Genomic DNA, 41,337 nt, shown 5'->3' with positions numbered 1-41,337 from the left:
ATTCTGTTCGTCTAAACCATTTTTAATACTGGTTATACGGCGACTTGCCGGTTTACCGTCTCTTATTTCTTTTTTACGCCACAGATAAAAATAACAGAGATTAAGAACTCTCCCGGTTTTATCGGGATGGCATCCCCTGCCCTGAATAACCGCAGGGAGGGAAACCTAATATGATGAGATCGCCTAATAGCGGGCACATCAAATACCCGCACTCACCGACTTAACCCACCTGTAAGGTGCATCCGCATTTCATTTCGAAGATGCAGAACACCGATCAATTCACTCAGTTTATTTTTCTCATGACTGCCGTCACATTTACGATCTTATTTTTGAACGCGTGCGTTCAAAAATAAATAACATAGTGCTAAGTTCATGGTACGCGAGATTGATGTCCGCTTGTCACCCACACCCCAAGATGATTTTTATTACTTTAAAACAATCAGTTAATGGATTTCAGGAGGAGCAATGAGTGAAGCCAATTTAAGCAGTGAAGGTGTGTTGGATGTTCCGCAGGAACAAAGCGCCAGTAAAAAAACGATTCGTAAGGTGATGTTTGCCAGCGTCTCCGGGACCGTTATCGAATGGTATGACTATTCGTTATATGGTGCCGCCGCGGGCCTGGTCATCAACAAACTCTATTTCCCTAACCTTTCCCCCACCATCGCAACGTTGGCCGCGTTTCTGACGTTTGCCGTCGGTTTCATCTCCCGGCCGCTGGGAGGCGTGATTATTGCGCATATTGGCGATCGTTATGGACGTAAGCCTGCGCTGATTTTCGCCGTTATGCTCATGGGCGTTGCAACATTAGCGCTCGGTTTATTACCCACCTATCACCACATCGGTATCTGGGCGACGTTAGCATTAGTTCTTATCCGTTTAATGCAGGGATTTGGCTCTGGCGCGGAATTAGCGGGAGCGCAGACATTCGTCGCAGAATACGTACCCGTTAAACAACGCGGTTTTTATACTTCACTGATTAACGCCTCGACCGGCGTGGCGATCCTTTTATCATCGCTGGCATTTTTCCTCGTCACCCAGTTACCTGATGAAGCATTCATGAGCTGGGGATGGCGTGTGCCGTTCTTATTCTCCATCGTGCTCTTTATCGTGGCGATTTATATCCGTAAACATCTGGATGAAACGCCGGAATATGTAAAGTCGTTAGAAAAAGCAGAGCGCAATAAAAAGGCGCAGGCGGTACCGATTAAAGCATTGATCGTCAACAGCCCGAAAAATCTGATCTGTGGTTTCTTCAGCCTCGCCGGCCACCAGGCTTATGGCTATGTCCTGAGTGTGTTTAGCATCAGCTATCTGACCAATACGCTGGGAATGGAAAAATCAGAAGGCTTAATGGCGCTCATGATTGCGGTCACGGTGAATACCCTCGTGACGCCGGTAATGGGAAAAATGACGGACAGGTTTGGAACTACGGCGGTTTTCTCCTTCGGCGCGATTTTCCTCGGTGTTTTTGCCTTCCCTCTTTTCTGGTTCCTTAACAGCGGGAGCCTTGTGCTGGCGACAATCGGGATGTGTATTGCCTACGGCATTGGGCACGGCGCCACCTCGGGCGCGCAGGGCGCGTTTTTAGCCAACCTGTTTCCAACGCAATACCGCTACTCAGGCATCGCGCTGTCCCGGGAACTTAACAGCGTTATTTTTGCCGGCTCCACACCGGTTATTGCCGCCGCGCTGATTGCTTTTGGCGATGGCGATCCAATCTGGCTTATCGGTTACCTGCTGTTTTGCAGCCTGCTGACATTAACGGCGGTGCAAATGGCGAAGGGATTAAAAGAACACCACTGAGTTTTGCCCGGTTCCGAATAAAATATATGAGGTAGATATGAACGTTATTATTTCCGAGAATAAAGAGATTCTTGGCGTAAAAGCGGCGCAAGCCGGTATTCTGGCGATGCAAAATGCCCTGGAGCAAAAATCGCGTATTGCCATTATTCTCGCCACGGGCGCAAGCCAGTTTGAAATGCTGGAGAACCTGATTAAAGGTGACATTGACTGGTCAAGAGTGACGATTTTCCACCTCGATGAATATATTGGTTTGAGCGAAGGGCACCGCGCCAGTTTTCGGCGCTATTTACACGAGCGCGTTGTCGATAAGCTTCCGTCTTTATATCGCTTTGTCGGCGTTAACGGTTCAGCAGAAAATATTGAACAGGAGATAGCACGGCTAAGCAGTTTAATCAGCGAACAGGACATTGATGTCTGCTTTGCCGGAATTGGCGAGAATGGTCACCTGGCTTTTAACGATCCGCCGGCCGATTTTACCACCACCGCGCCATACCTGAAGGTTGAACTGGACGAAGCCTGCCGGCAGCAGCAATTGGGTGAGAAATGGTTCAACACTTTGGCAGAGGTGCCAACGCAAGCCATTTCAATGAGCATTCATCAAATCATGCTCGCCAGGAAGTTGATCCTCAGTATCCCCGATCGGCGTAAAGCGCAGGCGGTGAAACAGGCCCTGGAAGGGCCGGTGGTTAATACCCTTCCCGCTTCGGTTGTTCAACATCACCCTGACTGTCAGGTATTTCTGGATCATGAATCCGCATCACTCATATCTGAAAGGTAAGGATGAACGATGAATGTCACTCCTGGGTTGTTTGATATACAGGTAAATGGCTTTGCCGGCATTGATTTCAATGATGAGAATATTGATGCCGGAAAGCTGGACATTGCGCTGGAAGCGATGCTGAATACGGGGGTAACCCGCTGCCTGCCCACCCTGATTACCGCTTCTGCACCAGTGCTGATGAGGCGGTTTCAGGCGCTTGACCGGGCCGTGGCAGAAAGCCCGCTCGCTGCGCTGATGGTGCCCGGATATCATCTGGAAGGACCTTTTCTGAATCCGGCGGAAGGATATGCCGGGTGTCATCCCGCAGAGGCAATGACGCCGCCGGATATTCGCTTAATTGATGAGATTGAAAAGGGCCTTTCACGGCCTATTTTACTGGTTACCTGCGCGCCTGAGTTTGATGAGGGAATGGCGTTTATCAACGCATTGGCCGACAAGGGAAAATGTGTTGCCGTCGGGCATTCCAATGTCGGCTACGCGCAGCTGGAATGGGCGGCCAGGGCCGGCGTCCGCCTCTCTACGCACCTGGGAAACGGCATTCCTCAGGTGCTTCCCAAACTGGATAACACCTTACAGGCCCAGCTCAGCTGCGACACGTTATATGCCAGCTTTATTGCTGATGGTTTACATATCCCGCCGTTTGCGCTGAAAAACCTTCTGCGCGCCAAAACGTTCGCCCGCTCGATTCTGGTGACCGACGCCATCAGCGCCGCGGCGTGTGCGCATTCGGGAATGTATAACTTTGCCGGGGAACAGGTGGAAAGAACCGATGATGGCAGCGTGCGTCTTCCCGGCGCCAGCAACCTCGCAGGCTCCAGCCTGACCCTCGATCGGGCGGTTCGCAATCTGGTGACATGGAATATCGCCAGCTTTGCACAGGCGATTGAGATGGCGACGACCCATCCGCAACAGCTTATGCAGCAGGCACTGGCGGTTCATAAGCGATTCCTTCCGCAGTCTGAGGTCGTCTGGGACGACGACAATACCGTCGTTGAATGTCATATCGCGCATGAGATCATCAGGCGCTACCGTTAACCCACCGGGGGCCATCCGGCCCCCGCTCGCCTTCCTTTCCTCCAACGTCCGGTTTTTGTAACGCGTTGATCCTGCGCTGCCGATAAGGGAAATCGGGGTTGATTGATTTCCGGGCTTTCTGGATACTTCATGCTGTAGCTCTGATACCATGATGCGTTTTCTTACGTCTCATCATTGCCGGGATTGCGGCTGGATTCCTCGTCTGAACCTGAACCGTCTTTATAAAGTGCATGAACAATAAACTAACGATCGATCTACTCTCTCATTTACCGATTACCCGCCCGTTACTCAACGATCAGGAACGTGTTTTTCTCGCGGTGCTCAAGGGGCAGGTAAAATCCCGCAGTGAAGCGACGAAAAGCCTGTCCATCCGTTCGACGACCATCTCCGATTATGTGGCAGAGCTTCTGGCTATGCGCCTGCTGACAGAAGTTCCCAGTGAGCGCGCCGGGCGGGGACGGCCTTCGCTCATACTGGGCGTGAATGCCAACCGGCTGGTAACCATCGTTTTTCAGGTCATCAGTCAGTCGGTACATGTGTTTATGGTCAATCTGTCCGCCGAAATCATCGCCCATGAAAAAATTGAGGCTGCGCCTGACAGCGACAATGCGGTACTGGAGTCGATTTTTCTCCGGCTATATCAAGCCATCATCGTAAAACAGCCGGCAGAAGCCGGACTGGCGGGGATTGTTTTTTCGCTGGGGGGCGTATTTGATCGCATTACCTGGCGCTGGATCCACAGTTCGCGCTGGCCGGGGATGAATAACCTGGATATCAGAAGCATTTTCCCGGGCGAGGAGCATGCCATTTCGATGTCACGCACCCTGGACAATGAACTATTAATTCACCTGCTGCAGCAAGACGAAAGCACATTGCTGTTGCACTGGGGATACGGCGTAGGCTTTGCTTTTGGTCACTCCGGCGATCGCATCGTTGAAGGTGGTTACGCTTTTGGCGAGATAGGCCACTGGCATATCGCTGGCGAAGCCGCCCGTTGCCACTGTGGTCAGACGGGGTGTCTGGAAACGGTGACGGCATTATGGTCGATTGGCCGCCAGATTCTTGGTGATGAATTTCAGGCCGGCGATGATGAAGAACATATTGCCCGCTTACTGGAAGAAAGAGATCTCTCTGACAATCCCGTTGTGCAAAAAGCGGTGGCGCAAATAACGACGGCGGCCTCCAACGTTTGCCGCGTTTTCTTCCCTAAAAAATTGATTATTTCTGGCCCGTTCGTAAAAAATGCCGGGATATGGCGAGCGTTTTGTGACGGTTTTTCGCAGCAAAACAGCTTCTTTGGGCAAACCATCCAGGCGCTGTCGGTCAGTCAGGTCAGCCGTGATCTGGGTGTTTACGGCGCGGCGCTTCCGGTGCTGGAACAGGGGCTGGCGAAATTGCTTCAGGAACGGTAATTCTTTTCCGGTGGCATGGTTTTGGCTGCTTTTTTGAGTAACACTTTCTGTATTTCTCTATCAAGATCTACTTTCTGGTGCACCGTTAAAGATCCGGGCCCGATATAAATGGGACATAAATAAACAAGGGGGCAGGCGCAGCCTCCCCCCACTACTCACGATCAACCCGCGCTAAACTCAGTGCCGGTTTCTCACCAACTGATAGCGCCTCATCAAATACTCCACCGGCGCGCTCCAGATATGCACCAGCCGGCAGAACGGAAACAGCAAAAACAGCGTCATCCCCAGCACCATATGCAGCTTAAAGATCAACGCCACGCCTTCCAGATGCTGCGACGCGCCGGCATGGAACGTCACCACCGCCTGCGCCCATCCCACCAGCTTCATCATTTCGCTGCCGTCCATGTGCTGCGCCGAGAACGGAATCGTCAGCAGGCCCAGGCAAACCTGAATCACCAACAGCGTCAAAATCATGATATCGCCGAAGCTGGAAGTCGCGCGTACGCGCGGGTTGGTCAAACGGCGCTTGAGCAGCATCGCCCCGCCGATCAGCATCATCACCCCGCACGCGCCGCCGGCAATCATCGCCAGCTTTTGCTTCACCGGCACGGGCAGAAACGCTTCATACATCCAGTGCGGCGTCAGCATGCCCAGAAAGTGACCGGCGAAGATCCCCAGAATGCCGATGTGGAACAGGTTCGACGCCAGCCGCATCCCCTTCTTGTCCAGCATCTGGCTGGAACCGGCGCGCCAGGTGTACTGACCGTAGTCATAACGGATCCAACTGCCGATCAAAAACACCGCCCCGGCGATATACGGATAAATATCAAAAAAGAACTGATTTACGAATTGCATGAGCGTTCTCCCGCCACCGGGGTGGCATCCAGACTGAGATACTGCGGCGCCACGGCGCCGGCGAAGCGGCGCTGATGGGCGTCCTGCTCGGCGTTGGCACACCCCTGATCGCCGAGAAAACGGATCTGCTCCTCTTCCCATACCGCATCCAGCGCGGCGGGCGTATCGTCGCGGCTTTCCTGCGCCACCCGCTGACGCAGGGTTTCGTCATTCAGCCGCACGCCGGACAGTGCGATCAGCAGATCAAACAACGCAGCATAGCCACTCTCGCGTTCACGCAACCGGGCGGCCAGCAGCGCCAGAATCGGCGCGATGTCCTCCAGTCCCGCGCCCGCCTGCGCCGGCGCCTGACTGGCAAGAAACTCCAGATACAGCGGCAGGAAATCCGGCAGCTCATGGCTGTCGATTTCCAGACCGGCGCTGCGGTACTGCGCCATCAGGTCAACCATCGCCTGACCGCGATCGCGCGATTCACCGTGGACGTGCTCAAACAGCAGCAGCGAAGTGGCGCGGCCGCGATCGAACAGCGCGCAGTAATTTGCCTGGGCATCCAGTAAATCCGTGGCGCGGCAAACATCAATGAAGTCATGCAGCGGCGCCAGCGCGGCGGGAGAAAGCGCCCCCGCCTGCGCCGTGGCGTCGCGCAGCTCATCCAGATGCGCCCACAGCGCTTCATCGGGATAATCCAGCAGACGGGAAATAATGCGCAGCGTCATCATGAGCGTTTCTCCTGACCAATGCCGGCGTCGCGCGGCGTTTTCTGCGTGACGTCGATAGCGTCGATACGCTTGCTGTTGAACAGATTGAAGCGCGTGTCGCTGCCATGACAACCGTCGCCGAAGCTGAAGCCGCAGCCGTTGCGCTCCGGAAACGCCTCGCGCGCCTGCTCGCGGTGGCTGGACGGGATCACGAAGCGATCTTCGTAGTTGGCGATCGCCAGGTAGCGGTACATCTCCTGCGCCTGCGCTTCAGTCAGGCCGACTTCCTCCAGCGCGCGGATGTCATGCACGCCCTCCACGGTTTCGGCACGCTTATAGTGACGCATCGCCATCATGCGCTTAAGCGCCCGCAGTACCGGCGCGGTGTCGCCGGCGGTCAGCAGGTTCGCCAGGTATTGCACCGGAATCCGCAGGCTTTCGACATCAGGCAGAATGCCGCTGTGCGGCAACTGACCGGCGTCCGCCACCGATTGAATCGGCGACAGGGGCGGCACATACCACACCATCGGCAGCGTGCGGTATTCCGGGTGCAGCGGCAGCGCCAGTTTCCAGTCCACCGCCATTTTGTATACCGGCGACTGCTGTGCCGCGTCGATGACGCTCTGCGGGATGCCGTCCTTCAGCGCCTGCGCAATCACCGCCGGATCGTTCGGGTCGAGGAAGATGTCCAGCTGACGCTGGTACAGATCCTGCTCGCTCTCGGCGGAAGCCGCGTCGGCGATGCGATCGGCGTCGAACAACAACACGCCAAGATAGCGGATACGCCCGACGCAGGTTTCAGAGCACACGGTCGGCTGGCCGGATTCAATGCGCGGGTAGCAGAAAATGCACTTTTCAGACTTGCCGCTCTTCCAGTTGAAGTAGATCTTTTTGTACGGGCAGCCGGTCAGGCACATACGCCAGCCGCGGCATTTGTCCTGATCGATCAGCACGATGCCGTCCTCGGCGCGCTTGTAGATCGCGCCGCTCGGGCAGGTCGCCACGCAGCTCGGGTTGAGGCAGTGCTCGCACAGGCGCGGCAGGTACATCATGAAGGTGTTTTCAAACTGACCGTACATTTCCTTCTGCATGGCTTCGAAATTACGGTCTTTGCTGCGCTTCCCGAACTCGCCGCCCAGGATCTCTTCCCAGTTGGGGCCGTTTTCGATTTTCTCCATGCGCTGCCCGGTAATCAGCGAGCGCGGACGCGCCACCGGCTGATGTTTGCTTTCCGGCGCGTTTTGCAGATGGTGATAGTCGTAATCGAACGGTTCGTAGTAATCGTCCAGCGACGGAACATCCGGGTTAGCGAAGATCTTCGCCAGCACGCCGACGCGGCTGCCCATGCGCGGCTCCAGCTTGCCGCTGATTTTACGGATCCAGCCGCCTTTCCACTTCTCCTGATCCTCCCAGTTATGGGGGTAGCCGAGGCCCGGCTTGGTTTCCACGTTGTTGAACCAGGCATATTCCATACCTTCGCGGCTGGTCCAGACGTTTTTACAGGTCACTGAACAGGTGTGGCAGCCGATGCACTTGTCGAGATTCAGCACCATGCCGACTTGTGAACGAATTTTCATTGTGCTTTCTCCCGCTCGTTGCTCTGAACGCCGTTATGATTTTCATCGTCCAGCCAGTCGATAGTTTTCATCTTGCGCACCACCACGAACTCATCGCGGTTAGAGCCGACCGTACCGTAATAGTTGAAGCCGTAGGCCAGTTGCGCATAGCCGCCGATCATGTGGGTCGGTTTCGGCGTCACGCGCGTCACCGAGTTATGAATGCCGCCGCGCTGACCGGTGATTTCCGAACCGGGGATATTCACGATGCGTTCCTGGGCGTGATACATCATGGTCATGCCCGCCGGTACGCGCTGGCTGACAACGGCGCGCGCCGTCAGGGCGCCGTTGGCGTTATAGGCTTCGATCCAGTCGTTATCTTCGATGCCGAGATCTTTGGCGTCGTCCTCGCTCATCCAGACGATCGGCCCGCCGCGCGACAGGGTCAGCATCAGCAGGTTGTCGCTGTAGGTGGAGTGAATCCCCCACTTCTGGTGCGGCGTCAGGAAGTTAAGCGCCTTCTCTTTGTTACCGTTCGGTTTTTTGCCGATCACCGGCGCCACCGCACGGGTGTCGATGGGCGGACGGTAAACCAGCAGGCTTTCGCCGAAGGCGCGCATCCACTCGTGATCCTGATAAAGCTGCTGGCGGCCGCTCAGGGTGCGCCACGGGATCAGCTCATGCACGTTGGTGTAACCGGCGTTATACGACACATGTTCATCTTCCAGTCCGGACCAGGTGGGGCTGGAAATGATTTTGCGCGGCTGTGCCTGAATGTCACGGAAGCGGATTTTCTCGTCTTCTTTATTAAGCGCCAGATGGGTGTGATCACGCCCGGTCACTTTCCCTAGGGCTTCCCAGGCTTTCACCGCCACCTGACCATTGGTTTCCGGCGCCAGAGACAAAATGACTTCGGCGGCGTCGATGGCCGTTTCAATTTTCGGCCGGCCGGCAGCCGCGCCGTCGGGCTGGGTGTAGTTCAGTTTTTTCAGGAAATCGACCTCGGTCTGGGTATTCCAGCCGATGCCCTTGCCGCCGTTGCCCAGCGTGTCCATCAACGGCCCCAGCGCGGTAAAGCGCGCATAGGTGTTGGGGTAGTCACGCTCCACGGCGATGATATGCGGCGCGGTTTTGCCCGGAATCAGGTCGCATTCGCCTTTTTTCCAGTCCTGCACGCCGAACGGCTGCGCCATCTCATTGGCGGAGTCGTGCTGGATCGGCAGCGTCACCACGTCGGTTTCGGTGCCCAGATGCCCTTCGCACACCTGCGAGAACGCTTTGGCGATGCCTTTGTAGATCTCCCAGTCGCTCTTCGACTCCCAGGCCGGATCGACCGCGGCGGAAAGCGGATGAATAAACGGATGCATGTCCGAAGTATTCATGTCGTCTTTCTCATACCAGGTGGCGGTCGGCAGCACGATATCGGAGTAAAGACAGGTGCTGGACATCCGGAAATCCAGCGTTACCACCAGATCGAGCTTGCCTTCGCCGCCTTTGTCCTGCCATTCCACTTCTTCCGGCTTCACCGCGCCCTGTGCGCCCAGATCCTGCCCCTGAATGCCGTGCTCAGTGCCCAGCAGATATTTGAGCATGTATTCATGGCCCTTGCCGGACGAGCCCAGCAGGTTGGAACGCCAGACAAACAGGTTGCGCGGGAAGTTCTGCGGATTGTCCGGCTGCTCGGCGGCAAAACGCAGCGCGCCGCTTTTGAGCTGTTCGACAGTGTAATCCGCCGGCGACATTCCGGCCTGCCGCGCGGCCTGCGCCAGATGCAGCGGGTTCGTACCCAGCTGCGGCGCGGACGGCAGCCAGCCCATACGCTCGGCGCGCACATTCAGATCAATCAGGCTGCCGGTGAAGCGCGATTCATCCGCCAGCGGCGAAAGCAGCTCTTTGGTGCCGACGGTTTCATAACGCCACTGGCTGGAGTGGTTGTAGAAGAACGAGGTACTGTTCATGTGGCGCGGCGGGCGCTGCCAGTCGAGGGCGAACGCCAGCGGCAGCCAGCCGGTTTGCGGACGCAGTTTTTCCTGGCCGACGTAGTGCGCCCAGCCGCCGCCGCTCTGACCGACGCAGCCGCAGAAGACCAGCATGTTGATCAGGCCGCGGTAGTTCATGTCCATGTGATACCAGTGGTTCATACCGGCACCGACGATGATCATCGAACGGCCGTGGGTCTGTTCGGCATTGCGCGCAAACTCGCGGGCGATGCGGATAATGTGGTGACGGCTGACGCCGGTAACCTGCTCGGCCCAGGCCGGCGAATAGGCTTTCACTTGGCCGTAATCCGCGGCGCAGTTTCCGTCGTCCAGCCCGCGCTCGACGCCGTAGTTCGCCAGTGTCAGGTCATACACGCTGGTGACCAGCGCTTCGCTGCCGTCGGCCAGTTGCAGGCGTTTCACCGGCAGCTTGTGCTGCAGCACTTCATCCAGCGCCACGCTGCTGAAGTGCTCGCTCGGAATGCCGCCGAAGTACGGGAAACCAACGTTCACCACGTCGTCGTGAGCGCCCATCACGCTCAGGCGCAGCTCAACCTCTTCCCCGCTCTTGCCGTCGCGCTGTTCCAGGTTCCACTTGCCCTGATCGCCCCAGCGGAAACCAATGGAGCCTTGCGGCGCGCACAGTTTGCCCTGTTGATCCAGCGCCACGGTTTTCCACTGCGGGTTGTTTTCCTGCCCCAGCGCGTCCACCAGATCGGCGGCGCGCAGCATACGGCCGGCGCTGTAGTAACCGCCGTCGCGCGCTTCCAGCATCACCAGCATCGGCATGTCGGTGTAGCGGCGCACGTAGTCGGTGAAGTATTCCGCCTGGCGCTGCACGTGGAATTCATTAAGGATCACATGGCCCATCGCCAGCGCCAGCGCGCTGTCGGTGCCCTGCTTCGGCGACAGCCACTGGTCGCACAGCTTGGCGATTTCGGCGTAGTCCGGGGTGATCGCCACGGTTTTGGTGCCCTTGTAGCGGACTTCGGTGAAGAAGTGCGCGTCCGGGGTACGGGTCTGCGGGACGTTGGAGCCCCAGGCGATGATGTAGGAAGCGTTATACCAGTCGGCGGATTCCGGTACGTCGGTCTGCTCGCCCCAGGTCATCGGCGAGGCCGGCGGCAGGTCGCAGTACCAGTCGTAAAAGCTCAGGCAGGTTCCGCCGATCAACGACAAATAGCGGGCGCCTGCGGCGTAAGACACCATCGACATCGCCGGGATCGGCGAGAAGCCGATGATACGGTCCGGCCCGAAAGTCTTGGCGGTGTACACGTTGGCGGCGGCGATCAGTTCGTTCACTTCCTGCCAGCTGGAACGCACGAAGCCGCCGCGGCCGCGCGCCTGCTTGTATTCAGCGGTTTTCGCCGGATCGCTGATGATGCTGCCCCAGGCGTCCACCGGATCGCCGTGCTGCGTTTTGGCGGCGCGCCACAGCTTGATCAGACGCTTGCGCACCATCGGGTATTTCAGCCGGTTGGCGCTGTAAAGATACCAGGAGTAACTTGCTCCGCGCGGGCAGCCGCGCGGTTCGTGGTTGGGCAAATCCGGGCGGGTGCGCGGATAGTCGGTCTGCTGGGTCTCCCAGGTCACCAGCCCGTTCTTGACGTAAATCTTCCAGCTGCATGAGCCGGTACAGTTGACGCCGTGCGTGGAGCGTACGATTTTGTCATGCTGCCAGCGGCTGCGGTATCCGTCTTCCCAGTCACGGTTGACGTTCAGTTCCTGGCCATGACCATCGGCGAACGTCGCTCCTTTCTGCTTAAAATAACGGAACCGGTCAAGAAATTTGCTCATCCGGGATTCTCCTGAAACGGAGCTGCAAGCTCCTGTCGTTATGTAGGTAATGCAAACGCATTACTCAGATTTATATTGCTCAGAATAGCATCAGGGTAATCAGCGCTATGGGTGCGCTAATTGATTGGGATCAAGGCTGAACCTGCCCTGAAACAGCGCCGGCGGGCAAAATACTCCCAACGGATAATGACGGAGTATTTGCATATCCTATTGATATCAATGGACATTAATATCAACTTTTATCCGAACGCTGAACATCCCGCGTTAAGTAAACTATTTAGGGGTACAAGCACTGATTGCCGGGGCAAATAAAAGCCTCCCGACGGAGGCTTTTTGCCCGGCGGACAATTCGCCACAACACTAGCGCGGCTGTTTCGTCGCCAGCGTTTTCAGGTTGCGCCCGTAGACCAGCCAGGTGATCAGCACGCAGGCCACGTAGAACACCACGAACACCTTCATCGCCCCGGCCGGCGAGCCGGTCAGCTCCAGCGAGGTGCCGAATGCCTTCGGGATAAAGAACCCGCCGATGGCGCCAATGGCCGAAATGAAGCCCAGCGCGGCGGCAGTGTCGGTCACCGCCGCGTGCTGCGCCTGTTCGTCGCTGCCGCCGTCCGCTTTCACCCGATCAACGGTAATTTTGCGGAACACCACCGCAATCATCTGGAAAGTAGAGCCGCTGCCCAGACCCGCGGTCAGGAACAGCATCATGAAGACGGCGTAAAACGCCGGGAAGGAACCGCCCCGGCCGTGATCCGGCAGGGTGAAGAACAGCGCCACGGCGAATATCGCCATCAGCATGAAGTCCACCAGCGTCACGCGGATGCCGCCGAAGCGGTCCGACAGCGCCCCGCCCACCGGACGCGCCAGTGCGCCGAGCAGCGGCCCGAAGAAGGCGTAATGCATGATCACCACGTCGGGGAACTGGGTTTTCGCCAGCATGGCGAATCCGGCGGAAAAGCCGATGAACGAGCCGAACGCGGACAGGTACAGAATACTCAGCATCCACAGGTGGCCGCGTTTGAGCACCGGCAACTGCTCGCTCAGCGACGCCTTGTTGGCCGCCAGATCGTTCATGCCGAACCAGGCGAACAGCGTGGCGACGACCAGGAACGGCACCCACACCCAGGCGGCGTTTTCCAGCCACATGGTCGAGCCGTCGTCCTGCAAATGGCCGCCGCCGCCGAAAATCCCGAACATGCCGAAGGCGATCACCATTGGCGCCACCAGTTGCATCACGCTGACGCCCAGGTTGCCCAGGCCGCCGTTCAGCCCCAGCGCGCCGCCCTGCTTGTTCTTGGGAAAGAAGAAGCTGATGTTGGCCATGCTGGAGGCAAAGTTACCGCCCGCCACGCCGCACAACAGGGAGATAACCACAAATACCCAATAAGGGGTTGCAGGGTTCTGCACCGCGAAGCCGAGCCACAGGCAGGGCACCACCAGAAACAGGGTGCTGATCGCCGTCCAGCGCCGGCCGCCGAAAATCGGGATGACGAACGAGTACGGCACACGCATGATCGCGCCGGACACCGACGGCAGCGCGGTCAGCATAAACAGTTGATCGGTGGTGAAATTGAACCCGACTTTGTTGAGATTAACCGCCACGGCGCTGAACAACATCCAGACGCAGAACGACAGCAGCAGACAGGGAATGGAAATCCACAGGTTACGGTTGGCGATACGCTGCCCGCCGTTCTGCCAAAATGTGGGATCTTCCGGACGCCAATCCCGGAGGGTGCCCTGTTGCGGGCGATCGGATTGCGGTGTTTGTGTCATAGAAACCTCTGATCTTTTTCGTGCGTTATGGCGCAGTTTTTACGCACCGGCCCGCTTTCAAACTTGACGGAGATCAAAGATAGCCAAGGTAGCCATAGGGGGGAAAATCGGGTAGCCTCCGTAATAGGTAGTCAGGAAAGAGACAATAGTCAAAATCAAATCAATCTGTTGCCTCTCGTTTAACACCCGGAGCCCCCCTCAGTTCAACCACTTGGTTATTAAGGGGTAATTCGTTATGGGTATGGGGTTGTTGCGCAGGATGATTTACAAAGACGCATCCCAGGATTTCCTGTCGGCCCTTAATCCGGTAGCACCTTCATGAGACATTTTTGCACCCGCTTTTCCATCATCAAACAGGTCGCCATCCTGATGCTGATGCTGGGTCTGCTGGGCATCGCGGGCGTGAGCATTTCCGGCTGGATTGCGCAGAGCATCCAGGGGAACGCCCACGCCATTAACAGCGCCGGTTCGCTGCGTATGCAAAGCTATCGCCTGCTGACGCTCGTGCCGCTGAAAAGCGACGCGCAGCCCCTGATCGACGAGCTGGAGCAAACCCTGCACAGCCGCACCATGCTGGGCGCGATACAGGAAGCCGGGTTGCAGAACCGCTATCAACAACTGTGCGCCTACTGGGAGCAAACGCTGCACCCGGCGCTGAACGCCGCCAGCAACCGCGATAGCGCCGACGCACAGGTGGCCGGCTTCGTCGCGCAACTCGACGAGATGGTTTCGGCGCTCGACCGCCAGACCGAACAACGCCTGCGGCTGGTATCGCTGGTGCAGAAAGTGTTTATCGCGCTCACCCTGCTGCTGCTGGCGGTCACCGTCTGGTATCTGCGCCGCCGCCTGTTGCTCCCCTGGCGGCAGTTGGTCGGGATGTCGCACGCCATCGGACGCGGGGATTTCACCAAACGCTTCAGCGAAGGCAACGCGCAGGACGAAATGGCGACCCTCGGCGCGGCGCTTAACGTAATGTCCGGCGAGCTGTCGCAGATGTACGGCAGGCTGGAAATGTTGGTTGCCGAGAAAACCGACGACCTGCAACAAAAAAACCGCGTGCTCTCTTTCCTGTACCGCGCCAGTCAGCACCTGCACACCGGCGGGCCGTTGTGCACCCGGCTGGTGCCGGTGCTGAACGAACTGGAAGCGCTGACGCCGCTTAAAGCGCTGCAAATACGGTTGTATGAAAACAACCGCGACGAGCAATTTAATGAATACGGCACCACCCAGGCCACGCGCCCCGCCGGCTGCGCCCGGCCCGACTGCAGGGCCTGCCTGAACCCGCCCGCTTACCCGCCGGGTTCGCCGCAAGAGGTGCTAAGCTGGAGCCTGAACGATGCGGTCGGTCGCTACGGCCTGCTGCTGGGCCAGTTGCCCGCAGGCGAAACCCTGACCGACGGTCAGCGTCAGCTCATCCATACCCTGGCGGAGCAAATCACCGGCACGCTGGCGCTGGAACAGCAGGCCGAGCAGCATCAGCAGCTCATCGTGATGGAAGAGCGCGCGGCCATCGCGCGCGAACTGCATGACTCTATCGCCCAGTCGCTGTCCTGCCTGAAAATGCAGATCAGCTTCCTGCAAATGCAGTCAACGGCGCTGCCGGAAAATGTCACCGCCCTGCTGCAGGAAATGCGCGAAGAGCTTAACGCCGCCTATCGTCAGTTACGCGAGCTGCTGACCACCTTCCGCCTGCGGCTGGAGGAGCCAGGCCTGCTGGCGGCGCTGCATACCACGGTGGAGGAGTTCAATCAGCGCCTGGGGTTCGCCATCGATTTCGATTATCGCCTGCCGCCGCGCAGCGTCAGCTCGCATCAGGCGATCCATTTGCTGCAAATCGCCCGCGAGGCGCTGAGCAATATCTTCAAGCACGCCGCCGCCCGTCACGTTACGCTGTATGCAGGGCCATCGGGCGCAGGCTACGAACTGATTATCCGCGATGACGGCAAGGGGATCGACGACGCCCCGGAACGCCGCAGCCATTACGGCCTGATTATCATGGCCGACCGCGCCCGCAGTCTGGGGGGCGAGTTTTCTATCTCACGCCGCGAAACGGGAGGAACCGAAGTCCGTATTCGCTTCCCCGCCGAGTCCGGCGTGAACGGTTAAAGGAGAAATATCCATGACCCAGAACGCTGGATCACAGGACGACATCTACACCCTTCTGTTGATCGATGACCATCCGATGCTGCGCAACGGCGTTAAGCAGCTTATCAGCCTGGAGCCACGCCTGAAGGTGATCGGCGAAGCCAGCAACGGCGAGCAGGGTATCGCCCTGGCGGAACAGCTCGATCCGGATCTGATCCTGCTCGACCTCAACATGCCCGGTATGAACGGCCTTGATACCCTCGATCAGCTGCGCCTGCGCACGCTCTCCGGACGCGTGGTGGTGTTCACCGTTTCCAATCATGAAGACGATGTGATCAGCGCGCTGAAACGCGGGGCGGACGGATATTTGCTCAAAGACATGGAGCCGGAGGAACTGCTGCCGGCGCTGATGCAGGCCGCCGGCGGGCAGATGGTGCTGAGCGAAACACTGACGCCGGTGCTGGCCGCCAGCCTGCGCAGCAGCAAACCTGCGCCGGGGCGCGACATCCGGCAACTGACGCCGCGGGAAGGCGACATTTTGCGCCTGATCGCCCAGGGGCTGGCGAACAAAGTGATCGCACGTAAGCTGGACATTACCGAAAGCACCGTGAAAGTGCATGTGAAGCACCTGCTGAAAAAAATGGGGTTCAAATCGCGGGTAGAAGCCGCGGTTTGGGCCTTGCAGGAAAAAGTGTTTTAAGCACACCGTCAGGCCCGGCTTCCGGGCCTGACGGTTTATTTCATCCTCCCGGAGAAACTCCTCCGCGCCCCTATTTTCCGTTTATCCCCTCTTTTTGCTGTTCCCTTTTTCTCCCGTTTTTCACTTATCTGCGGACTGCGTCAAACTTGAAGTGATATTATGTTTTCATAATAATGAAATGATGTTTTAATAACTGGCGACTGATTTGGGCATGAAAGGGATCGACTAATTCACCGGAGTGTATTATGGCCAAGGGCGATATCGTTAAACTCAATTTTCATTCTTATTCCGACGAAGGGACAGGCGCTCAGGTTACCCGTTTGACGCCGCCGGACGTACTGTGCCACCGTAACTATTTCTATCAGAAGTGTTTCACCCGCGCGGGCGATAAGCTGCTGTTCGCCGGTGAATTCGACGGAAACCGTAACTATTACCTGATGGACCTGAACGGGCAAAGCGCCGTGCAACTTACCGAAGGTAAGGGTGACAACACCTTCGGCGGCTTTTTGTCGCCGGACGATCAGTATCTGTACTATGTAAAGAACGAGCGCAGCCTGCAACGCGTGCGCCTTGAGGACCAGAGCGAAGTCACCCTTTATCAGGTGCCGGAAGCGTGGGTCGGCTACGGCACCTGGGTTGCCAACAGCGACTGCACCAGCCTGGTCGGCATCGAGATCGCGAAAAGCGACTGGCGCCCGCTGACCGGCTGGCAGGTTTTCCGCGAGTTCTATACCAGCAACCCGCACTGCCGCCTGCTGCGCGTCGATCTGCGCAGCGGCGACGCACGCGTCATCCTGGAAGGCAATGAGTGGCTCGGCCACCCGATTTACCGCCCCTTCGACGACAACACCGTCGCCTTCTGTCATGAAGGCCCGCACGACATGGTCGATGCGCGCATGTGGCTGGTGAACGAAGACGGCAGCAACGTGCGCAAGGTGAAAGAGCACGCGCCGGGCGAAAGCTGCACCCATGAATTCTGGGTGCCTGACGGCTCGGCGATGATCTACGTCTCTTACCTGAAGGGCGAACAGGATCGCTATATCCGCCGCTTCGACCCGGTCAGCGGCGAAGACGCCCTGATGATGCAGATGCCGGCCTGTTCCCACCTGATGAGCAACTACGACGGCACCCTGCTGGTCGGCGATGGTTCCGGCACCCCGGCGGACGTTAAGGACACCGGCGCGCATAAAATCGAAAACGATCCGTGGATTTATATCTTCGACGCGCAGAGCAAGAACTATGCGCCGCTGGTTATGCACAACAGCAGCTGGCGTGTGCTGAACGGCGATCGCCAGGTTACTCACCCGCACCCGTCGTTCTCCCCGGATAACCGTCAGGTGTTGTTTACCTCCGACTTCGAAGGGCAGCCCGCGATGTATCTCGCCACCCTGCCGGACGATTTTTTGCTTTCCCTGAAAGAGGAATAACCGATGTTTACCTTTGAACAAGACACCCGGCTGGAAGATCTGGGCAACGGCGTCAGCCGCCGCATTCTGGCGCACGGCGGCGCCATGATGGGCGTGAAGGTGTTCTTCGAAACCGGCGCGGTCGGCGCGATGCATTCCCATCCGCACGAACAGCTGACCTATGTATTATCCGGCGTATTTGAGTTCACCATCGGCGGGGAAACTCACGTGGTGCGCGCCGGCGATACCCTGTATAAACAACCGGATATTATGCACGGCTGCGTTTGCCTGGAGAAAGGCGTATTACTCGACACCTTTACGCCGCAGCGGCAGGACTTTCTCTCCTGACGAACGTTTTTACTAACAGACAAAGCTAATTCTTACGAAAGCCCGGATAGGACAACTTATCCGGGCATTTTTTTTCATAAAATCAAAGTTAATACGTAATTCAGTAATTATTCAACCAACGCAAAAATATACACTGCTAACGATTAAAGGTCTTATTTAGGTGTTGTTCTTTTTTAACACAAATTTAGCAGAAAAAATAAATAAAACAACGTTTCAATTCTTGATCACATTTTCACAAAATAGAACATGACGGGGTAAAAAATTTCGCTTAGCATCTTTTTGAAACAGCGTTTCTGATTTTTACAAATTTTGTTTTACCTGATGATGCCGCGACTACACAGGCAAGGAGGAAAACGTCAGGCAACGACAAACGCATTTGATGCATCATTCAGGATCTACTCAAGGATTAAGGAAATGAACGAGAACAGAGTGCTGGGGCTGGCGTACATCGCACCATACATAATTGGGCTATTAGTATTTACCGCCTTTCCATTTATTTCATCCTTCGTACTGAGTTTCACCGACTACGACCTGATGTCGCCGCCGGTGTTCAACGGCGTGGAAAACTACCGGCACATGCTGCTGGAAGACGGGCTGTTCTGGAAATCGATGGGCATCACGTTTGCCTACGTATTTCTGACCGTGCCGCTCAAGCTGGCATTCGCCCTGTTCATCGCGTTCGTGCTGAACTTCAACCTGCGCGGCATCGGCATGTTCCGTACCGCTTACTATATTCCGTCCATCCTGGGCAGCAGCGTCGCTATCGCCGTGCTGTGGCGCGCCCTGTTCGCCATTGACGGCCTGCTCAACAGCTTTATCGGCGTGTTCGGCCTGGACCCGGTCAACTGGCTGGGCGAACCCTCCCTGGCGCTGATGTCCGTGACCCTGCTGCGCGTATGGCAGTTCGGCTCCGCCATGGTTATCTTCCTCGCCGCGCTGCAAAACGTGCCGCAGTCGCAGTATGAAGCGGCGATGATCGACGGCGCCTCCAAGTGGCAGATGTTCACCAAGGTGACCGTGCCGCTGATTACCCCGGTGATCTTCTTCAACTTCATCATGCAGACCACCCAGGCGTTCCAGGAATTTACCGCGCCGTACGTCATTACCGGCGGGGGACCAACCCACTACACCTATTTGTTCTCACTCTATATCTACGACACCGCGTTCAAATATTTCGATATGGGTTACGGCGCCGCGCTGGCGTGGGTCCTGTTCCTGGTTGTCGCACTGTTTGCTTCCGTCGCCTTTAAGTCGTCGAAGTACTGGGTGTTCTACTCCGCCGATAAAGGAGGAAAAAATGGCTGATTTATCGCAAAACGATGCGCTGCTGAGCGCGGCAGAAGAAGTCCGGCGCACCGAGCGCCGCCAGAAGCTCAACGCCCTCTTCCGCTATATCGTGTTGATCCTGGTCGGTTTGCTGATGCTCTACCCGCTGGCATGGATGTTCTCGGCATCGTTTAAGCCGAATCACGAAATCTTTACCACCCTGGGGCTGTGGCCGTCCAACCCGACGTCCGATGGTTTCGTTAACGGCTGGAAAACCGGTACGGAGTACACCTTCGGCCACTATATGCTGAACACGTTCAAGTACGTGATTCCCAAGGTGTTGCTGACCATTATCTCCTCCACCATCGTGGCTTACGGCTTTGCCCGCTTCGAGATCCCGTGGAAGAAGTTCTGGTTCGCGACCCTGATCGCCACCATGCTGCTGCCGAGCACGGTGCTGCTGATCCCCCAGTACATCATGTTCCGTGAGATGGGCCTGCTGGACAGCTATCTGCCGCTTTACCTGCCGCTGGCGTTCGCCACGCAGGGGTTCTTCGTCTTCATGCTGATTCAGTTCCTGCGCGGCGTACCGCGTGACATGGAAGAAGCGGCGCAGATCGACGGCTGTAACTCCTGGCAGGTGCTGTGGTACGTGGTTGTGCCGATTCTGCGCCCGGCCATTATTTCCGTGGCTCTGTTCCAGTTCATGTGGTCAATGAACGACTTCATCGGCCCGCTGATTTACGTATACAGCGTTGAAAAATATCCGATTGCGCTGGCCCTTAAGATGTCTATCGACGTGACTGAAGGCGCGCCGTGGAACGAAATCCTGGCTATGGCCAGCATCTCGATTCTGCCGTCTATCATCGTCTTCTTCCTGGCGCAGCGTTACTTCGTGCAGGGCGTCACCAGCAGCGGTATCAAAGGTTAATAAAGGAATCTCATCATGGCTGAAGTTACTTTCAACAAACTGGAAAAAGTGTACAGCAACGGTTTCAAGGCGGTACACGGTATTGACCTGACGATTAAAGACGGTGAATTCATGGTGATCGTCGGACCGTCCGGCTGCGCCAAGTCCACCACGCTGCGCATGCTGGCCGGGCTGGAAACCATCAGCGGCGGCGAAGTCCGCATCGGTTCACGCGTGGTCAACAACCTGGCGCCCAAAGATCGCGGCATTGCGATGGTGTTCCAGAACTACGCTCTCTATCCGCACATGACGGTACGGGAAAACCTGGCGTTCGGCCTGAAGCTGAGCAAGCTGCCGAAGGATAAGATCGACGAGCAGGTCAACGAAGCCGCGCGCATTCTGGAGCTGGAAGAGCTGATGGATCGCCTGCCGCGCCAGTTGTCCGGCGGTCAGGCCCAGCGCGTGGCGGTCGGCCGCGCCATCGTGAAAAAGCCGGACGTGTTCCTGTTCGACGAACCGCTGTCCAACCTCGACGCCAAGCTGCGCGCCTCAATGCGTATCCGCATCTCCGACCTGCACAAGCAGCTCAAGCAGAGCGGCAAAGCGGCGACGTCCGTGTACGTCACCCATGACCAGACCGAGGCGATGACCATGGGCGACCGCATCTGCGTGATGAAGCTGGGCCATATCATGCAGGTCGATACGCCGGACAACCTCTACCACTACCCGAAGAATATGTTCGTCGCGGGCTTTATCGGCGCGCCGGAAATGAATATCAAAAAGACCGAACTGGTCAGTAACGGCGATGACGTGGCGATTCGCGTCGGCGACGCGGTGCTCAACCTGACGCCGGCGCAGAAAGAGAAGGTCGCCGGTCACCTGAACAAAGCGGTGTTCTACGGCGTACGCCCGGAATACGTCAGCGTGCATGCACAGCCCGGCGAAGGCCAGAGCGGCTACGGCAGCCTGGTGCGCGCAGAGAACATGGGCCACGAATTTTTCCTCTATATCAAAGTCGGTAATGAGGAAATCACCAGCCGTATGCCGTCAGAAGAGGCGCGGGAGCTGCTGTCTGCCGGCCTGAACCGCCCGGTGTGGTTCACTTTTGAAATGGACCGCTGCCATATTTTTGATGCTGAAACCGAAGCAAACCTTACCCTGTAACAGGATGGAACCTCATGAAAAGAAAATTAATAACGACGCTCGTAGCCTCCTCCCTGATGATGTTTACCGCGCAGTCGCTGGCCGAACAGGTTAACCTGCGCATGTCCTGGTGGGGCGGTAACGCCCGCCATCAGGTCACCCTGAAAGCGCTGGAGGAGTTTCACAAGCAGTATCCGGATATCAAGGTTAAAGCCGAATACACCGGTTGGGACGGCCACCTGTCGCGCCTGACCACCCAGATCGCCGGCCGCACCGAGCCGGACGTCATGCAGACGAACTGGAACTGGCTGCCGATTTTCTCCAAAGCCGGCGACGGGTTTTACGATCTGAACACCGTCGGCGACAAGCTCGACCTGACGCAGTTCGATCCTAACGACCTTCAGCTCACCACGGTAAACGGCAAGCTGAACGGCATCCCCACCTCGGTCACCGCCAGGGTGTTCTATTTCAACGACGTGACCTGGAAGCAGGCCGGCATTGACTACCCGAAAAACTGGGATGCGTTGCTCAGCGCCGGTGAAACGTTTAAAACGAAGCTGGGCGATAACTATTTCCCGGTGGTGCTGGAGCATCAGGACGTGCTGGCGCTGCTCAGCTCCTGGATGATTCAGAAATACAATCAGCCGGCGGTAGACGAGAAAAACTCAAAGCTGGCCTGGAGCCACGAGCAGTGGGTTGAGCTGTTCACCCAATATAAGAAGATGGTTGACGCCCACGTCATGCCTTCTTCGAAATATTATGCCTCGTTCGGCAAGAGCAACATGTATGAGATGAAGCCCTGGATCAACGGCGAATGGGCGGGGACCTACATGTGGAACTCCACCATCACCAAATATTCCAACAACCTGAAGCCGCCGGCGAAGCTGGATCTGGGCCCTTACCCGATGATGCCGGAAGCCAAAGACGCAGGTCTGTTCTTCAAACCGGCGCAGATGTTCTCTATCGGTAAATCCACCAAGCATCCGAAAGAAGCGGCCCTGCTGATCAACTTCCTGCTTAACAGCAAAGAAGGGATTGACGCACTCGGCCTCGAGCGCGGCGTGCCGCTGAGCAAAGCGGCGGTAACGCAGCTGACGGAACAAGGCGTGATCAAAGAGAACGATCCTTCCGTCGCCGGCATGCGTCTGGCGCTGGAACTGCCGCATGAGCTGAAAACCTCGCCCTACTTCGACGATCCGCAAATCGTCGCCCTGTTCGGTGAAACTATTCAGTCCATTGACTACGGCCAGAAGTCCATCGAAGAAGCGACCACGCACTTCGAACGCCAGAGCAACCGTATACTGAAACGCGCAATGCGTTAATGTTGGCGCCTGCGGTCGCCGGAACACCGGCGACCGTAAATACCACAAGGATTCATCATTAATTAAAGGAAATAAAAATTCACCATTAATATTTTAAATTAAAACCTAACACTTAAATCAATATTTCTTTAACTGGAAGGATAAAGCACGTCAATAAGCTTTCAAACTTTATATTTAAAGCATCAGATAATAATAAGTTACGTCAAGTAAGACACTGCACGAATATAAATATTAATCTAACGTGTTAATAATTAAGTGGGATAAACAAAGATGAAATGTAAACTGATTGCCTTAGCCGTAACGTCATTGCTTAGCGTTAATGCCCTGGCCGTGACCATTGATTATCGTCACGAAATGCGCGACACCTCTAAACGTAACCACGCCGATCGTCTGTTAATCTCCCATCGTTTCGCCAACGGTTTCGGCCTTTCTTCTGAAGTGAAATGGAAGTCCGGTGACAATAAGCCGGATAAAGCCTATAACGACGTCGTCAGCAACGGCACCGAAATCGTCGCCAGCTATCTGTATAAGTTCGACGACACCTACTCGCTGGAAGGCGGTATGGCGATGGAGTCCAGCTCCTCCACCAACAACTATCGCCCGTACCTGCGCCCGGGCATCAAGTTTAACAAGGACTTATCCGCCACCTTCCGCTACCGTCCTTATTATAAGCGCGTAGCCAGCGGCGCGGGAGAAGATGAGCGCGGTCATCAGTTTAACCTGGTAGTCAGCTATAACTTCCTCACGGACTATACCTTTACCAACGAGTTTGAATATAAACATGCGGAGAACGCCATTCTTTGGGACGGCGATAAAGACGACTGGTTGTACGAAGGGAAAATTACCTATAAGTGGGATAAAAACTGGCGTCCTTACGCCGCCATCGCCAACGTATCCGGCCCGTCTAAATATACCGACGAGCGCCAGACCCGTTATCGCGTCGGCATTCAGTACGTATTCTGAGTAAGTCACGTCGTTAATATTACCGTCTAACGGCGGCAAACCTGTGCGGCCGCCGCAAACGGAGAACGCTTTATCACCCTCAGTGAAACGTTCTCCGTTTATCTGTAAAATACGAAAACGATAAAAATGAAACATTGTTTTAAAATGCATTGAATAAATGACGTAACAGCATTACACTAGAGCCATTGCTAAATACAGACATTGTTAATTACAGGCATTAAACAATCCGGGACACACTTCACCCCACCGCGCGGTAAACGTCTTCCCGGCACTTTTTAGCTTCACGAGGCCCGGTTCCCCCGGCTTCAGCAACAAAGGAAAAGGTACTGCTCATGATTCTTGATAATTTCTCTCTTGCGGGCAAAGTCGCCATCGTCACCGGATGTGACACCGGGCTGGGTCAGGGAATGGCGATCGGCCTGGCTGAAGCCGGTTGCGACATCGTTGGCATCAACATTGTTGATCCGAAAGACACCATTGAAAAAGTCACCGCGCTCGGCCGCCGTTTCCTTAACCTGACGGCCAACCTGGGCGACATGCACGTCATTCCCGAACTGCTGGAGAAAGCCGTTGCCGAATACGGCCACATTGATATTCTGGTCAACAACGCGGGCATCATCCGCCGTCAGGACGCGATCGCATTCAGCGAAAAAGACTGGGACGACGTCATGAATCTCAACATTAAGACCGTGTTCTTTATGTCGCAGGCGGTTGCGAAGCAGTTCATCGCCCAGGGCAAGGGCGGCAAAATCATCAACATCGCCTCCATGCTCTCTTTCCAGGGCGGTATCCGCGTCCCTTCATATACGGCGTCGAAAAGCGCGGTAATGGGCGTAACCCGCCTGATGGCCAACGAGTGGGCCAAGCACAACATCAACGTTAACGCCATCGCGCCGGGCTACATGTCCACCAACAACACCCAGCAGCTGCGCGCCGATGAAGCCCGCAGCCGCGAAATTCTCGACCGTATCCCGGCCGACCGCTGGGGTCTGCCGCAGGATCTGAAGGGGCCGGTGGTCTTCCTGTCCTCTTCCGCCTCCGACTACGTAAACGGCTACACGCTGGCCGTTGACGGCGGCTGGCTGGCACGCTGATAACCCCACTCCGGCGCACCAACGCGCGCCGGAAGCTTTTCCGATTTGATACAGGTATTAAGGACTCAAGATGAAAATCGCACTGATGATGGAAAACAGCCAGGCGGCGAAGAACGCCATTGTTCTGGAACAACTGGAAACCGTAGCACATGCCAGGCAGCACAGCGTGCACAACGTCGGCATGAGCGACGACAAAGATCATCACCTGACCTACATCCATCTGGGCATCATGGCCAGCATCCTGCTGAACGCCAAAGCCGTTGACTTCGTGGTCACCGGTTGCGGCACCGGCCAGGGCGCGCTGATGTCGCTGAACGTTCATCCGGGCGTGGTGTGCGGCTACTGCATCGATCCGGCGGACGCGTTTTTGTTCGCTCAGATCAACAACGGCAACGCGCTGTCCCTGCCCTTCGCCAAAGGCTTCGGCTGGGGCGCGGAGCTGAACGTCCGTTACATCTTCGAAAAAGCCTTCGACGGCGAGCGTGGTCAGGGCTATCCGCTGGACCGCCGCGAACCGCAGGTACGCAACGCCGGTATTCTGAACCAGGTGAAAGCCGCGGTAATCAAGGACAACTACCTGGACACGCTGCGCAGCATCGATCCTGAGCTGGTGAAAACCGCAGTGAGCGGTGAGCGTTTCCAGAAGTGCCTGTTCGAAAACGGACAGAACAAAGAAATCATCGATTACGTTCGCAGCGTTCTGGCGTAACCGGTTTTTGAAAGATCCGCCCGCGAAATCAGCCGCGGGCGGATTTTTTGTGAGTTTTCCCTCCCGCAATACTCCTCCCCTTCCTGTTCAATCTTTGGCACACTCTCTCCATTCATCCCGGACAAAAATACGCCATGACCCGTGCCCAACGCCTGTTAACCCTGATTCAAATCCTGCGTAACCACCGCTACCCGGTGACCGGCGCGCATCTGGCCGGCGAACTGGGGATCTCCCTGCGCACCCTGTACCGCGATATCGCCACGTTGCAGGAGCAGGGCGCGCCCATTGAAGGCGAAGCTGGCCTCGGGTACGTACTGCGCCCCGGTTTTTTGCTTCCCCCGCTGATGTTTTCCAAAGATGAAATCGAAGCGCTGGTGCTCGGCGCACGCTGGGTTGCGCACTGCGGGGATGAATACCTTGCCGATGCCGCCCGCCACACCCTCGGCAAAATCACCGCCGTGCTGCCGGAAGCATTGCGTCATACTCCCGATGCCACCACGTTGCTTATCGGCCCCTCGCCTGAACGCATCAGCGGCGGCGCGGATCTCGCCGTATTACGCCGCGCCATCCGGGCGGAACGAAAATTAACGTTCGACTACCGCGATGCAAACGATGCATGCTCAGCGCGCACCGTCTGGCCCTTCGCGCTGGGCTTCTTCGACAACATGCGCCTGCTGGTTGCCTGGTGCGAGCTGCGTCAGGATTTCAGGAACTTCCGCACGGACCGCATCGGGAAGCTGTCCGTCGCCGAGCAGCGCTACCCCCGCTCACGGCAGGCGCTGCTCAGGGAATGGCGCGAGTGCGAAGGCATTCCCCCTCAATAAAGCGCGACTGCTGACAAAATCTGTCACTCCCTGCCCCTAAGGTATCCGTACCGGAGACGCCGTTGCGCCTCCCTCAACGCCACCCAAGGAGCAGTAAAAATGATGAACCCGGACTTTTGCATTCTCTATGTCGATAACCCGGCCACCAGCGCCGAATTCTATGCCGGATTGTTCGGCGTCGCGCCGGTCGAAAGCGCCCCGACCTTCGCCATGTTCGTTCTGGCGTCCGGCGCAAAGCTCGGCCTGTGGCTGAAGCAGGACGTCGAGCCGCCCGCCACTGCCCCGGCAGGCGGATGCGAGCTGGCGTTCTCCCTCGCCGGCGCAAAAGACGTCGATGCCACGCTGGCCGACTGGCGCGCACGCGGCCTGACTATTTTGCAGGAACCCACGCACATGGACTTCGGTTACACCTTCACGGCGGCCGATCCAGACGGGCACCGCCTGCGGGTTTACGCCGGCTGCAACATGTAATTCGCCGCCACTAAAGCGCCCTCTGCCGGCCAAGGCGGTGACGATGATAATCCGGGTGATAGCCAGCGCCCGGATTGCGCCGGTAATATTGCCTAATTCTCCTGTTCCCCATGACCGTTATTTCATCCATAAATAATACCGGCGTTAACTTCCCGCTCTGCTTTCCCCTATTAATATTGATCGACGGAAACGATCAATAATTGAAAAACGATCTATAAAAACAATTATCTTTACCTCACCCCAGCCGTTATTCTTCCAGACAGTTAATTACGGATAAAACTTCTTTCATTACGGTCACTTACGTGACCGGGCCTTGCTGCGCCCCGCAAACGGCGTGCCGGTAATAAACGCAAACGTAAAACTATGCTGAATGAATTATTAACACCGAAAAGCGGCGTATGGCTGATATTGCTGCGCCTGTCGCCATTGCTGGCGACCGGCGTGCTGTATCTCTGCGTCGGGGCATTGACGACCCGTCCGCATAAGCTGCTGCATCAGATGTTGGTGATGGTTCCGCTGCTGCTGGCGCTGGCCCAGGTCAATCATCCGCTGCTGCGTAACCTGCTCGCGCTGGCGCCTGTTCTGCTCATTGCTGCGGATATGTCCCTGTCGCTCTTTTCCTGGCTGGAGTACCGCGGTCGCTTCAGCTACGGCTTCGCCCTGAGCGTACTGGAAACCCAGCGCCGGGAGGCGGTGGGAATGCTGACGGTTTACCGGCGTTACGTTTTGTTTTTTATCGCCGTCGCCGCCATTATGTTTGCCGCAATTAATCTGGCGCCCCGCTTGCCCGCCCGCCTGAACACCCTGCCGCTGATAATCATGAGCGCCGCTCTCGGCATTTATACTTTGCAGGCCGTGGCGCACCAGTGGCGTAAAAATAACATCAGCGATCCGCTGCAACGCGTCGTTTCCAACCTGCCGGTCAGTAACCTGAACCCCTTTCTTCAGGCGCTCCGGGACAAAAGGATGATCGCGTCGGTATCCCGCCGGGTTCCGGTTTATGATTTAATGCGGCACGACACCGGCATCGACACCTACGTTGTGGTGATCGGGGAATCCGCCCGCCCGGCCAATATGCATCTTTACGGCTACTCGCGCCCGACCACGCCGGCAGCCGGCAAGGAACGGCCCAACATGCTGCTGTTCACCCACGCTATCAGCGGCGCGCCGGTCACGGCCACCGCCGTACCGCTGGCGCTGAGCGCCGCAACCGTCACGGACATGAATGTCCACCATTATGCCGACAACGTCATCAATATCGCCAACCAGGCCGGGTTCGAAACCCACTGGTACAGCAATCAGGGGATGTACGGCGATTACAGCAACGCCATCACCGGCATCGCGATGAACGCCCATTTCCGCCAATGGGTGAACGGACGTTACGACGATGCTTTACTGGCGCCGCTGGACCTGGCGCTGCAACGCCCCGGCAAAAAGCTGATTGTTTTACATCTGTACGGCAGCCACCCGCCCGCCGGCGAGCGCTATCCGGAAGAAGAACGTTACTTCCCGGAGCCCGGTGATCCCGACGACAGCTACGACAACGCCATCCGTTTCACCGACACGTTGCTGGGGCAGATTTTCAGCCGCCTGCGCCAAAAACGCGCGTCGTTGCTCTATTTCTCCGACCACGGGCTGGAGCGGGTGAGCGGGAAGAAAAACGGCTGGCGGCACGGCGGCGCAAAACCAACGCAGGCGGCGTTTCAGGTGCCGATGTTTCTCTGGCGCAGCCCTCAGGTCACGTCCGGCTGGTTGCCTGAAGGCACCGTTTCCGCGCCTTATTCGACTGTGGATAATAACGCGCTGATAAGTCAGTGGATGGGAATTACCCTCCGGCACCGTCCGCCATTAACGTTCACCCAGTTGCTTGAACGGCGGAACACGGAGGTTTGCGTGGTCGATACCACAGGAGAAGTGTATCGCTGGGCAGAGCTGCGTGCAGAAGCGCCGCCTCCGCCCGGGATAACCACGGCGGCGGAGAGCACGCCATGAAGCCCCGGCAGCGCGGATGCTGCCGCGCATTGTGCCGGAACACAGGCCGCTACAACGTCATGACCATTTCCAGCCACTTCACCCCGCCGTGCGTAGAGTCGGAAGGTTTTACATAGCGATAGCCGAACTTCTCATACATTTTCAGGTAGTTTTCTTTACACATCAGATGGATAGTTTCTTTTCCTGCCTGACGCATCCGGCTGACAAACTCCCGCATCATCAGGGTTGAATACCCTTTGCCCTGCCAGTCGGGATGCAGCACTACGGACATAATCACCGCGTTCGGCGCCGCCGGATCGTGCCCGATCAGTTGCTTAAATTCTTCGGCCGACATATCGACGTTCCACGCGCAGCCGCAATTAATAAAACCGATGAGAACGCCGCCCAACGCCATGCAGAGAAATCCTTCCGGATACTGTGCAATGCGCACGGCAATTTTCTCCCGGGTTGCCGCCTCATCCGCCGGATAAGCGGCGGACTCAATCTCATAACAGCGATCCACGTCTGACGCCGTGGCATTACGGAAAACCGGTCTGTCCATGTGTTCCTCCGGATTTAACTATATTGAATATGCGCCGTTATTTTACGGCCGTGCATTCCTGAATGCCTGCGCGGCATTTCTCATTCAACGCCACCCGCATAAGCCGGGTGGCGTTACGCGCCCTTTATTGCTGTAAATCTATTTTATAAACAGCAAATCCGATGTCGTCCTTTCCTACCGGCGTCATGGGATGCGCGGCATTCTCCCGGATATAGTCGGCAGCCTCTTTACCCGGCGACGTTTCTATCCGGATATCCAGCGGATGGTCGGCGTTGATTTTCGCGATACGCCAGCGGGTTCTGTTTTCCGGCGTATAGGCGCCCCGCTCTTGCGTCTGCTTTTCTATGTATTGCGCAATGATGGAACGCACTTCATCCGGCGATGAAATAACGACGTTTTTCTCGCCCGTACCGGCAAATTTTCCGGTATAGGCCCGGTAGTTATTCACCGCGACGAGGAAATCCGCATCCGGGTCCAACGGCTTATTTTTGTAGCTGAGCGACTGAATACGCTGGGCGTCAGGGTTGATCAAGCTGCATTCGCCGTCATAACGCGCGGGCTGGGTAACGTCGATCTGGTAACTGACGTCGTCAAAAGCGTCAAAGTTATACGTTCTGAAACCGTCCCAGTTAAACAGCGACTGCGGCTGGCGGCTGTTGACGTCAATCTGGTTGTACATTCCTGCGGAACATTCCAGCCACTCTTTGACGTCCCGGCCTTTTACCTTCACGGCGACCAGCGTATTGGGATATTGATACAGATCTGCGGCATTACGGAAACTCAGTTCCCCCTTCCTGATATCCACATAGGCCTCAGGATCGTTCTTACGGCCGCCGGCTTTAAACGGCGCAGCGGCGGACAATACGGGCAGATCGGCCAAATCCGGATCGCCCTGAATATAATGTTCGACGTAAGCTTTTTGCGCGTCCTGAATAATCTGCACTGCCGGCCCGTCCTGAACCAGAGAGAGATAAGTATTCACGTTGGTCGTGCTCTTGCCGATGGAATCGCTGACGAAACTCAGCGTCGCTTTATGATCCTCGGCCAGCGCCTCTCTCATTGCCATATCGGGAGCGGCAACGGATTTCTTGCTCTCTTTATCAAATACCGGGCGCGCTTCGGCTTTCCCCGCAACCACTTTCCAGTTCCCGGCTTCGCCGTCCAGCACCAGATCCACAACGCCGATGTGATCGGCCCAGCGGCCGGGCATAACCGCGGGAACGCCGTTAATCGTTCCCTGCCGGATATCTACGCCTTTAATTGCCGCAAAATCCTCACCGGGGAACACGCCGTGCGAGTGGCCGAACATAATGGCATTAATGCCCTGCACCTCAGAGAGGTAATACACCGAGTTTTCAGCCAACGCTTTATAAGGATCGGAAGAGAAACCCGAATGCGCAATGGCAACGATAACGTCAGCCCCTTCTTTGCGCATTTGCGGAATCAACTCCCGGGCCGTTTCGGTAATATCTTTTGCAGTCACTTTTCCGGCAAGTTTGTCTTTATCCCACGACACGATTTGCGGCGGAACGAATCCGATATAGCCGATACGGACATTATGCGTTTTGCCATCGCGATCTTTCAGCGGCGTTTCGACGATCAGATATTGGCGAAAATAAGGCTGATTGGTTTTCGCATCAAATACGTTGGCGTTGATGTAGGGGAATTTTGCCCCTTTGATGGCGGCGCTGAGATAATCCAGGCCATAGTTGAATTCATGATTGCCCAGGCTGCCGACCACGTAGTCCAGCCGGTTCATGGCTTTATAAACGGGGTGAACCTCTCCGTTTTTCAGCCCCTTTGCCGCCCGGTAATCAGCCATCGGGCTGCCCTGAATAACGTCGCCGTTATCAACCAACACGCTGTTGGGCACCTCCTTGCGGGCGGCGTCAATCAACGACGCGGCTCTGACTAAACCAAATTTATCCGTCGCCTTATCCTGATAATAGTCATAGTCCATCATATTGCCGTGCATATCGGTTGTTTCCATTATTCGCAAATCAAGCGTCGCGGCATTTACCGAAAAAATACCCCCCAACGCGAATATTGCTGTTCTAACGGAAAATTTAAGCAGCATATAGCCCTCTCTCAATGAATTCATACGCAGTAATGATCAAAGTAACAAACAACAACGCCCTCTCTGGAGGCAGAGAAAGCAATGAGGAAAGCGATAAGATACTGCATCCTGAAACTTATTACATGCGGATAGCGAGCGTTATTATGATATGCATCCCTGCGCAAGGGGGATTTTCAGTGGCGGGCGGGTACAACAGGTACAACAAGCAGCGGCAATTCATGGCACAGGCATCGCGTTACTGCCTGAGCCAGTCGTTATTTTGTTATTGATGAACGGGCAATGGGTACAGAGGTTTCCGGAAAGAGTACATATAGCGCATTTAAATACGGCTTACAGCCTCGCACAGACCGAACTTAAAAAAGAGCCGCAACGCCTGGTTCATATTTCAGGCGTGGTTCATTTTCTCTCCGTGAGTGACGAGGCCATGTATCAGGCAACGCTCTACAGCCAATATGCTATTAAACCGTCCGGGCTCAAGCCGGTCGCCAATTATTGCGAAAAGTACTCAATGGTTCTCATATTTCTGCGCGAACAGCGCCACTTCCGACGTCACGCCAAGCTTGCGCATGATCTGCCGCTTATGGGTACTCACGGTTTTTACGCTCCGGCACAGTTGCCCGGCAATCTGAGTCACGCTGAACCCAGCCCGCAACAATGCCATCACCCGCTGCTCTGAGGCTGTCAGCTTTTCCCTTCTTTTCTCAGCAACCTGTTGTGCCGGCGCCGGTGCTGGCATCATCTCAATGACCTGCTTGCCGTCCAGTATCTCCGTGAGCTGCGCATTCAGCTTCTGCCGGGAAGCATTGGCGGAAATCAGGGAGACGTTGGAGAAGCGGGCAAGCTGCATCAACAGCGCCGGGTGTTCGCCTTCCGCGATCATCACCAGCGGCTTACCTTCCCGTATCTGCGGCAACAGCAGCAGTTGTTCCGTGCCGGCGGCCGACGAGACGACGTCGTGACCAATATCGCTGACCACCAGGTCCGCCATGATAATTTCCGGGTAGATCCCCGCCGTCAGCAGTGAGCCGACACTCAAAATGTCGGCCTGCGGCAGCAACCCGGCAAACAGCTGCACCAGCCCGCGCCGGGTCAGAATGCAGGCATGGCCGATAATAATGCGCACCGCTTTTTTTTCACTCAGCGCTTTTTTTCCACTGTTATTCATCGTTACCTCCCGGCTTCTGCCGTCATGAGATACCCGCCCAATACCTGCAGCTCGCCGCTGTGCATCATCTTCATTTTGCCCAGCACCGACTGCTTTTGGGCGCTGACGGTACGGATATTTTTGCCCTGCGTCCGGGCGACCTGACTGACACTGTACCCGGCCAGCAGCGCCTGCATCACGTAGCACTCCTGGCGGGTGAAGCGCGGGGCGACAGATCTGAGGTGCTGCATCTGGCTGTGCGCACTCAGCAGGCCGGGCAGCTCGGCGACCAGCGTCGGCGTGGTCAATATCTGATCCACGCCGAACCCCTGCAGCAGTTCACGCAGGTAGGGCGCCTCTTTATGCAAAATCGCCATCACGCAGCTCCGGGGGCAGGCGGTGCGCAGGGTGAGCAAGGTGCTCAGCAGCGATACCGTGTTGCCGCTGACCGATGACAGCAACAGAATATCCGGCCGTTGGCTGTGCAGCGTTTCGCTCAGTACATCTGCAGAGCGGATGCGCTGTAACCCGCTTTCCGCCACGCCGGCGTCACGGAGTATTTGCTGAATGCCCAGCCAGCGAATGTCCGCCGGCTCCAGCACCACTATTTTCAGCGCAGTTTTCAGCGCAGTGCCTGCGGTTATCGGCTCCCTGACCGCAGGCGTTTTCGTCATATGCGACATAACATCTCCTTATGTACGTTCGTTTTCCCTAATATCCGCAAGAGAAGAAGGGAAAGCATGGCGTTTAGTTGTAATAAATCAGCAGTGTCGCCGCAGCGTCCGCCTTACCTTCGGTGACGGTCGCCGCGATCTGGTAATAACGGGGTACTCAGCGGCATGGTGCTTTCCCCTTTGGGGATGGACACACGTGATCGCCGTTACTCATAATCAATGATTAACGTTGCTACTACGTTAGCCTCGCCTTCTGTCACCGTTGCCGCGGTTTGGTAATAACGGGCGCTCATCTTCACTTCATTTATGCCCTGTACCGCATTGGTAATGACCGCCGTTGCCGTGGTGGCATTGGGCGTCATTACCTTGCCCCCTGCCAGTATCTGAACCGCGACGCCAGTTGCATCGCCCTGGAGCTTGGACATAAGCGCTAGCGCGCTACTTTCGGTGCTGTCAGCCTTGCCACTCAGGGTCATACTCACCTTTACCGAGGGGTCGCAGTTAAAGCCCAGCGTAAACGGTTTTTCGGCCAGAACCGTGCCTTTACCTTTAAAGTCGCTCACCCGTATTACGCCCAGGTTAACCGTCGCCGAAGGCGTCGTAACAACACACCCTTTGGTGACCAGGTACAAGCTTTTGGTGGTCAGCGTGGCGTAGCTTATGCCGAAAACCCCCGGGGTAGGCTCGCCAATCAAACTCACCTTGAGTAAATCCTCAGAGGTGGGATGACTTTTAGGAAATACCGTGCTGTAAGCACTGCGTAACATGCGCGCCGTGACAGGGACATACACCATTGTGCGATAAGGATTATTTGCGCTGGTGTTGGCCGGGGGGGTAATCACTGCCGTCGCATAATTTGCGTAGGGTGTACATTTCTTCCAGTCATCAAAAGCGATTTGCTGTCGGCAGATAGTGCTCTGCATCGTTAATTCGTAACTCACGGCCGAGGGGCTCATGCTCCATATTGAGTTATACGGCAGATAAGTCACGGTCTGACCAGACACCGTGTAATATTTATACGTATCAGTGCCGGTGGACGGAACGTTCAGTATCAAATAAGCCGGGCGGTTATTTTTGCATTCAACCGTAAAGGGGAGCGAACGGGATTGTTCCTGATATACCGTTCCTGCCGGGTCGGCCAGGCTAAATTTTACCCCCCCTCCCAGCACAGGTATCAGGCCTGTTGGCGACAGGGTGCAGGGCCCGTCTGCTGCTGCTGCCGGAGAAATATTAGCAACCCCTGCGGTAAGCAGGAGCGCAATGCACACCAACAGGCGATATATCCGTCCTTTGGATTGTTTATTCCCCCTGTTTGCATCATGCTGAAAAATAAATGCCATCATTGTTATTTACTCATTTTTATATTGTGTACAGAACAGAGCTATGTCTTCAATTTAATGATTCGCTCACGTTAATATTCGTCGTGGTTTGCATTATGCCAGGGTGAGGCATTCCCTCTCCCTGGCATAATGCAAACTACGGCTGACAAGTAAAATTCATCGGCACGGTGGCGCTCACCTGACCAAAACAGCGGTGTTTTACCGTGATGGGGTCATGTTCCGTCTTCATTTTCGTCCCGCTCCTTTTGATGATGTTAACCACCGGTACCGCGCAAGATGGTGCCGCAGTACCGGTGATGTCCGGCGCTATTGATAGGTAAAATTCACCAGCACGGTCGCCTTCACCTTACCCGCCCGGGCGCCGCCGTCCGGGGTGTAGAGGCGGGCGGCCAGCGGGAAGGTGACGGTTTTGGCCGTGCTGTCGACGTTTTTCTCCAGGGTGCTGCCGTTAGACAGCACGTTACTGAGGTTGCCGCGCTCGGCCATCTGCACCGCCACGTGGGTGGCGGCGGTGTCCGTTGGTTCGGCGTTGGCGAACAGCGTGTCGTTGACCCCATCCGGCGTGCCGGTAAAGGTAACGGTGCTTTTGGTGGTGCCGGTGGGGCAGTTGGTCAGCACCAGATCAAACTCCTGCCACTCGCCGGCCTGGTTGGCGTGCTGCAGTTGCACCCGCCCGGTAGAACCGAGGTCAACGTTCTGACCCGCGGCCAGCGTGGAGCCAACGGTACAGGCCGGGGCCACCAGCTTGCCGGAAAAGTTCAGGGTCGCGTCAGCCTGAGCACCGGTGCAGAGCAACAGAGTGAGCGCAGAGGCGGCCAGCAGGGAGACGGGGTTTATCTTTATCATCCTGGTCTTCCTTAGTTGTAGGTAAAGGACATGGTGACCACCGCAGCGATGGAGCCGGGGGTGGCGTTACGCGCCGGGCTAACAGCGCGGGCCTTAAGGGTAAAGGCGGCGCTGCGGTCACTCTTGATAGTGGCCCAGTGCTCCATGCCATTCCCCATAGGAGACTCTCCGTCCTGGGTTCTCAGTTCTACCTCCACGTTACCGGCATCGCCGGTATTGGCGTAGAGTGTCGGATGGCTGCCCGGCGTGCCGTGAAACGTGGCGATAACGGACTCCTTGCTGGAGGGGCAGTCTTTGAGATTGATGGTGAAATTCTTCCAGTCACTCTCTTTATCGCCGTAGTCTATGGCGTTAACCGCGCTGGTGAGGAGCTCCTGGCCGAGGTCGATGTTGATATCGCTGCCGCCCTCAACGACGCAGGGAGAGGCGATAATATTGCCGTTGACGTACAAGCTAATGGCGTCAGCCTGAACAAAAAACGGAGTCAATATCAGACCGCCCAGCAGGAGCCGCCGGTACTGCCGATAACAGAGTAATAAAATTGTACGCATGATATGTTCCTTAAAAATACGTGCGCAGCCAGCCCCATCCCGGGGGCCGGCGCATTAATCAGTTGTACCAGATGGTCAGTGTGGCTACGGCATTGGCCTTGCCTTCGGTCACCGTGGCGGCTGTTTGATAATAACGGGCGCTCATATTGAAGGAGTTAGCCCCCGTCGTCGTGCTATCAATCGTGGCAATTTTTGTGGTGCCGTTTGGCTTGATAACACTCCCGTTATGCAGTATTTGCACGGCCACGCCGGAAGCAAAATCGGCATGCCCCGATCCGATTAATTGAATCGCGTTGGAACTGGTCTGAGCGTCAGCAATACCTTCAAGCGTGACTGAAGCCTGGACACCGGCATCACAATTCAGACCGACAGAGAATGTTTTTTCCCCGACAGTGGTGCCTACCCCTTTAAATTGAGATAGCGGTATTGTACCCAGCGGGATATTTATATCGTTGCTATTAGGACGGCATCCTTTTGTCACAAAAACAGCTTTGTCCCGCAGGGAGAGTACTGCACCTGCATAGAAGAAGTAATTCCCGGGAACATCACCCTGCGATAACATCCCAAACTCTATTAACTGCCTCGAGTAAGAACCATTGCTGTCAAACCCTATCCCGCCACTAATACTGCCGAGATTACGCTCCACATTTTTAGTTACCGTTACCTGGACATTGGCGGTATAGGTGAAATACGTTTTCTTGTCTTTAGATGTTGGCGGAATCGTGTCCAACCGGGCTGAAGGGCACGGGGCGCTCCTTCCAAAACTGCTTTGTGTGCAGATCCCGGCATTATATTCAGGAAGCAGTTTTGCCACGACATAAATACCGGTGGGTTTCGCCAGCCCGCGATATCCATCACCGACGTAAAGCTCTGCGGTAACGGTATCACCACTGACGACCGCATTACCGGCGTAATATCCGGAAGGATTCGTGCGTGCAATAAAATAGTTTGGGTCAGATTCATAGGCCCCTGTGCATGTCACATACGTGGGCAGCGATAAAGTTCTGTTCACATAGACAGTGCCAACCGGATCGCTGGGACTAATCTTTATGCTTCCTGACAGAAGGTTATACTCTGTTCTGCCTGGGGTGGTACAAGCAGCCATAGTGGTGTGATAAACCCCGCTCAGGGCCAGCAGCGCCAGGGCGGCGAATATAACACGCAACTGACGCCGGATATTTCCGACTGCTTTTAATCCGTTTATTCTTTCATTTAATCTGGACATGATAAATTCCCTCTCGCCTTACCGGCACTGCGCCGTCAGCTGATTAATACCGCTCTGCGCCTTGCTCTCCGGCAGGCTGTAGCTCACGCTGCAACGCTCCGTGCTGCCGTTGCCCCACTGCACCGTCAGCGTGCCGCTCTGACCCAGGCCCGTCAGGTAGACCTGACCACCGTCGCCCACGATAAAGCCCTGCGTGTTCTTGCTGCCGCTTTCGCTTACCGTCGCCCCGAACGGCACCGGTTTGCCATTGGCCTGCGTCAGCACCATCAATATCCGGTTGCCGATGCTGGTCTGGTAGTTTGCTTTCACCACCGCGCCACGCGTCGGGATTACCGTCTGGGTCGTTATGCCGATTTCCGCATCCTCGCCCAGCGTTTCCGGGTCCAGGTTAATGTCGTTTTTGCGGAACGGGCTGGCGTACGGCATCACCGTGTAGCCACGCCAGTCTGTTTTCACCCCGGTCTGCCCGGTGATGGCAACGCCTTTGGCGCCCGGTGCGGCAACCAGCGCCACCGTCTCGCCCATCGGTTGCGACAGCGTGATGCCGTCTTCATGCACCAGCACACCGCCCTGCACGCCGTAGTTCAGGCGCTGACTGTATTGGTCATAGCCATAACCCCCGGTGACTTCGCCGTAAGTCGCGCGCCAGTCCAGGTTGACGTTGCCGTTGTTGCCCTGCCCTTTGGTGCCGTAGCCTTCCAGCACGCTCCAGCTCAGGCTGTCGTCGCTCAGCGTCGTACCGCTGATCGCCGCACTGTGGCTGGTGTTGCCGTTCTTGCTGCTGTTCATGTTGTAGCTGACGTAGGTCGGCTTGCCGAACAGTTTATCAATCGGGATGCTGAGGTTGAGCGAGAACAGTTGATCGCGGCTGTACACCTTGCTGCTGCTGCCGCCGCCGGTAGAGCCGGTCGCGTATGAGTTCAGGTTATAGGTGTAGCTCAGTCCATAGCTGATGCCGGCAAACGAGTTGTTGTAGCTCGCGCCGTAGGACTCCATGGTCTGGCTGCTGTTCCAGTAATCCTCACGCACCGCGCTCAGGGCCAGCGAACCGCCCAGTTTGCCCAGGCTCTGGGTGAGTGACATTTCCGCACGGTTACGGCGGCGTTCCTGCAACGGGTAGCTGTGGTTGTCGCGGTAGGTGTCCAGCACCTCCTGCATGCCCCAGTAGCCGCTGGTCGCATAGCGATAACCGGCGATGGCGAAGTTGGTGCCGGTCTCGACGAAGTTCTTGCTGTAGCGGATACGCCACGACTGGCCGTTCTCACGCGCACTGTCCTGCTGGCGCGACCACGCCTGGGTGACATCGGCCGACACCGCGCCGAGCATCCCGAGGTTTTTACCCACGCCCAGCGACAGCGACTGATACTTGCTGGCGAACTGACCGCCGCCGTATAAAGTCATGCCGTGAGACAGGCCGTAAATAGCGGTGGCCTGGGTCAGCGGCGTCTGCTCGATACTGCTGTCATAGGCACGGTAGACACCGGAGGTCACGCTGTACTTAAGGCGGCCCTCACGCTGCATCACCGGAACCGACGCATACGGAATGACCATGTTCTGTTCGCTGCCGTCGGACTCTTTGATATTGACCTGCAGGTCACCGGAGCCGCCGGTGGGGTACATGTCAGTGATCTCAAAAGCGCCCGGCGCCACGTAGGTCTGGTAAATCACGTAGCCGTTCTGGCGGATAGTGACCTGGGCGTTGCTGCGGGCGATACCGCGCACGATCGGGGCGTAACCGCGCAAACTCTCAGGCAGCATGTCGTCGTCGGACGCCATCTGGGCGCCGCGGAACGGAATGCTGTCGAACACGTCGGACGGCGTGGTGCTGTCACCCAGCGTCAGCTGGCTTTTCAGGCTGACGATGTTGCGCTGGGCGTAGGTATAGACCGTGTCCCAGCTGCTGCTGGTCCGCGCACCCGGCGCTTTACTGCTGTTGCGGCTCCAGGTGGTGTAGTTGCGCAGCCGCCAGGGGCCGATGTTGATACCGGGGCGCAGGTTGACGAACTGGCTGTCGCTGTCATAACCCTTGCCGCTCTTGGCATAGTTATTGGCGCCGGATACGCTGTAGTTAAGCAGGACGGCGGGAATACCGTCATCCCACATTTTGGGGTCCACCCAGCCACGCGCGTTGCTTTTCACCGCCGACTGCGGAAAACTCAGCACCAGTTGCTGCTGCCCGAAACGAAAATCGGCGTCAGCCAGTTCGATGCTGGTGATATTGGCGCAGGCGTCGCCGGGCGCGCCCAGTTGCGGGTAGAAGTCGGTCTTGACGCCCCACTGCTTCAGGTCGGCCACAGGAATACAGGGTTGCAGGGTTTCCTTGCCCTTACCATCCTTCATCATGCGGAATTCAACGTCGCGGGTGTCCACTTTTTCGTTGTTGAGGAACACGTCAACCCGGTAAGTACCAGGTAACTGCCCCCCTTTCTCTTCAAACGCTGAAAGGTCAGCGCCGTTGCCGCCGCCGAGTTCCAGCAACGCGGGGTTAAAATAGTCGCGCGCCAGGGCATCGCTCATGACCATGCCCGGCAGGGTCAACTGGGCCGCGATAAAGCAGGCCAGGCGGTTTAGCCGCCAGCGCCGACTTCCGGGAGGCGTATTGTTCTTTATGCACATCCTTTATTACTCCGTATCCGGCAGGTCGTCCGATCAGGCTTGCTCTTTGCCCGATTCCGTTCCGCCCTGTGTCCTTGGGTTACGCATCCACGGGGACGCTGTTGCGGCAATACATCGTTATGAACCGGTTCCCTCTCAGGCTCCGTTTTTGTGTTCCGGCCCGACGCCGCCGTAATCGTTAATCAGTTTCCATGTCACCTGCCCGGACGCGCCGTTCGGTACGTTGAACGTGGCTTGTCCCTGCGGGGCGACGAAGGTGGCATCCTTGATTTCACGTCCGCCAACCTTGATTTCACGGAAGTTCATATAGAACGGCGTGGGGTTGGTGACGGTGAGCTTGTTGCCGCTCTGAGACCAGGTCAGTTTCGAGGTCACTTCGCCCGGCGAACCTTTCAGCCCTTTGGGGCGGTAAATCAGCTTGATACGGGTCTTGACCGCAATCTGCAGCGTATTGGCGCCGTCTTCCGTTTTCGGTGCGGACGGAATAGACTTGATGTTCAGCCAATAGAGACTTTCCCGATCTTCGGGCAGGTTGCCGCCGGTACGTACGATACGCAGCACGTTCTGCTGGCCGGCTTCAAGGCGGAACAAAGGGGGCGTGACGATAAAGGGGGCTTTCTCAGCGCCACCATTTTGCGTCTCCGCCCAGGACTGGATGAGATAGGGCAGCTTGTCCGAGTTGTTGACGCTCAGAGAAGACTCCTTCTTGCCGCCGTCATAGATAAGACGGGTACCGCCGACGACAACGCCGCCGCTGGCCTGGGCAACGCCGCAAACCAGCATCAGGGCAGCGGGAAGGGTTTTGAGCCAGGTGTTCATAATATGGCGTACTCCGGATAAAAAAGGCGGGCTGGGCCTAAGCCCAGCCCGTAATCACATCACATCCTGCATATCGCCCCACAGGGCGAGATGGGAGGATTAGTTGTAAACGATGGTGAAGTTGCTGGTAGAGTTAGCCAGACCTGACGTTACCGTTGCAGAAGTTGCATAGTAACGGGCAACGAAATCCAGGTTGTTGGCGCCCTGAGCCAGCGTGTAAGCAGAAGAAGCGGTGTGCAACGGTACTGCTACGTTCTGCTTGTCCATGATCTGAATGCCTACGCCGCTAGCGGTCGTTTCGTCTTCACCAGTCGCCTGAGTCAGAGCCAGAACAGAGCTGACGTTGGTGTCAGCTACGCCGTCGAACTTCACAGAAGCAGAAGTCACGGACTCCGGGCAGTTAGTCAGTGCGATAGTGAACTTGGTCGGAGCTGCAGTAGAACCCGCACCGGTGAACGCCGTACGGGCAACTTTGCCCAGAGTAACGGTCAGCGGATTGGTAACGCTGTTGGTTACGGTGCACGCGTTGTCAGTGATTTCGCCAACGAAGTTGATTTTTCCATCATCAGCAGAAGCCACGGA

At 56.5% G+C, this 41,337-nt stretch carries 34 protein-coding genes (1 of these 34 running past the window's edge); 18 read left to right on the top strand and 16 right to left on the bottom strand.

Annotated elements, in window-relative coordinates:
- Positions 1-465 precede the first annotated feature (465 nt).
- The 4 genes from C8D90_RS14740 to C8D90_RS14725 all read left to right on the top strand — a co-directional run bounded on the left by C8D90_RS14740 (position 466) and on the right by C8D90_RS14725 (position 5,031).
- Entirely contained in the window at positions 466-1,803 is a 1,338-nt protein-coding gene (locus tag C8D90_RS14740; RefSeq protein ID WP_115459212.1) for an MFS transporter, read from the top strand.
- Positions 1,804-1,840: 37 nt separating this feature from the next.
- Positions 1,841-2,581, top strand: coding sequence for a glucosamine-6-phosphate deaminase (locus C8D90_RS14735; protein WP_115459211.1), 741 nt, complete (start codon positions 1,841-1,843; stop codon positions 2,579-2,581).
- A gap of 9 nt (positions 2,582-2,590) precedes the next feature.
- Positions 2,591-3,619 (top strand): N-acetylglucosamine-6-phosphate deacetylase, encoded by a 1,029-nt coding sequence (locus C8D90_RS14730; protein ID WP_115459210.1) that lies wholly within the window; start codon positions 2,591-2,593, stop codon positions 3,617-3,619.
- Between the two features lie 230 nt (positions 3,620-3,849).
- Positions 3,850-5,031: an ROK family protein gene (locus C8D90_RS14725; protein WP_115459209.1), complete on the top strand. Its 1,182-nt coding sequence runs from the start codon at positions 3,850-3,852 to the stop codon at positions 5,029-5,031.
- A gap of 177 nt (positions 5,032-5,208) precedes the next feature.
- On the opposite strand, the gene narI is transcribed toward C8D90_RS14725, so the two are convergent.
- The 5 genes from narI to C8D90_RS14700 form a co-directional block, all read right to left on the bottom strand.
- Positions 5,209-5,886 (bottom strand): respiratory nitrate reductase subunit gamma, encoded by a 678-nt coding sequence (narI, locus tag C8D90_RS14720; RefSeq protein ID WP_115459208.1) that lies wholly within the window; start codon positions 5,884-5,886, stop codon positions 5,209-5,211.
- Entirely contained in the window at positions 5,874-6,605 is a 732-nt protein-coding gene (gene narJ, locus C8D90_RS14715; RefSeq protein ID WP_115459207.1) for a nitrate reductase molybdenum cofactor assembly chaperone, read from the bottom strand. Before narJ ends, narI begins: the two co-directional genes overlap by 13 nt.
- Positions 6,602-8,161: a nitrate reductase subunit beta gene (narH, locus tag C8D90_RS14710; protein WP_115459206.1), complete on the bottom strand. Its 1,560-nt coding sequence runs from the start codon at positions 8,159-8,161 to the stop codon at positions 6,602-6,604. Before narH ends, narJ begins: the two co-directional genes overlap by 4 nt.
- On the bottom strand, positions 8,158-11,916 hold the full coding sequence (locus C8D90_RS14705; RefSeq protein WP_115459205.1) for a nitrate reductase subunit alpha: 3,759 nt from the start codon (positions 11,914-11,916) through the stop codon (positions 8,158-8,160). Before C8D90_RS14705 ends, narH begins: the two co-directional genes overlap by 4 nt.
- A gap of 360 nt (positions 11,917-12,276) precedes the next feature.
- The gene (locus tag C8D90_RS14700) at positions 12,277-13,689 is read right to left on the bottom strand and encodes a NarK family nitrate/nitrite MFS transporter (RefSeq protein ID WP_115459204.1); all 1,413 of its coding nucleotides are present in this window, start codon (positions 13,687-13,689) and stop codon (positions 12,277-12,279) included.
- Between the two features lie 318 nt (positions 13,690-14,007).
- Here C8D90_RS14700 and narX point away from each other — a divergent pair, with 318 nt between their 5' ends.
- The 14 genes from narX to C8D90_RS14630 all read left to right on the top strand — a co-directional run bounded on the left by narX (position 14,008) and on the right by C8D90_RS14630 (position 28,922).
- Positions 14,008-15,795 (top strand): nitrate/nitrite two-component system sensor histidine kinase NarX, encoded by a 1,788-nt coding sequence (gene narX, locus C8D90_RS14695; protein WP_115459203.1) that lies wholly within the window; start codon positions 14,008-14,010, stop codon positions 15,793-15,795.
- A 13-nt stretch (positions 15,796-15,808) separates the two neighbouring features.
- The gene (narL, locus tag C8D90_RS14690) at positions 15,809-16,474 is read left to right on the top strand and encodes a two-component system response regulator NarL (RefSeq protein ID WP_115459202.1); all 666 of its coding nucleotides are present in this window, start codon (positions 15,809-15,811) and stop codon (positions 16,472-16,474) included.
- 245 nt (positions 16,475-16,719) lie between these two features.
- Entirely contained in the window at positions 16,720-17,901 is a 1,182-nt protein-coding gene (locus C8D90_RS14685) for an oligogalacturonate lyase family protein (protein WP_115459201.1), read from the top strand.
- A 3-nt stretch (positions 17,902-17,904) separates the two neighbouring features.
- The gene (locus C8D90_RS14680) at positions 17,905-18,228 is read left to right on the top strand and encodes a cupin domain-containing protein (protein ID WP_115459200.1); all 324 of its coding nucleotides are present in this window, start codon (positions 17,905-17,907) and stop codon (positions 18,226-18,228) included.
- A gap of 414 nt (positions 18,229-18,642) precedes the next feature.
- Positions 18,643-19,533, top strand: coding sequence for a carbohydrate ABC transporter permease (locus C8D90_RS14675; protein ID WP_115459199.1), 891 nt, complete (start codon positions 18,643-18,645; stop codon positions 19,531-19,533).
- On the top strand, positions 19,526-20,425 hold the full coding sequence (locus tag C8D90_RS14670) for a carbohydrate ABC transporter permease (protein WP_115459198.1): 900 nt from the start codon (positions 19,526-19,528) through the stop codon (positions 20,423-20,425). Before C8D90_RS14675 ends, C8D90_RS14670 begins: the two co-directional genes overlap by 8 nt.
- 15 nt (positions 20,426-20,440) lie before the next feature.
- Positions 20,441-21,568, top strand: coding sequence for an ABC transporter ATP-binding protein (locus C8D90_RS14665; RefSeq protein ID WP_115459197.1), 1,128 nt, complete (start codon positions 20,441-20,443; stop codon positions 21,566-21,568).
- A 14-nt stretch (positions 21,569-21,582) separates the two neighbouring features.
- Positions 21,583-22,869, top strand: coding sequence for an ABC transporter substrate-binding protein (locus C8D90_RS14660; protein ID WP_115459196.1), 1,287 nt, complete (start codon positions 21,583-21,585; stop codon positions 22,867-22,869).
- A gap of 270 nt (positions 22,870-23,139) precedes the next feature.
- Positions 23,140-23,832 carry an oligogalacturonate-specific porin KdgM family protein gene (locus C8D90_RS14655; RefSeq protein WP_115459195.1) on the top strand — a complete coding sequence of 231 codons (693 nt, stop codon included), beginning with the start codon at positions 23,140-23,142 and terminating at the stop codon, positions 23,830-23,832.
- Between the two features lie 332 nt (positions 23,833-24,164).
- Positions 24,165-24,926, top strand: coding sequence for a 2-dehydro-3-deoxy-D-gluconate 5-dehydrogenase KduD (kduD, locus tag C8D90_RS14650; RefSeq protein ID WP_115459194.1), 762 nt, complete (start codon positions 24,165-24,167; stop codon positions 24,924-24,926).
- 70 nt (positions 24,927-24,996) lie between these two features.
- The gene (locus C8D90_RS14645) at positions 24,997-25,635 is read left to right on the top strand and encodes an RpiB/LacA/LacB family sugar-phosphate isomerase (protein ID WP_115459193.1); all 639 of its coding nucleotides are present in this window, start codon (positions 24,997-24,999) and stop codon (positions 25,633-25,635) included.
- Between the two features lie 134 nt (positions 25,636-25,769).
- Positions 25,770-26,459 (top strand): helix-turn-helix transcriptional regulator, encoded by a 690-nt coding sequence (locus tag C8D90_RS14640; RefSeq protein ID WP_115459192.1) that lies wholly within the window; start codon positions 25,770-25,772, stop codon positions 26,457-26,459.
- A gap of 99 nt (positions 26,460-26,558) precedes the next feature.
- Complete coding sequence (locus tag C8D90_RS14635) at positions 26,559-26,930, top strand: VOC family protein (protein ID WP_115459191.1); 372 nt, start codon at positions 26,559-26,561, stop codon at positions 26,928-26,930.
- A gap of 363 nt (positions 26,931-27,293) precedes the next feature.
- The gene (locus C8D90_RS14630; protein WP_115459190.1) at positions 27,294-28,922 is read left to right on the top strand and encodes a phosphoethanolamine transferase; all 1,629 of its coding nucleotides are present in this window, start codon (positions 27,294-27,296) and stop codon (positions 28,920-28,922) included.
- A gap of 49 nt (positions 28,923-28,971) precedes the next feature.
- Here the strand turns inward: C8D90_RS14630 and C8D90_RS14625 are convergent, their stop codons facing one another.
- The 11 genes from C8D90_RS14625 to C8D90_RS14570 form a co-directional block, all read right to left on the bottom strand.
- Complete coding sequence (locus C8D90_RS14625; RefSeq protein ID WP_115459189.1) at positions 28,972-29,463, bottom strand: GNAT family N-acetyltransferase; 492 nt, start codon at positions 29,461-29,463, stop codon at positions 28,972-28,974.
- A gap of 124 nt (positions 29,464-29,587) precedes the next feature.
- Complete coding sequence (locus C8D90_RS14620; RefSeq protein ID WP_376744972.1) at positions 29,588-31,537, bottom strand: bifunctional 2',3'-cyclic-nucleotide 2'-phosphodiesterase/3'-nucleotidase; 1,950 nt, start codon at positions 31,535-31,537, stop codon at positions 29,588-29,590.
- A gap of 508 nt (positions 31,538-32,045) precedes the next feature.
- Positions 32,046-32,705: a response regulator transcription factor gene (locus C8D90_RS14610; RefSeq protein WP_115459186.1), complete on the bottom strand. Its 660-nt coding sequence runs from the start codon at positions 32,703-32,705 to the stop codon at positions 32,046-32,048.
- A gap of 2 nt (positions 32,706-32,707) precedes the next feature.
- Positions 32,708-33,367, bottom strand: a complete 660-nt coding sequence (locus tag C8D90_RS14605) for a LuxR C-terminal-related transcriptional regulator (protein ID WP_115459185.1) — start codon at positions 33,365-33,367, stop codon at positions 32,708-32,710.
- A 197-nt stretch (positions 33,368-33,564) separates the two neighbouring features.
- Positions 33,565-34,701 (bottom strand): fimbrial protein, encoded by a 1,137-nt coding sequence (locus tag C8D90_RS14600; RefSeq protein WP_115459184.1) that lies wholly within the window; start codon positions 34,699-34,701, stop codon positions 33,565-33,567.
- A 303-nt stretch (positions 34,702-35,004) separates the two neighbouring features.
- Positions 35,005-35,544, bottom strand: a complete 540-nt coding sequence (locus C8D90_RS14595; protein ID WP_115459183.1) for a fimbrial protein — start codon at positions 35,542-35,544, stop codon at positions 35,005-35,007.
- An 11-nt stretch (positions 35,545-35,555) separates the two neighbouring features.
- A complete protein-coding gene (locus tag C8D90_RS14590) occupies positions 35,556-36,095 on the bottom strand; it encodes a fimbrial protein (protein WP_115459182.1) in 540 nt (179 codons plus the stop codon).
- A gap of 58 nt (positions 36,096-36,153) precedes the next feature.
- Entirely contained in the window at positions 36,154-37,320 is a 1,167-nt protein-coding gene (locus C8D90_RS14585) for a fimbrial protein (protein ID WP_115459181.1), read from the bottom strand.
- An 18-nt stretch (positions 37,321-37,338) separates the two neighbouring features.
- Positions 37,339-39,936 (bottom strand): fimbria/pilus outer membrane usher protein, encoded by a 2,598-nt coding sequence (locus C8D90_RS14580; protein WP_115459180.1) that lies wholly within the window; start codon positions 39,934-39,936, stop codon positions 37,339-37,341.
- A 135-nt stretch (positions 39,937-40,071) separates the two neighbouring features.
- Positions 40,072-40,755 (bottom strand): fimbrial biogenesis chaperone, encoded by a 684-nt coding sequence (locus C8D90_RS14575; protein ID WP_115459179.1) that lies wholly within the window; start codon positions 40,753-40,755, stop codon positions 40,072-40,074.
- A gap of 99 nt (positions 40,756-40,854) precedes the next feature.
- On the bottom strand, positions 40,855-41,337 hold the 3' portion of the coding sequence (locus tag C8D90_RS14570; RefSeq protein WP_115459178.1) for a fimbrial protein. 51 nt of this gene lie beyond the right edge of the window; only the last 483 of its 534 coding nucleotides appear in the window; its start codon lies beyond the right edge, outside the window; its stop codon occupies positions 40,855-40,857.

The organism is Enterobacillus tribolii (genome assembly GCF_003363015.1).
GTDB lineage: Bacteria > Pseudomonadota > Gammaproteobacteria > Enterobacterales > Enterobacteriaceae > Enterobacillus > Enterobacillus tribolii.
This window is presented reverse-complemented; position numbering and strand designations above follow the sequence as displayed.

Coding starts and splice junctions, on each gene's coding strand:
- C8D90_RS14740 (WP_115459212.1), top strand. CDS start 466: ATGAGTGAAGCCAATTTAAGCAGTGAAGGTGTGTTGGATGTTCCGCAG.
- C8D90_RS14735 (WP_115459211.1), top strand. CDS start 1,841: ATGAACGTTATTATTTCCGAGAATAAAGAGATTCTTGGCGTAAAAGCG.
- C8D90_RS14730 (WP_115459210.1), top strand. CDS start 2,591: ATGAATGTCACTCCTGGGTTGTTTGATATACAGGTAAATGGCTTTGCC.
- C8D90_RS14725 (WP_115459209.1), top strand. CDS start 3,850: ATGAACAATAAACTAACGATCGATCTACTCTCTCATTTACCGATTACC.
- narI (WP_115459208.1), bottom strand. CDS start 5,886: ATGCAATTCGTAAATCAGTTCTTTTTTGATATTTATCCGTATATCGCC.
- narJ (WP_115459207.1), bottom strand. CDS start 6,605: ATGATGACGCTGCGCATTATTTCCCGTCTGCTGGATTATCCCGATGAA.
- narH (WP_115459206.1), bottom strand. CDS start 8,161: ATGAAAATTCGTTCACAAGTCGGCATGGTGCTGAATCTCGACAAGTGC.
- C8D90_RS14705 (WP_115459205.1), bottom strand. CDS start 11,916: ATGAGCAAATTTCTTGACCGGTTCCGTTATTTTAAGCAGAAAGGAGCG.
- C8D90_RS14700 (WP_115459204.1), bottom strand. CDS start 13,689: ATGACACAAACACCGCAATCCGATCGCCCGCAACAGGGCACCCTCCGG.
- narX (WP_115459203.1), top strand. CDS start 14,008: ATGAGACATTTTTGCACCCGCTTTTCCATCATCAAACAGGTCGCCATC.
- narL (WP_115459202.1), top strand. CDS start 15,809: ATGACCCAGAACGCTGGATCACAGGACGACATCTACACCCTTCTGTTG.
- C8D90_RS14685 (WP_115459201.1), top strand. CDS start 16,720: ATGGCCAAGGGCGATATCGTTAAACTCAATTTTCATTCTTATTCCGAC.
- C8D90_RS14680 (WP_115459200.1), top strand. CDS start 17,905: ATGTTTACCTTTGAACAAGACACCCGGCTGGAAGATCTGGGCAACGGC.
- C8D90_RS14675 (WP_115459199.1), top strand. CDS start 18,643: ATGAACGAGAACAGAGTGCTGGGGCTGGCGTACATCGCACCATACATA.
- C8D90_RS14670 (WP_115459198.1), top strand. CDS start 19,526: ATGGCTGATTTATCGCAAAACGATGCGCTGCTGAGCGCGGCAGAAGAA.
- C8D90_RS14665 (WP_115459197.1), top strand. CDS start 20,441: ATGGCTGAAGTTACTTTCAACAAACTGGAAAAAGTGTACAGCAACGGT.
- C8D90_RS14660 (WP_115459196.1), top strand. CDS start 21,583: ATGAAAAGAAAATTAATAACGACGCTCGTAGCCTCCTCCCTGATGATG.
- C8D90_RS14655 (WP_115459195.1), top strand. CDS start 23,140: ATGAAATGTAAACTGATTGCCTTAGCCGTAACGTCATTGCTTAGCGTT.
- kduD (WP_115459194.1), top strand. CDS start 24,165: ATGATTCTTGATAATTTCTCTCTTGCGGGCAAAGTCGCCATCGTCACC.
- C8D90_RS14645 (WP_115459193.1), top strand. CDS start 24,997: ATGAAAATCGCACTGATGATGGAAAACAGCCAGGCGGCGAAGAACGCC.
- C8D90_RS14640 (WP_115459192.1), top strand. CDS start 25,770: ATGACCCGTGCCCAACGCCTGTTAACCCTGATTCAAATCCTGCGTAAC.
- C8D90_RS14635 (WP_115459191.1), top strand. CDS start 26,559: ATGATGAACCCGGACTTTTGCATTCTCTATGTCGATAACCCGGCCACC.
- C8D90_RS14630 (WP_115459190.1), top strand. CDS start 27,294: ATGCTGAATGAATTATTAACACCGAAAAGCGGCGTATGGCTGATATTG.
- C8D90_RS14625 (WP_115459189.1), bottom strand. CDS start 29,463: ATGGACAGACCGGTTTTCCGTAATGCCACGGCGTCAGACGTGGATCGC.
- C8D90_RS14610 (WP_115459186.1), bottom strand. CDS start 32,705: ATGAATAACAGTGGAAAAAAAGCGCTGAGTGAAAAAAAAGCGGTGCGC.
- C8D90_RS14605 (WP_115459185.1), bottom strand. CDS start 33,367: ATGTCGCATATGACGAAAACGCCTGCGGTCAGGGAGCCGATAACCGCA.
- C8D90_RS14600 (WP_115459184.1), bottom strand. CDS start 34,701: ATGATGGCATTTATTTTTCAGCATGATGCAAACAGGGGGAATAAACAA.
- C8D90_RS14595 (WP_115459183.1), bottom strand. CDS start 35,544: ATGATAAAGATAAACCCCGTCTCCCTGCTGGCCGCCTCTGCGCTCACT.
- C8D90_RS14590 (WP_115459182.1), bottom strand. CDS start 36,095: ATGCGTACAATTTTATTACTCTGTTATCGGCAGTACCGGCGGCTCCTG.
- C8D90_RS14585 (WP_115459181.1), bottom strand. CDS start 37,320: ATGTCCAGATTAAATGAAAGAATAAACGGATTAAAAGCAGTCGGAAAT.
- C8D90_RS14580 (WP_115459180.1), bottom strand. CDS start 39,936: ATGTGCATAAAGAACAATACGCCTCCCGGAAGTCGGCGCTGGCGGCTA.
- C8D90_RS14575 (WP_115459179.1), bottom strand. CDS start 40,755: ATGAACACCTGGCTCAAAACCCTTCCCGCTGCCCTGATGCTGGTTTGC.